The sequence below is a fragment of the Streptomyces sp. NPDC059788 genome (assembly GCF_042732265.1).
Taxonomy (GTDB): Bacteria; Actinomycetota; Actinomycetes; order Streptomycetales; family Streptomycetaceae; genus Streptomyces.
The window spans coordinates 1-47,190 of sequence record NZ_JBHWHY010000037.1 but is presented as its reverse complement, the minus strand read 5'-3'; the positions used below and the strand labels follow the sequence as shown (position 1 = coordinate 47,190).

Sequence of the window (47,190 nt, the reverse complement as noted above, 5' to 3'; positions counted from 1 at the left end):
CTCCAAACCCCTCCTATAAACGGCCCGCTACCGCCCAAACCCCCGTGGGGGGGGGGGGGCCCCGGCGTAACCCCCCCCCCCCCCCCCCCCGGCCCATTTCTTCTGAACAACCGCGGAACTCAACGGGAGCGGGGAACCGCCGCCGAATCACCAGCCGAGGCTACTCACCGGCGCTGATCACACCGCCGTTGCTGAGCACGATGGGGATGCCGTTGGCGATGGTCCCGACGTCGTGCCGGTTCGTCTCCAGCGTGCCGTACACCGCGCCGCCCCTGCCGAGGATCTGTGCGCGGTACCGGAGTTCGCCGATCTTCGTGACCTTGGCCGTCCAGCCGCCCGCCAGCTTGAACGTGCCCGGTCCCTGGTGCCCGCCGCCCGTCCAGGAACGGACCTTGCCGTCCAGCGTGAGCACGATGAACATGTCGTTGGCGTCGAGCCCGGCGTCGTGACCGTTCGTCTCCAGCGTGGCCAGGACGTCCCCACGGGCGACGATCCTGGCGCGGTAGCGCTGGTCGCCGAGCCGGGTGATCTCGGCCTTGCTGACGCCGTCCGCCAGGGGCTCGGTGCGGACCGGGGACGCGCCCTTGGACGCCGTGGAGTGCGAGCCGCCCGACTGCTTGCCCGTGGCACTCGCCTTGGTGCCGCCCTCGGCGCCGGGGCCCGACGGGGCGTCGGCGCCCTGCGCTCCGGCGGAGGAGCCCCCGCCGTCGGACGACGCGGCCACGCCCTTGTCCGTCCCGCCCGCGGGCTTCGTACCGGCGGCGTCCGAGCCGGAACAGGCGGTCAGGGACAGACCTGCGGCCGCGATCAGGGCCGCGGCGGCAACGCGCAGGGTGCGGCGACGAGTGGTGCGGACCGTGGCGCTGGAGCTCATTTCGGTTTCCCCGGGGGTAGTCGGTGTCGTGATCTCGGTACGACGCCCACTCTGGTCCGGGGCGCTGTCGCGCGGCTGCCGCTCTGCTAACACCCGGCTAACGCGGGGATGCGGCGCGAGGACGCCGAGGAAAATCCGAAGAGCCGGGCCGGGGCCTAGTCGCCCGTGTAGCCCTCCGCGTCCTGCGGGTACCAGCGCAGTTCGACGGTGTTGCCGTCCGGGTCCAGCACGTACAGGGACTGCGCGTCGCCCCGGGCGCCGTACCGCCGGCCGGGGCCGTCGACGACCGTGAAGGCGCCGGAGTCGACGACCTGCTGCCAGTCCAGCGGTTCGACGGTCAGGCAGATGTGGTCGACGTTGGACCCGCCGCGTTCGCCTTCGACGAGGTCGATGATCGTCGACGGACTGACGCGTACGGACGGGAACGGGACCTCGCCCGCGCGCCACTCCTCGACGCGCACCGGTTCGAGGCCGAGCGGGCCGCAGTAGAAGCCGAGGGCGCGCTCGGCGTCCGCGACGTTGAGGACCAGGTGGTCGAAGGCGATGACGCGCATGGGGATCGTCCGTCTCCTGAGAGGTGAAGGGCTCGTGCGGTGCAGCCCGCCGCTGGTCGGCGGGGGTGTGGTGGACGATAGCGGGCGCGGTCGGCCGTGTGATCGGCCGTGTGGTCGGCCGTTGGGTCTGCGTCGGAGGTCCCGGCCGTACCGAGGGCCCGGTGCGCCCATTGATCCAGACCAATCGGGACGTTCTTGAATCAACTACAACTTTACCGTCACTTGGTGTTATTGAGTCTCTATTTACACCAGCCTCTCAGGCAACAGGCGGCGGTCGCAGGCCGGTTGACGGGCCCACGACCTGCCGCGTCCACGAGGCAAGGCGAGAGGCAGGAACCAGCAACATGACGAAGAACCGCACCGTGCGATACGGAGGGCGCGCACTGGTGCTCGCGGCGACCGCCGTGGGCCTGGCCGCGGCGATGACCGTGCCCGCAGCGGCGGCCGACGGCCCGGACCGCAAGCAGCTCATAGCCGACTGCGCCTCCGGCGAAGGCAAGTGCACCTTCAACGAGCCGGTGCTCGGCAAGGCGTACCTGGGCGACTTCCGGCAGGTGTCCAACTCGCTCTACAACTGCACCACGTCCCCCGCCACCCAGTCGATGGGCTGGTCGGACACGGTGGGCTCCAGCGACTCGGCCGGCGTCTCCGTCACCGCCGGCGGGAAGCTGGCGGGCATCATCGACCTGAGCGTCACCGCGACGTACAGCCACACCTGGTCGAGCTCGCACACCGAGAACAGCTCGCTGAACATGACGGTCCAGCCCGGCGAGGTGGGCTGGATCTCGCGCGCCCAGGTGATGCAGACCGTCTCGGGCACCTGGCAGACCCACTACGACAGCCCCAAGTGGGGGCACTACTACTGGTTCGTCCCGGACACCGTCACCGGCCCCGCCACCAACGGTACGGACGGCGTCAGCAACGCGGTCGTCGTCAAGACCCGCACGATGACGGCCTCCGAGAAGGCGTCCTGCTCCACCGGCGCACACCGGGGCGAGACCTTCCAGCTCAAGCGCTGAGGACCGGCCGCGTACGGAGGTGCGCGGCCCGGCCGCCGAGGGCGGCAGGCGTACGGCACCGCGTCCGGCCGTGGACGCGGTGCCCTCCCGCGCCCCCGGCCCACCCGCGTCAGCCGGCGCCGCCGTCGTCGATGCGCAGCCGTACCAGCTCGTCCAGGCGCTCCAGGCTGCGGTCCAGCTCGTCGGCGACCGCGTCGGCGCCGGGATCGTGCCGCTCGTCGAAGAAGGACAGGTGGACCGTCACCTCGCTGGCGCCGCTGCCGATGCCGGAGACCTGGAGCCAGCCGGCGTAGTCGCCGGTGTCCCGGGTGCCCCACTCCAGCCGCATCTGGTCCCGCTCGGCGCGGAAGAGACCGGGCTCGTCCTCGCCCGTACGGTCCTCGTGCACGGTCACGGCCGGCAGTTCCTCCGCCCGTACGTGCAGTCCCCGGGGCATCCAGCTGTCGAGTTGCCCGACGGTGCCCGCCTGGTCGAACACATGCTCAGGCAGTGCGGGCATCGTGCGGGAACGCTCGTATTCGCTCATGCCAAACCCATCGTCGTCGGCGGCGTTCTGTACCCCCTCCGTTAACCGTCTGCCCGCGGACGGCGCCCCGAGGCCTACAACCACCCGTTCGCTGTGACCGGGTCCGCCCTTCAGCCTCACCGGTGCCGACGGCGACGGCGGCAACAGGCAAAGGACGTGTCCGTCCCGGGAAAGACAGCGCGGCCGATCCCGGGTTGACTTCCGGCCACCCACCCGAGACGACCGGACGGAATACGGAGCACGCCATGCCCGAGCAGGCAGCCGACGAGTTCTGGAAGCACCTCAGGCCCATCGAGAACTCCTTCAAACCGGACGCCCTGCCGGAGGTGCACATCCCCGGCGCCGCCACCGACGACGACCGCTACTACGCCCCCTTCACCGAGACCGTGGGCTCCCGCCCCCTGTGGATCAACGTCAAGGACAACTCCTGGTCCGACATCCTGCGCGCCGACGAAGCCGGGCTGGTCAACCGGCATTACCACCCGCACGAGGTGTTCGCGTACACCATCTCGGGCAAGTGGGGCTACCTGGAGCGGCCCTGGACCGCGACGGCCGGTGACTTCGTGTACGAGGCGCCGGGCGAGGGCCACACCCTGGTCGCGTACGAGAGCGGCGAGCCGATGAAGACCCTGTTCATCGTCAAGGGCCCGCTCATCTGGCTCGACGAGAGCGGCGAGCCCACCGGCTACTTCGACGTCCACGACTACATCGAGCTGTGCCGCGCCCACTACGAACGGGTCGGCATCGGCGCGGACTACGTGAACGGACTGTTCCGCTGAGCCGACGGCCCCGGAAAGCCGGTGGCGGTCCGGGGAGCCGACGGCCGCCGCTCGCGAGACCCCCCTTCCCGGCTCTTGGAGGCCTGTGTGAAAGCAGTGGTCTGGTACGGCCCCCGGGACGTACGGGTCACCGAGCGCGCCGTCCCCGTACCCGGCCCGGGCGAACTGCTCCTCCAGGTCGCCTACTGCGGAATCTGCGGCAGCGACCTGCACGAATACGCCGACGGGCCGCACGCCGTCCCCACCGGCGCGCCGCACCCGGCGTCGGGCGCGCGGGCGCCGCTCGTCCTCGGGCACGAGTTCTGCGGCACGGTCGCGGCCGTGGGCACCGGGGGAGCCGAGGACGTCGCAGGACCAGCGGGGGAGGCGTCGGCCGCGGGCGGCCCGGCGGTCGGCGACCGGGTGGCCGTCGAACCGCACTACCGCTGCGGCACATGTCCCCGCTGCCGCGCCGGCGAGTACAACATCTGCCGGCACTTCGGCTTCGCCGGGCTGATGGGCGACGGCGGGCTGGCCGAGTACGCCGTCGTCCCGTCCTACATGGCCCACCGGCTGCCGCCGGACGTCTCCCTCGAACAGGCGGCGCTCTTCGAACCGGCGTCGGTGGCCCTGCACGCGCTGCGGCGCGCGGGGGACATCCGCAGCGCGGCGGTCGTCGGCCTCGGGCCGGTGGGGCTGCTGACCGTACTGCTCGCGGCCCGGCGCGGAGTACGACGGATCATCGCGGCCGATGTCCGGCCCGCCCGGCTCGCCCTCGCCGCCCGGCTGGGCGCCACCGACCTCGTGGACGCGCGAGGCGACGCCCGCCACGGCACACCGGCGGACGCCCACCGGGACCGGCCCGGCGCCCGCACCGGAGCACACCTCCGCCGGCTGGCCGGTACCGAGGGCGTCGACGCGGCCTTCGAGGCCGTCGGGTCCCAGACCGCCCTGGACACCTGCCTCGCGGCGACCCGGCGCGGCGGCCGGACCGTCCTGATCGGCCTGACCGGGCAGCTCGCCTTCGACGCCCTCGCGCTGGTCAACAACGAACAGTCGATCGTCGCCAGCGTCGGCTACCGCGACACGTACCCCGAACTGATCCGGCTGGTCCGGGAGGACGGCCTCGACCTCACGCCGGTGGTCACCTCGGTCATCCCGCTGGAAGCGGTCGTCGACCAGGGCTTCGCGGCCCTCCTGGAGGGCACGGGAGAGGACATCAAGATCCTCGCGGCCCCGGGGCAGGAGACCAGTCCGTCCGGAGCCGTGTCCGGGCGCGCCGCCCCGGAGTAGGCTGCGCCTCCGGCGGGGCGCGCCGTCCCGCCGCGCACGGCGCCATCGGACACACGCTCACGGCAAGGAGGCGGAGTTGCCCGCACATCCCGCCGCCGTCTACTCCCGTATGTCGACCCGGTCCGTCGCCCCGGCGGACCGGGTGGACTTGTGGGAGGACTACAACCGGCGGGCCCTGGTCGGACTGCGGTGCTCCCCGTACTCCGAGGACGGCCTGCTGGCCACGCAGGCCAACGCCGGTCTCGGCGGCCTGCGGCTCGCCGACATCGCGGGCAACGAGCACGTCATCGAACGCAGCCCCCAGACGTGCCGGACGTCCCCCAAGGACTCGGTCTTCGCCACGCTGCTGGTCTCCGGCCAGGCGGTGTTCCTCCACAGCGGCGGCTGCTTCACCCTCGGCGCCGGCGACCTGGTCCTGTACGACACCCGCCGCTCCTACCTGCTGGGATTCCCCACCGCGATGCGCCAGCTGTTGGTGGACATCCCCCGCGAGGTGTTCGCCGAGCGGTGCCTGCCCGGCGGATTGCCCGCGCCGATGGTCTTCAGCCGTGGGGCGACGGCCGAGGCGACGGCCCTGCGCCGCCTCGAATCCGTACTGTCCGGCTGGTTCGACCGGTTCGACGGGCGTGACCGCGGGCGCGGCCAGTGTGACCCCAGTGATGGACGGGACCTCCATGACCGATGTGGCCCCCGAGTCCCCGGCGACGCGGCGGCGGCCGAGCGCACCGTACTGGACCTGGTGCACTGCCTGGCCGTACGCGGCGGAGGGGACGGCCCCGAGGGCCGGGACGCCCGGCTGCAGCTCGCCGAGGAACACATCGACCGGCACCTGTCCGACCCCCGGCTCTGCGCCGAACAGGTCGCGGACGCCCTCGGCATCTCCACGCGCCAGCTGAGCCGCGTCTTCCGGCAGGCGGGCCTGAGCCCCTCCCGCCACATCCTCGAACGCCGTCTGGCGCGGGCCCGTCAGCAGCTGGCCGACCCCGCGTCCGCGCGGCTGACGGTCGCGGACATCGCCCACCGCTGGGGCTTCGCCAGCCAGCCGCACTTCACCCGGGTCTTCCGCGAACACTACGGACGGACGCCGGGCGAGCTCCGCCCGGCCCGCCGCGGCCGTGGCCGCGGACAGGAGGAGGCCCTCCGCGCGGAGCACCGACCACGCGGAGGGCCTTCCGGCGGGCGTCAGTCGTCGAGGGAGACGCTGTAGACGACGCGGCCGTTCAGTTCGGGACGGGGACGGACGTACTTGCGGTACGGGGACTCGTTGGAGACCCAGAGCTGTTCGGTGGCGGGCCAGTACGAGAGGTTCTCGGCGGCTGCCGGAGTACGGCTCCACACCCGCACGGGACCGCCGGAGTCGCCCTGGTAGAGGCAGTAGGGCTCACCGAACACCCGGCGGGCGTCCGGGCACATCGCGCTGAAGTAGAACCGTCCGTCATGCTGGACGACGCCCTGCGGACCGGCCAGCGGGACGCGGTATCCGGCCGTGGCCCGCACCAGGCCGCGTTCACCGGTCTGCAGGAGGTGGGACGCCGTGCTGAGCGGCCACCGCACCACACGGGAGGTCGGCGAGGAGGTCTCGACGGTCACCAGCGACGGCGCGAACGACGAGCCGTGGTCGATGGACGCGCCGCTGAAGCACGGCGTCTCGCCCGGCCTGCTGCCGCACCCGTTGCGACCGACGAAGGAGTACTGGGCGACCTGCGGCAGCGCCGCCGACTGCCAGCTCGCGCTCACCGAGCCGCGGTGCACGCCCACGCGCGCCGAGGACGCGGTGGTGGCCCACAGGTGGCGTACGTCGAAGACGCGGAGCCGCTCGCTGCTGTAGAGGAACAGGTAGGGGCCGTACCAGGACAGGGTGTCGCCGTGCCCCTTCAGCGCGGCGAATCCCCTGTTCTGCGGGGTGACGAGCAGGGCGCTGCGGTACCGCGGCCGCCCGCGGTCGGTGACGTCCGTGAAGGACACCTTCATGAAGTGGTCGACCTCTTTGGCGCCGCGCCAGGGGCGGTTGTTCCTGCTGCGCGGGGCGCTGGGGTGGTCGTAGCTGGACGCCCAGCTCGCGGCGACGATGCTCCGCCCCTGCCAGCGGCCGGTGCGCGGCTCGGCCTCGCCGGACCCCGTCAGCCCTTGCGGAACGTACGCCCAGCCCAGGTCGTCCGACGACCCGCGCTGCCAGCAGAACCCGTCCGCACCGCCGAGCGGCACTCTGGTGGGGCAGCGCGACAGCTGCGCCGCCGAATGCGCGCGGGTGTTCAGCCAGGACGTGAGACCGACCGGCCGCAGCTGCCGGAAGCGCCGTTCGAGGGCGAGGACGCGCCCGCGGTCCGAACCGTCGTAACGGAGCTGGAACCCCTGGTGGCCGATAGGTGTGATGAGCCCCTTGGACCTGCCGCCGGGCATGGCGCGCTGCGGAATCTGTTCGTGACGGAAGGCCTGCTGCTCACCCTCGCGCGCGTAGCGCGACGAGTCCGCGGCGGCCGGCGGTGGCTCCTGCGACGTCGCCGCCGGGGCGCCGACCGTGAGAACGGCTGCCAACGACCCCACAGCGGCCACCAGAGCTGTACACCGAGAAAACTTCAATTCTACCAGCCACTCTTTCCGCAATTCCGCCCCCGGACCTTCGCGCACGGCGCGGTGCCGACGCACGGCGCCGCGCGGGTGCTGGGCAGGGGGCGGTGGTCGCAGAGTTACGGGGCTCCCCGAATGGCAGCTCCCTGATCACAGCAAAAAGGATTCCACTGATGGGCCGTCATGGTGGAGTACGTCAGCGTGATCAGGCTGGTAGTTCACCCGTACGAGGTACTGAGAGCGGGGCAGTGCTGATGCTGAATCGTTTTTGTCAAAAAATAGGATAGAAATTCAATATGCGAATGGGGGTGCGGAGGGGAGAGGCGGTGTCGATACGACAAAGCGTCGGTGCACGCGCAATTCTCCTTTACGGGCCGTCGTCCCGGCATCGTCCCGGCGTCGCCCCGCGGCCGGCCCGCGAGGCGACGCACACGGCTGCTACCCGGCCGCCCCGGCCCCCGCCGCGCACGCGGGGTGACCCCATCCGTCCGGGTTCTTCGCGATCGTCTCGCCCTTGCCGTACGACTGCCCGCAGCGGCACTGGCCGGGGAACCGCGCCTTGACGGACCCCCGCGCCCGGCCACCCGTGCCCTGCCGCGCGGACGGCACCCGCCCGGCGCCCGACTGCCGCGCCCGCCCGCCACCGGCCGCGGCACCGGCGGGCTCCGGCGCCGGAAGAGCGGAGCCCAGGGCGCTGCCGATGGCCTGCTGGGTGCGCGCGGTCTCGCTGGCCGCGCCGTCCGCCGCCGCGTTCAGCGGATCGCCGTCGACCTGGTGCGCCGGTACGTAGACGAACTCCACCGCCCGCCCGGCGAGCAGCCCGTCGATCGCGACGATCAGGTCCCGGTTGGCCACCGGCTTGCCCGCCGCGGTCTTCCAGCCCTTCTTCCGCCAGCCCGGCAGCCAGGTGGTGACCGCCTTCATCGCGTACTGCGAGTCCATTCGCACCTGGAGCGGCACGGCGGGGTCGGTGGCCGCCAACAGCTCCCGCAGCGCGGTCAGTTCCGCCACGTTGTTGGTCGCGGTCCCCAGCGGCCCGGCCTCCCACCGTTCCACCGTGCCCCCGGCGTCCCCGACGACCCACGCCCAGGCCGCGGGCCCGGGGTTCCCTTTCGATGCCCCGTCGCACGCGGCTGTGATCTGTTCTGCCATGCCTCGATCCTGCCAGCATTCACGCGGTGCACCGACCAAGGGGCCGTCGGGGCCCCGGCGGGCGGGCGGTGGGAGCGGTGTCTGCCCGCCGGGGTGACCGGTTGACCGACGGCCGTGGTCTCCACTCCGCTCGCCAGCGGTTACCGGCCGGCCGTTCCGGGCGGCGGCACGACCGGCGGCCAGAACCAGTCCCATACGCACGAGCTGAACCACACCCACGAGATGGACGACACGGGCGCGAGCGGCACCGGGCAGGGCGGCTCTGCGGACCAGGACCGGTATTACTGTCCTCGGTCAGATCCAGGGGTTGCGCTCGTAGCCCGGGTCTTCGTCGGGGAAGTCTTCGGGGAAGACGTCACTGACGAGGTCACCACGGAGGACGTTCAGCAGGTAGCTCTCCACCGGTCCTTCGTAGAGGTCGTACTCCCTGCCGCGGCCGATGACGGTGAGCACGGACCAGCGGTCCGGATCGGTGTGGGGTACCAGGAAGCACATATCCGCGTTGTCGGTGCCCCCCCAGCGGATCAGCTGTGAGGGCTGTACCGCGCGCTCCTCCAGCAGGGCACGGATGTGAGGTCGCGAATCCTCCATCGTCTTCCGTGCCGCAAGCGTCATGGCTACCAGGTTCACATGCTCGTTCTCGGCGCCCGCCCGGTAGACACGCAGGAAGTCATCGAACTTCGATCCCCCGAAAACTGTGAGAAACGCCTTGAAGGCGGGTGGGAACGCGGTGCCCAGAACCGTCTCGGCTTCCTCCCAGTCGTTCAGGACCGGGCCGGGTTCTCCTGTTGCCGGAAATGCTGCCAAGGTGTCGAGATCAGTCATGCCCTACCTACTTGTTGATGATGGTCTGGTCGATGTGCAAACCGGGACCCACGGCCCTGACATGAACTCCCGTAGGAATGACGTCGTCAGGGCGGGCGTAGACGGGAGACGCCGAGTACTCGACATCACCACGTTTACTGACGGTCTCGTAGATCCGCTCTTCCAGCTTTTCCATCACTTCGTTGTTGGCCTTGTCATACATGATCACGATGTTGGCCTCCGCCCGGCCGTCGCCTCCGAGCGACCGCGCCAGCAGGTGCCCGCGCGTGTGCCCGGCCGTGTCGCCGATCCAGCCCGGCGGCTTCACCCGTCTGGATGCCTTGGTCCCGGTGTCCAGCATGTCCGGGCTGATACGCGTCTCTACGCCGGTCGCCCGCCCCATGCTGTCAGGTGGCTTGCAGTACGAGGGGATCGGCTTCTGAGGAGGCCTTCCGCCTCCGCCTCCACCGTGTTGAGCGCTTCGCATCAACGGACGCCCGGTAGGCCCGACGGCACCGGTTCCTGCCATCGCCATACGCGGGCCGCCCAGGCCGGGCAGCGTCATTTCGAAGTTGCGCAGACCGTCCAGCTTCATATTGCCGAACACGTTCTTGATGCCGCCCGCATCACGGATCGCCTTGACGCCGCGTGCGGTGCCGCCGAAGGCGCCGCCCATCAGCAGGCCGGAGACGCCGGCGTCCTTGATCTCGGCGGCGTTGATGCCCTTCTGGTCGCCGAGCAGGTTGCGCCCGCCCTGGGCCACGACTACGTCCACCGTGATCGCCTCGACGCTGCCGATGGCGGCCGTGGCCAGGACGGTACCCGCGATTTCGGCGACGGTCGCGGACACCGCGACCCCGGCAGTACTGGCTGCGGCGACGATGGCCTCCGTGGCGCCGGCCGCCGCGACCTCGCTGATGCCACCGGTGAACAGCGCCAGCGCCGTCCCGGCCACCAGCACTGCCCCCGCAATCTCCAGCGCGTGCTCGATCTGCTTCTTGGCCGTGGCGATCTCGTCGGCGAACTTGTCCAGCGCCTTGGCCATGTCCCGCGCGGCACTGGCGACGTCGTCCAGGTAGCCCTTGCCGCCGCCGTGGTACTTGCGCCAGAACGCGCCGAACGCCTCGATGCCCGGGCCCTTGTTGTTGTCGATGACATCCTGGGCAGGTTTGTGCGCGGCGGCGGTGACGTCCTCCACGTCGTCGGCGAAGGTCCGCCACGCTCGGGCGGCTTCCCGCAGCTCGTCCTCGTCCCCTTCCGGCCACCACATACCGGTCAGATCCTGGACGATCTCCTTCGCCTTGTCGGCGGCGCTCATCGTGCACCGCCATGGCCGAAGCCGGAGGACGAGGAGCGGTCGGCTTCCTCATGGTTGTCCGCCATGTCCTTCATGGACTTGGAAATACTTTCCAGTCCCTTGACCAAGGCGTGGGCGGCTTTTTCAATGTGCTCCCGGTGTGGGGCGTACATGTCCTGGAACTTCTGCCCCTGTTCGTCATTCCCCCACGGCGAACCGAGACCGTCCAGCGAGCCCGTGAGCTTTGCTGTCGCCTTCGTCAGCGCATCGGCTTCACGGTGGAATCGCGGGGCCGCGGACTTGAGCTGGTCCGTGTCTATGTCAAAGCCGTCACCGGCCATAGGTCCCCCCCCAGGAACTGTGCTTTCGCGTGTTCCCACAACCTATCGCGAGCCACTGACAACGCTTCCATCACTTCCCGCAGGGGAATGTTCATTGCTCAAGTAAGCAGTCACAGCGAGAAAGCGAGTCCTCATGACGTTCCCCATGACTGCGGACCAGTTCCTCGCGGCACTGCGCACCGAGGGCGTGCACGGCGCGATGATCCATCACACCGCGTCGTCCGGTTCCCCGTCCTCTGTGGAGCTGTGCTACGACCGCCGACCCGGTCTGCCCGGTCCGCTAGAGGCGTTGACTGTCGCTGCGACGGGGGACGGATGTGGACTGACGTGAAGTACGCGCCGGCGCCACTCGGTCCGAGTGTGCACCCGATGCGGGAGTGGGCCCACAGTTGCTGCCGGCATTCACGCGGTGCACCGACCAAGGGGCCGTCGGGGCCCCGGCGGGCGGGTGGTGGGAGTGGTGTCTGCCCGCCGGGGTGGAGCCTCAGCAGGTGGGGCGCTGGGTGTGTGCCGGGTCCAGGGCGTTCAGGACGAGGCGGGTCGCTGTGCGGTCGTAGGTGATGTTGATGTGGGCGGTGGTGTTGACGAGGCAGTGGCTCTGGAGGGTCTCGTTGGTGACGTTGCGGGCCGCGGGCAGGAACGCCGAGGTGTACGGGGTCACGACCTCGTCGTACCAGGTGGAGATCACCGTGTAGTCGACGGCCGGATCGGTTTCGCCGCCCGCGTTGAGGTCCTTCAGGAAGCGGGAGCCGACGATCTGCTGCTCACAGGCGGGGCAGGCCGCGCCGAGGACGACGTCCGCGCCGGGGACGAGCCGGGCCAGCAGACCGAGGCCGATCAGCGAGGTGCCGTGGTTGGAGGGGACGAGGGCGACGAGCCGGCCGACCTTCGCCGCGCCGCCCAGGTTCTTGATGTAGTGGCGCGGCATCATGCCGCCCTGCGAGTGGCCGACGATGTCCACCTTGTCCGCTCCGGTCGCCGCCCGCACCCGGTCGACGAACGCGGCGAGCTCTCCCGCCGACGTGGGGATGTCGCCGGTGGCCAGGACGGGCCCCTTGGTCCCTCCGTAGTTGAGGGCGAAGACGCAGTAGCCGGCGTCCTTGAGCTTGGGGGAGAGGGCGGCCCAGTTGGCGTACCGGTTCTCGAAGGTGCCGTGGACGAGGACGATCGGGCGGGGGTGCGCGCGGCCCGGCTTGCACGACCAGTCGTTGGCGCCGGTGGGGAGGGCGGTGGGCTTGGTGACCGAATAGAGGAAGGCGGACAGGAAGTTGCCCTGTGGGGGGCCGACGGGGTCGGTGGTTGTGGAGGGGGTTGGAGTGGTCGAGGCGGCTGAAGCGGCCGAGAGGCCGGGGGTGGCCGGTGCGGCTGCCGGCGCTGCGGCCGTCTGGCGTGCCGCCGCCGGCGCCGCGGTCGCTCCGGCCAGCCCCAGGCCGGCCGCCACCGCCAGTCCGGTCAGTGCCGCGACCGGTCGTCGCCGGAATCTTGCGCGCATGGTCCCGTTGCTGCGCATCAGCTGTTCTCGTCTTGCCGTGGTCCGGTACGGACGCCACGTGGGCGGACGTCACGGCGCCGACCGGGCCCCGGCACCGCGGTGTCGCGGCGTGGTGTCCGGGAAGCTACCGGCGCGTAACGTCGGGACCACGCTCGCTCCCTCCGGCCCGTGAAGCCAGAGGGCCGGGTGCGGCGAGAGGAAAGGTGTCACGGGCGTGACACTTCCGCGGACCGCCGGGTCAGCTCCCGGAGCCCCCGGCAAGCGGGGCGCGCGGTCCGGGGAGCGGCGCCGGGCCGCGCGCGGAACGCATACGGGGCGCCCGTGGCCCGCACAAGGCTGGACCGGCGGGGCCGGGAGGAGGCACGATCCCGGCCCGGGGACATGAGTCCCGTCGCCCACGGTCCGGAGGAGGCCCGCGATGCACAATCCGCCGGGTGACACGTTCGCGCGCGGCCCCTGGCACGAACTTCCCTCGTCCTTCGGCACGTTGCTCCGCCCTCGGATCGACGGCATCGCGACGGCCATGGTCGAGGCCATCCGCCAGGAGGTGCCCGCCTACCGGCGCCCGCTCGACTCCTCGATGGGGCGCGACCTCGTCGACTCGGTGTGCCGGGCGATGCGGCAGTTCGCGGAGCTGACGGAGGCTCCGGAGAGCCCGCAGGACCACCACGTACGGCACTTCCGCCACCTGGGGCGCGTCGAGTTCCTCAACGGGCGCACCACGGACGGGCTTCAGGCCGCGTTCCGCGTCGGCGCGCGGGTCGGCAGCCGGCGCTATGCGGAGATCGCCCACACCGCCTCGCTGCCCACCGAGATCGTCCTGCCGCTGCACGAAGCGGTACTGACGCACATCAACGCCCTGTCCAACGAGGCGGTCAGGGGCTTCGTCGCCGCCCAGGCCCGCGCGGAGGGCGAGGTGCAGCGCAGCCGGCGGGCCCTGACGCAGGCGCTGCTGGAACAGCCGCGCGGCACGCCCCGCGAACCGCTCGAAGCCCTCGCGGCGCGGGCCCGCTGGCCGCTGCCCCGGGAGGTCGCCTGCCTCGTCGTACGCGATGCGGCGGGCAGCCGCTGCACCGTGCCGGGAGCGGGCGCGGACGCCCTGGTGGTGCCGCGCGGCGCGGACCTCGTGGTGATCCTCCCGGAGCCGGGGAGCGGCGGCCCGGCCGGGATCGAGGACATACGGGCGGCGGTCCGCGGCCGGACCGCCGCGCTCGGGCCGGCCGTCGCGCCGCACGACGCCTGGGTGTCCCTGGTCTGCGTACGGCTGGCCCTGAACCACCACCGGGACACGGGCGCGCCGGACGGCGGCCTCCTGGTCGTCGGCGACCGGCTGGCCGATGTGCACCTGCTCGGCGGCGCGCACATCGGGCGCCTGCTGGGGGACCGCGTGCTCGGCGCGCTCGACGGGCTGCCGCCGGGCCGGGCGGCCCGACTGGCGGAGACGCTCGACGCGCTCCTCATGTCGTGGGGCCGCACCGCACCCGAGGTCGCGCAGGCCCTCGGCATCCACCCGCAGACGGCACGCAAACGCCTGCGGCAGCTGGACGCGCTCTTCGACGGCCGGCTCGCCGACCCCGGGTTCCGCTTCGGGGCCCTGCTGGCCCTGCGCACGCGTGCCCTACGGCGGTGAGGCGGCCGGGGAGGCCGGTACGGTGCCGGGCCCGGGTGCGGGACGGCCGCTTCCGGGCGGCGGCGCGTACGGCCGGGTGCTCACTCCTTCAGCGGGTCGTGGCCGATGTCCATCAGGCCGTGGCGCCAGTCCGCGCCGCCCGCCTTGGGGTCGGTGCCCTCCGGCCGCTGGGCACGGACGATCTCGACGACGCGGGTCATGGCCTCGGTGTCGCTCTCGGTGAGGTCGGTGCGGCGCTTGCCCAGCGTCTCCAGAACCTGCCGTCCGAGGGGCCGCCCGGCCCGGTCGGGGACTTCCTCGCTGTCCTCGCCCGCGGCCTCGACGCTCAGCCATTCCCGCAGCTCGCGTGAGGACATGTTGACGGCCCTGTGGAACTCGTCCCACAGCTCGTCGCTGACCTGCGCTGACATGGACACCTCCTGGAGATCGTGCTGGATGTACGCACACTGGGTGTCCGGCGGCCCGCCCGGACAAACCCGGCGATCGGCCGTTCCGGTACGCGGCCCGCCGGCACGGCGGCATCACACCGTGCCCGCCCCACCGTCCCCGCGCAGGCCCGCCAGCACCGGCCGGTGGTCGCTGCCGAGGTGGTCCGGCAGCACGGTCGAGCCGGTGGCCCGCAGGCCGCGTACCAGGACGTGGTCGATACGCACGAGCGGGAACGCCGCGGGCCAGGAGAAGCCCGGCCCCCGCCCGGCCTCGCGCTGGGCGGAGGCCAGCTGCCGGGTCAGCGGCGCCAGGCCGCGGTCGCGCAGGCTGCCGTTGAGGTCGCCGAGCAGGACGACGCGCGCGGCCGGGTCGTCGCCCACCCGGCGGGCCAGCTCGGCCGCGCTGCGGTCCCGCGCCTCTATGGTGAAGCCCTCGTCGGCACGTACCCGTACGGACGGCAGGCGCACGGCGTAGAAGGCGGTGTCGCCGCCCGGCGTGCGGACGAGGGCCCGGATCGAGTGTGGCCAGGCGCCGCCCAGGTTCAGGTTGGTCACCTCGCCCACCGGATAACGGGACCACAGGCCGAGGGTGTTCGCCGTCGCGCGGTGGGGGTACGCCGCGCCGAGCGCCCGTTCGTACGCGGGCATGGCGGCGGCGGGGACCTTCTCCAGCGCCACCACCTCGGCGCCCGTGCCGGTCACCTGCCGGGCGACGTCGGCGGGGGATGTGCGGTCGCCGCCGACGTTGAAGGTCAGGACGTGGAAGTCGGCCCGCGCACCGCCCCCTCCGGGGAGGTAGCCCGGCAGGAACGTACCGGCCCAGACCACCGCGGGCACCAGCGCGGCGACCACCCCCGTCACGGAGCGGCGCATCGCCGCCCACCCGAGCAGGACCGGGATCACGGCGCCGAACCAGGGCAGCGCGGTCTCGGCCAGACTGCCCAGATGCCCCGGTCTGTTGGGCAGCATTCCGGGGAAGGCGAGCAGGGCGGCGAGGAGAAGGGACGGCACGGCGACACGAAGGCCGCCCGTGCCGCGTCGCTGGTTCACCAATGCCTTCCGTCCGTACGGCGCGAGACGCAGCGCCAGCCCGCGACGGCGAACCCGACCGCGGTGCAGCCGGCCCCCAGCAGTCCCGCGCCGATCAGCTGGGTGGCGGCCGGCGGGGACAGGGCGACGGCGGTCAGCAACAGGGCCGGGAGGACGGCCACGAGGAGCAGGGCGCGGATGCCCTCCGCCGCGTGCGCGGGAGGTACGGGCGGGCCTGACGCGGACCTTCGCGTCGTCGGTACGGTGCCGTGCGGGGCCGGTGCGGTTTCGCGCGGGCCTATTGAGGTCTTGCGCTGGTTCACGGTGATCCTCCTCGGGGACGGTCTGCTGGGTGTGCACCGGCGGCAGCCCCCGCCGGGCGGGGCCGGGCCGCGGCTCTAGGCGGCGTTCGTGGGGCGGTGTTCGGCGGGGAGCAGCAGGACGCGGTCGTCGGCGTCGTACTCGTACAGTTCGGCGTAGCGGCCCCAGGTGACCGCGGTCGCCAGCTGCCGGTGTGCCGCGTGCTCCGGGATGCCGCCGCAGAGCCGGCCGATCAGGTACGGCTCGCGGAGCCGGCCGCTGCCGGAGGCCAGCAGCAGCGTGCGGATGGTGGCGATGAGCGGGACGTTGGCGAGCGCCGCCGCGGCGAAGAGGTGCTTGCGGGGGAGGATGTCGGCGCGCGCGAAGCCGCGGCCGGTGACCGTCAGGTTCAGCCGGTTCGCGGTGACCTTCGCGTAGCCGAGCAGCTGTGCCGCCTCGACCAGCGGCATCAGGTCGTCGACCGCGTAGGACAGCGCGTCGGCCAGCGCCGCCAGGTCGACGGCCCCGCCGCGGGTGTCCAGGACCTCCAGCAGGCCGGTCAGGGACTCCACATCGGCGTTCGGCAGCGGCCCGGCGGCCCGCAGCGGGTCCCGCTCGACGAGGCCGGGCGCGGACGTGGTGCGCCGGCCGGTCAGCGCCTCGTAGACGTCCTCGACCAGGGACTCGAAGCCGTGGTCGTGGCGGTTGCGGGGCTGCGGCAGAGCGACCCGCAGCTCGGCCTTGAGACGGCCCGGGTCGGTGTCGAGCACCAGAATCCGGTCGGCGAGCTGGACGGCCTCCTCGATGGAGTGGGTGACCAGCAGGACGGTGCGGGTGGGGGAGTCGGGGTGGGCGAGGAGTTCCAGCAGCTCGTTGCGGAGGGTCTGCGCCGTCAGGACGTCCAGGGCGGAGAACGGCTCGTCCATCAGCAGCACGTCCGGCTCGACGACGAGGGCGCGGGCGAAGCCCACCCGCTGCCGCATCCCGCCGGACAGCTCCTTGGGGTAGGCGTTCTCGAAGCCGTCCAGACCGACCATGTCGATGGCGCGCAGGGCCCGGCCCCGCCGCTCGGCGGCGCGTACGCCCCGGGCCTGGAGGCCGAGTTCGACGTTCTGCTGCACCGTCAGCCACGGCATCAGGGCGAAGGACTGGAACAGCATCGCGGAACCGGGGTTGGGGCCGTCGACCGGCTTCCCGCGGTAGTGGACGGTGCCGCCGGAGGGTGCCAGCAGGCCGGCGATGTGGCGCAGCAGGGTGGACTTGCCCGAGCCGGACTTGCCCAGCAGCGCGATGACCTCGCCTTCGTAGAGGTCGAAGGTGATGTCGTCGAGGACGGGCAGGACGCCGCCGGAGGGGCCGGGGAAGTCCTTGCGGAGGTTGCGGACGCTGATGACGGAGGTGTTCATGGTGGTGCTCCGGGATTTCGGCGGCCCGGGGCCGGGCGTTCCGGGCTCGGAACACCGGACCCCGCGGGCCGGGACGACGTGGGTGGTTGCGGCGCCCGCGGGCTACGGGCGCGAGGGCGGCCGGGGCCTGCCCGCTACAGGGCGCAGCGCTTCATCGCGAAGCGGTACAGCCGCCGCCAGAACAGCCGGTTGATGACGACGACGTAGACGCTCATCAGGACGGCGCCGAGGAAGTTGCGGGCGAAGTCGCCGTCGGCGGTCGCCTGCTGGATGTACGCGCCGATGCCGAGCGCGGTGAGCGTGGTCGTGCCGTAACTGACGATCTCCGCCTGGATCGAGGCGTTCCAGGCGCCGCCCGACGCGGTCAGCGCTCCGGTGACGTACGAGGGGAAGACGGCCGGCAGGATCAGCTTGCGCCAGCGCAGGGTGCCGCGCAGACCCAGGTCGGCGGCGGCCTCGCGCAGGTCGCCGGGGATGGCCTCGGCACCCGCGATGACGTTGAACAGCACGTACCACTGGGCGCCCAGGGCCATCAGCGCGATGCATCCCCAGTTCAGGGAGATGCCGGAGGCGCCCAGCACGATGACCGCGAGGGGGAAGACGAAGTTGGTCGGGAAGGAGGCCAGCACCTGTACGACCGGCTGGGCGAACCGGTTGACCTTCGGGTTCATCCCGATCCACGCGCCGATGGGCACCCACACCACGGTGGAGAAGGCGACCAGCAGCAGCACCCGGCCGTAGGTGATCAGCGCGAGCAGGGCGTCGTGGCCGATCTCGGGCAGCGGCACATGGGCCAGGACGTAGGAGAACGCCTTCCAGACGATCGCCGCGACGGCCGCCGCGTACAGCACGGAGAACGCGACATCGGCCCGCCTGCGACGGACGGCGTCGTGGTGCAGCCGCCCGCCGCCGGTGCCCAGCACCCGCATGGCGCGGTCGATCCGCTCACCGGCCGGGCGCAGGGCCCGCGCCAGGTGACCGGGCAGCGTGGAGCGGCGCAGCAGCTGCAGGAACCAGCTGCGCGGCTGCTCGGCGATCTCGCACTCCTCGGTACGGAACCGCTCGGCCCACGCCGTCAGCGGCCGCCAGAAGAAGAAGTTGACCGACACCACCGTCACGATCATGACGACGACGGCCAGGGCGACCCGGGCGCCCTCCCCGTTGTCCAGCGCCTGGGCGACGTACGAGCCCATGCCGGGCAGGGCGTTGTCCCGGTTGTTGACGCTGATCGTCTCGGACGCGCTGAGCGCGAACCAGGCGGCACCGAAACTGATCATGCCGTTCCAGACCTGGGCGATCATGCCGCTGGGCACGTCCAGCTTCCAGAACCGCTGCCAGCGGGTCAGCCCCATCAGCCGGGCCGCCTCGTCCAGCTCCCTGGGCTGGGTGGTCAGGGACTGGTAGAAGGCCAGCGCCATGTTCCACACCAGCGCGGTGAAGACGGCGAAGACCGAGGCGCACTCCAGGCCCAGCGTGGAGTGCGGGAACAGGGCGACGAAGCCGGTGACGGTGATGCCGAGGAAGGTCAGGACCGGTACGGACTGCAGGATGTCGACCGCCGGGACGATCACCTTGGCCGCCCGCCGGGACCGGGCGGCCCACGTGCCGAACACGAAGGTGAACAGCACCGCGGGCACCAGCCCGGCGAACATCCGCAGAACGGAACGCGCCGCGTAGTACGGCAGCCGTTCGGGATCGGTGGAGACGGTGGGGGGATTTTCGGGATGGAAAGGCTGGTCGGTCGAGGCCCCTACGCGGGCCACCAGATAGAAGAGCGCGACGACACCGCAGAGAATGAGGAGGTCCACGGGGCGCATTCGGGCAGCGCGAATCGCGCCGCCGGACGGGAATTGGCGGAGTTTCGACATGGAAGTACCCGAGAGAATTCGTGCGGGCAGGCCGGCGCGGTGGCGAGGAGGTCGCCACGCGGGTGCCCAGCCCGGCAGACAGATGCCGCGGGCCGTTGGGCCCGGTCAGCGGGAACGGCGGCGGGCGGGACTGGGAGGATCGCCGTACAGCACAACGACCACCTCCTCGAATTCTTCGGAACAGGACTGCGGCGGCCTCGGCCGACCGGCAGCAAAAAAGATGATGGCACGTAATGTGCGGCGCGGTCAAAAACTTCCCGGCGCTTTCCGGAAGCTGAAAGCATCTTCAGAATTCCCGGCGGCCGGTGCGCCCCGGAGGAAGCTGTGGCAGCGGAATCCGAATTTCCTGAAGACGCTTTCAGGAATTCCCCGCGGGGGACCGGTCCGCCCGGCCCGTCGCCGGTCCGGGCCCCGGGGCGCCGACGGGCGCGGGGCAGATGGGACAATGGCGGTGATGATTAAGGAAGACCAGCGCAGCGAGAACCAGACCGACCCGGCCGTCCCCGCGGACGACGAGGCGGACACCGTACGGCGCCAGGCCCGGCTGACCCTGGCCGGCCAGGCCCGCGACGCCGACGAGCTGAAGATGCTCCTGGAGATGCTGGGCCTGCACCCTTCCCAGGAGGGCGAGGGCTGAGCCCGCGCGCGAGCGGGTCCGGCCGGGTGGCCGGACCCGCTCGACCGCCGGACTCAGCGCCCCTGCAGCGCCTTGACGTTGTTGCCGAACGACCACGCCTTCGAGCCGTCCCAGTTCAGCGACCACGTCATCAGGCCCTTCAGCCCGCCGCGGTAGGTGTTCCAGGCCTGGCCCACCAGGCCCGGCGACATGTAGCCGCCGCCCGCGCCCGGCTGCGCCGGCAGACCCGGGACCTGCTTGTCGTAGGGGACCTTGATGGTCGTGCCCTGGATGACCAGCCCCTTGTCCAGGCAGTCCGTCTGCTTGGTGAAGCCCTGGACGGTGCCGGCGGAGTACGCGTCGCCGGAGCAGCCGTACATGCTGCCGTTGTAGTACTGCATGTTCAGCCACCAGAGGCGGCCGTTGTCCGCGTACTTCTTCACGATGGGCAGATAGGCGCCCCAGATCGACCCGTACGTCACGCTGCCCCCGGTGACGTACGCGGTCTCCGGCGCCATCGTCAGGCCGAAGTTCGACGGCATCTGGGCGAGTACGCCGTCGATGATGCGGATCAGGTTGGACTGCGAGGCCGACAGCGTGTTGATGTTGCCGCTGCCGGTGAGGCCGGTCTCGATGTCGATGTCGATGCCGTCGAAGTTGTACTTCTTCAGGATCGGCACGACGGTCTCGACGAACCGGTCGGCGACCTTGCTGGAGCTGAGGTCGATGCCCGCGGCGGCGCCGCCGATGGACATCAGGATCGTCTGGCCCGCCGCCTTGGCCTCGCACATCTCGGCCGGCGTCGCGACCTTCACCGTCGCGTCCATGCCGTCCTCCCACAGGACCGTGCCGTCCGAGCGGATGACGGGGAAGGCGGCGTTGAGCACGTTGTAGCCGTGCTCGCGGATACGGGAGTCGGTGATCTTGGTCCAGCCGAACGGCGGGTGGACGCCGTTGGCCGCGCCGTCCCAGTTCTCCCAGTAGCCCTGGAGCACCTTGCCCGCGGGCTTGGACTTGACCGCGCAGGTGGTGTCCTGTGGTGCCGCGCTGGGCGCCGCGGCGGTCAGCAGCGAGACGGCACAGGCCGTCGCCAGGCCGATTCCGAGCAGGCGGGATGCCCGACCGAACATGATGTGCTCCTTTCCGGCCGTGGCCGGCGGTGACTGGGGAGGGGGACCGGTGGAGCATGGGAGCGCGCGACGCGTGGTGCTGGTGGTGCGCGGGGGGTGGCTGAGAATCCGGGCGTCGCGTTGCCCGAACCGTAGGGTGGCCCGCCGGGACCGTCAATAGGTCTGGACCAACTCGGTACGGGCGCGGACGGGTACGGGGCGGCCGCGCACCCCGCGCCGGACGCGTGCCCGACGTGCCCCCGGGTCCGTCACGACCGGGGCGTCGCCGGCTCCCCTCCGCCCTCGGCCGACAGCCCGTCACCCTGCGGCTCCTGCCGGGAAGTCGGCAGGTCACGGGCCCGCCGCAGCGGCGAACAGAACAGGAACACGGCGGCCAGCGGAATACCCGCCGTGGTGATCCACATGGCCGCGCGCAGACCGAGCGCGGAACCGAGCGTGCCGCCGAGCAGCGAGCCGACCGGGATCGTGCCGTAGCTGACGAAGGTCGAACCGGCGGTGACACGGCCGAGGAGGTGCGGCGGGCAGTAGCGCTGCTGGAAGCCCGCCTTGATCACGTTTCCGGCCACCACGCCCGCGGAGACGCAGCAGCCGCCGGCGATGAAGAACACGGTTCCGGCGCCGTCCGTGGTCAGCGGGATGAGCAGGGCGAACAGGGCGAGGCCGAACTCGAACAGCAGCGTCGCGCGGGCCGTTCCCACCCGCGCGGCGGCCCGGCGGGCGAGAAAGGCACCGGCCACACCCCCGGCGCCGGTCGCCGCGGCCAGTCCGCCGACGACCGCGGGGGACAGACCGACGCTCTGGACGAGGAAGACCACCCGGACCGCCTGGTACCCCATCAGGGCCAGGTTGGAGGCGGCGCCGAACAGCGTCAGCGTACGGAGCCAGGGGTCCCCGGCGATCAGCCGCAGCCCCTCGCCGACCTCGCCGGCGAGTGCCCCGGGGCGCCGCTCCACGCGGCGGACGGGGGGCTCGCGATGCCGGATGCCCGCCAGGCACGACAGTGCGGCGAGGAAGGTCGCGGCCTGGGCGAACATGGCGTTCACCGCCCCCGCCGCCTGCGCGATCAGCCCGCCGGAACCGAGCCCGGCGACCTGCGCGGCGGACGCGCTGCCGTGCAGCTTGGCGTTGCCCTCGGCCTGGTCGTCGGGGGCAACGATGCTCGGCAGATAGGCGGTGTAGGCGGTCTGGAAGAACACCGCCGCGACCCCCGTCAGCAGGGCGACGGTCAGCAGCAGCGCCGTACTGAGCAGGCCGCACCACGCGGCCACCGGCACACCGGCGAACAGCGCACCGGAGACCGCTGCGGCGGCCAGCATGACCGGCCGGCGCCGCACCCGGTCCACCCAGGCGCCCGCCGGCAGACCGATGACCAGCCACGGCAGCCAGGCGGCGGCGCTCAGCAGCCCCACCTCGAACGGCCCCGCGTGCAGGGTGTCCACGGCGATCAGCGGCATCGCCACGCCGGTCACCGAGGCGCCGAACTTGCCGGCGGTCTCGCCGCACCACAGCAGCCGGAAGTCACGATGGCGCCGCAGCAGACTCACGGGCCGCTCCGCGTCCCGGCTCATGTGCCGCCCCGCTCTTCGCGCGGGAAGGACTGGAGCTGTACGACGACGGGGAGCGCGTCCGGCGCGGGGACGGCGTCCGGGGCGGGTGCGTGGCGGGCGATCACCTCGAAGAGCTCCGCGTTGAGCGCCTTGAGCTGCTCGGGTGTCATCCGCAGGTCGTGCCAGTCCGCGACGGTGCCGGCCTGCCGCCAGGTGTCGTCCCAGTCCTCGTTGACGTAGTCGGTGACCCGGTTGAAGTACTGCCGCACGAGTTCGTGGAGATAGACGAAGAGGGCGCCCCGGGAGTCGGGGTCGTCGCGGAAATCGGCGGTGTTCAGGTCATTGGTGACGCCGACCCGTTTCCACCAGCGCTCGCGTCGGGTGCCGCGCCCGGTCTCCTCCTCGATGAAGCCGTGTTCGGCGAGGTGGCGCAGGTGCCAGCTGACGGTGCCGGTGTTCTCCCCGAGGCGTTCGGCGAGCCGGGTGGCGGTCGCCGGGCCGTCGAGGGTGAGCAGTTCGAAGATGCCCATCCGCAGCGGGTGGGCCAGCCCGCGCAGGCTGCGGGCGTCCATGCGGCGGGCGGGGCGTGCGGCGCGGTGGTGGGCGGGGGGCTCGGTGGTGTGCTCGGGCTGGTCGGGCATGGCAGCAGCGTAGGGTTGCAGAGGAGTCTCTGCATAGACTTCTCTGCAGACAGTTCTCTGCAACGTGGTTCGGGGCCGGGACTGTGCGAGCGGGTCACAAGTGCGCGCCGTCGGGGCGGCAGTGGAAGGAGAGGAATTGCCGGCCGGGCGAAAGAGGGCGTGCCGGGCGCCTCGCGCACAACAAAAATCCCCGGTCCGTATTGACGGCCGGGGTCTTTCTCTGCGTATATTGGGCGTTTCCATGCCTTGAGAATGTTCAATACACGGTCCACCACTACAGGACACGATATCGGAGCGGGGTCGAATTGTCAAACGAGGAATTGCGGCAGGAGCAGGAATTCACCGATCTGCTCTACGAGCGCCTCGCCGAACTGCGGACCGGAGCCGAGTCCGCCGTACAGCGGGCGCTGCCGCTGGAGGGGAACAACTTCCAGGCACGGCTGGAACGCGACGTGACCGTGGCCGAGCAGTCCGGGCTGCTGGCCGCCCTCGACGCCGGGGAGAACGGCCTGTGCTTCGGCCGGCTCGCGTTCCGGGACGGCGCCGACCGCCACATCGGCCGCATCGGCATCCGCCGCGACGACGCCGACCGTACGCCGATGGTCATCGACTGGCGGGCCGACGTCGCCCGCCCGTTCTACCTCGCCACCGGCCACACCCCCATGGGCCTGCGCCGCCGGCGCCACATCACCACCCAGGGACGGCGGGTCACCGCCCTGCACGACGAGATCCTGGACCTCGGCGACACGGAACGCACCGGCCACGAGGGCAGCGACGCGGACGCCGTCCTCCTGGCGGCCCTCGACGCCGCCCGCACCGGCCGGATGCACGACATCGTGCAGACCATCCAGGCGGAACAGGACCGCATCATCCGCGCACCGCACCGCGGCGTCCTGGTCGTGGAGGGCGGGCCGGGCACCGGCAAGACCGCCGTCGCCCTGCACCGTGCCGCGTACCTGCTGTACGCGCACCGCGAGCAGCTCGCCCGCCGCGCCGTGCTGATCGTCGGCCCCAACCCGGCCTTCCTCGGCTACATCGAGGAGGTGCTGCCCGCGCTCGGCGAGACGGGCGTCCTGCTCGCCACGCCCGCCGAGCTGTTCCCCGGCGTCACCGCGACCGGCACCGACACCGTGCGCGCCGCCGAGGTCAAGGGCGGCGCGGCGATGGCGGACGCGCTGGCCCGGTACGTACACGACCGGCAGGCCCTGCCCGACCCCGCCCTCGTCATCGACCACGAGGACGGCGAACTGCTGCTCGACGCCGACATCGCCGCCACCGCCCGCGCGCACGCGCGCACCACCCGGCTGCCGCACAACCTCGCCCGCCCGTACTTCGCGTTCCACGTCATCGACGCGCTCACCGCGCAGCTCGCCGACCGCATCGGCGCCGACCCGTACGGCGGGCCGAACCTCCTCGGCCCGGACGACATCGCCCAGCTCGGCAAGGGGGTGGCGGCCAGCCCCGACGTACACGCCGCCATCCAGGAGCTGTGGCCCTCGCTCACCCCGCAGCAGCTGGTCGCCGACTTCCTCGCCGACCCCGTGCACCTCCCGGACGCCGACGCGGACGCCATCCGCCGGACGCCCGGCCACCACGGCCCCTGGCCGCAGGGCGACGACTGGACGCCCGAGGACGTCCCCCTGCTGGACGAGGCCGCCGAACTCCTCGGTGAGGACGACTCCGCGGCCCGCGCGGCCGAGGAGGCGGAGCGTCAGGAGCGGATCAAGTACGCCCAGGGCGTGCTCGACCTCTCCTACGGCTCCCGCACGCAGGAGTTCGAGGACAAGGACGACGAGGACTCCGAGGTGCTGGCCGCGCACGACCTGATCGACGCGGACCGGCTCGCGGACCGGCACGAGGAGGCCGACCACCGCAGCGCGGCCGAGCGGGCGGCGGCCGACCGCACCTGGGCCTTCGGCCACATCATCGTGGACGAGGCGCAGGAGCTGTCCGCGATGATGTGGCGGCTGCTGATGCGCCGCTGCCCGACCCGCTCCATGACGCTGGTCGGCGACCCGGCGCAGACCGCCGAGCCGGGCGGCTGCGGCACATGGGAGGCGATCCTCGCGCCGTACGTGGACGACCGCTGGGAACTGGTCCGGCTGGGCGTCAACTACCGCACACCGAGCGAGATCATGGACGTCGCCGCGGCGGTACCGCTCGCCACGGACGCCGCCTTCGAACCGCCGCGCTCGATCCGCTCCACCGGCGTGCGCCCTTGGGCCCTCGGCACCGCCGCCGACGACCTGCCGCGCGCGGTCGCCGACGCGGTCGTACGGGCGGCGGCCGACGGCGCGGGGGAGGGCCGGATCGCGGTCATCGCGCCGCGCTCCCACCACCCGGCGCTGTCCGCGGCGCTGTCCGCCGCCCTGCCGGACGTGTCCACCGGCGCGGCCCCCGACCTGACCTGCCCGGTCGTCCTGCTCGGCCCGCGCCAGGCCAAGGGGCTGGAGTTCGACACCGTGATCGTGGCCGAACCGGCCGGATTCGGCACCAGCGATCTGTACGTCGCGCTCACCAGGGCCACCCAGCGCATGGGAGTGGTGCACGCACAGGCGCTGCCGAAGTCACTGCGGTCCCTGACGGAAGCGGAAGCGGAATCGGAAGCGGAAGCAGGAGCCGGGACGGTCGGCTCCGGCAGCCGCTGACCACACGCCGAGCCCCGTTGCCCGTACGGCCCGGGGCGCCGCACATCGCGTGCGGCGCCCCGGACCGCACGGTTCCCCGCGCGATTTGCCGAACCGGCAAAGACCCTTGGGCCGGGCGCCGGACGTACCGGATGCTCACGGCGACGCCGTACGAACGGCGGCACACGGCACGAGGAGAGCGCGATGCACCAGCACACCGATGCAGCCACCCCGACCGGAAACAGGACCGGAAACGACGCCGGAACCGGAACCCAAACCGGACCCGCGCACCACGCCGAACACCGCCTGGTGGAAGTCCCCGGCGGCCGTATCCACCTGGTCGAACAGGGCACCGGCCCGCTGGTGCTGCTCCTCCACGGCTTCCCCGAGACCTGGCACTCCTGGCGCCACCAGCTCCCGGCCCTGGCCGCCGCGGGCTTTCGCGCGGTCGCCGTCGACGTCCGCGGCTATGGACGCTCCTCGAAGCCGGCTGACGTGGCGGCGTACCGGATGACGGCCCACGTCGCCGACAACGTCGCGGTCGTCCACGCCCTGGGGGAGCGGACCGCGACCGTCGTCGGCCACGACTGGGGCGCCACCATCGCCGCCGACACCGCGCTGCTCCGGCCCGACGTGTTCACCGCCGTGGGACTGCTCGGCGTGCCCTACGCACCCCGCAACGGCTTCCGGCCCACGGACGCCTTCGGGATGATCGGCGGCGACGAGGAGTTCTACGTAAGCTACTTCCAGCGGCCCGGCCGGGCGGAAGCGGAGATCGAGCCCGACGTCCGCGGCTGGCTGGCCGGTTTCTACGCCAGCCTGTCCGCCGACACCATGGCCCCCGAAGGAAGCCCCAGCTGCTTCTTCGTCCCGCCGGGCAAGAAGATGTCCGACCGGTTCGTGCGCGGTGTCCGCCCGTCCTGGCTCTCCGAAGCCGAACTCGACGTGGCGGCCGAGGAGTTCGAGCGTACGGGCTTCACCGGCGGCCTCAACCGCTACCGCAACGCCGACCGGGACTGGGAAGACCTCGCCGCCTGGGACGGTGCGCCGATCACCCAGCCCTCCCTCTTCATCGGCGGCGACCGCGACTCGTCCACCACATGGATGGCCGACGCCATCGAGGCCTTCCCCACCACCCTCCCCGGCCTGTCCGCCACCCATCTGCTGAAGGACTGCGGACACTGGGTCCAGCAGGAGCGGCCCGACGAGGTGAACCGCATCCTGACCGGGTGGCTCCGCTCGCTGACCTGAGGCCGGACGGGCCCGGCGGCCCCCGTCGTACGGGGACTACTGCGCGCTCGCGGACGGCCGTACGACGAGTTCGTTGACGTCCACGTCGGCCGGCTGGGCGACCGCGAAGGCGATGGCGTCGGCGACCGCCCCGGCCGGGAGCGCCACGGAGCGGTAGGCCCGCATCGCCTGCCGGGCCAGCGGATCGCCGATGCCGTCGGCGAGTTCGGACTCGGTGACGCCGGGGGAGACGACGGTGACGCGGATGTCGCCCCCGGACTCCTGGCGCAGCCCCTCGGACAGGGCGCGCACCGCGAACTTCGTGGCGCAGTAGACCGCGGCGGTGGGCGAGACCTCGTAGGCGCCGACCGAGGCGATGTTGACGAAGTGTCCGCCCCCTTGGGCGCGCATCACGGGCAGCGCGGCGGCGATCCCGTGGAGCACGCCGCGGACGTTCACGTCGAGCATCCGGTTCCACTCCTCGGTCCGCAGCGCCTCCAGGGGCGACAGGGGCATCACACCGGCGTTGTTGACGAGGACGTCGACCCGTCCGTACGCGGCGCGCGCGGCGTCGACGAAGGAGCGCACGTCGGCGGCGTCGGTGACGTCCAGCCGCCGGTACGCCGCCGTACGGTCGTCGGCGGTGAGCCGGCCGGTCAGCTCCGCCAGCCGGCCGGTGCGGCGGGCGCCGAGGAACACGCGGTGCCCGTCGGCGGCCAGCCGGTGCGCGGCGGCCTCGCCGATGCCGCTGCTGGCGCCGGTTATGAGGACGACCTTGGAGGAGGGGGCATCCGCGTTCCGGTGGCCGTGCTGGTCCGGGAGGGAACCCGCAGCCGGGTCAACGGCCGTACGGGTGGGGGTGTTCGGGGTCATGCGGTGCCTTCCAGTGGCTAGGGTTGCTGACCTCATGAGGCTGCGCCACCGCGTCCGGCCCCGCCAGGGCGGGCCGTGCCCGGGTGTCCCGCACCCACCCTGCGCGTCGGCCCGGCTGTCATCCCGTTCCGGTGGGCCGGGGGCGGAGACCGGACACGTGGTCCCGGATGCGGGCGGCCAGCGCGGATGGCGGCAGCACGGCGTCGACCAGGCCGGTCGCGGTCGCGGCGAGCGGCATCGCGGAGTGCGGGCTGCTCGCCCGGTCCTGGGCGAAGACGGTGCCGTTCTCGTGGGCGACCGCCCGGATGCCGGCCTGCCCGTCGGTGCCGGTGCCGGTCAGTACCACCGCCAGGGCCCGTCGCCCGCAGGTCACCGCGAGCGTGGCCAGCAACAGGTCCGCCGACGGGCGGGCCGGCGGGAAGTCGCCGCAGGGGATCAGGGCGAGGCGGTCCGGGGACGCGACGAGCATGTGGTGACCCGGCGGTGTGACGAGGACCGTCCCCGGCATCAGCGTGCCGCCGTCGGCGGCCTCCTCGACGGCCAGTGCCGTACGCCGGTCCAGCAGCTCGGACAGCAGGCTGACCCGCCGCGGGTCCTGGTGCAGGGCGACCAGCACGGTCGCGGGCAGGGCGGCCGGCAGCGGCGCCAGGACACGGCTGAGCGCCTCGATCCCTCCGGCGGAGGCCACCAAGGCGACGACGGGGTGCTGCACGGCGGTGGGGAGCTGACGCTGGATCGGCATCGCGGTCCTTCTTCCCTGCGTCCATCATGGCACCGCGAGCCCGCCCGCGGACGCCCTCGCACGGCAACCGGACCGCACCCGGCCGTCTCGGCACGCCCACTGCACGACGGGGCGGTACCACGGTGGCCGACGGGTGGTACGCGGCTGACGGAAGTGACGTGATGTGGCGTTACCCCGTCGCCGGATGTGGCCGGGCCGTACCGTTTGGCGAAGTGCGGCAGAGGGCGTGCGGACGGTGACACGCCGGCCACCGCCCTTACCAGGGTGAGGAGTTCGACGTACATGGGTGAGGGCGTGGCGTCCGAAGACGCCGCCGCGGAACGTGGACGACTGCCGTTGGGCGTGGTGATCGCCGACGGCGACGGCCTGGTGTCGCACTGGAGCAGCGGGGCGGGACGGCTGCTCGGCGTGGCGCGCCACGAGGCCGTCGGCAGCCCGCTGCGGGCACGGCTGCCCGTCCTCGGCTCCAGACCCCCGCAGTTGGAAGCTCCGTTCTCCCCCGGGGTGCCGGTCGCGCCGCCCGGCCCGGTTTCCCCGCCGGAGGCCGACGACGTGGCCTACCCGAGAGCCGGACGAGCCCGCCTGCCCCGTCCGGGCAGGCCGCCCGCCGACGTGCTGTGGTGGTCGTATCCGCTGGTCTGTCCGGGGCCGGACCGGCTGCTGGTGCTGGTCGCCGACGCCACCGTCGCGGACACGGGCGGCGACGGCGACCGGATCGGGTGCGGCTTCGCCCGGCACACCGCGCTGCCCGGCGCGGATGCGCTGGCGCGGCGGCTGCCCGACATCCTGCCCCGCATGGGACCGGCCCGCGGCGCGCGCATCGTGGCGCAGATGCTGGAGTGGGGCTACCCCGTCCTGGAGATCAGCCGCGAGGATCGCGTCCCGATCACCGCCGACTGGGGCGTACCGAAGTACGCGCGGCGCCGTGCACACCGGCCCTCGCCGGGCGGCGCGGCGTCCGGTGGCCCCCCGGGCGGAACCGGCCTCGACCTCGAACACGCGGCGGTGCGCGAACGCCTGGAATTCCTCGACGAGGTCTCGGGCCGGATCGGTTCCTCGCTCGACCTGGAAGTCACCATCCGCGAGGTGACCAGCGCGGCCGTGCCCCGCTTCGCCGACTTCGCCGGTACGCACCTGCGCGCCCAGGTCCTGGCCGGCGACGCCTTCCCGGACGGGCCGCCCGACGTCACCACCGTCTGGCACCGCGTGTGGGTCGAGCACGACGACGAACCCGGCCGATGGGACGACACCGTCCCGGTCGGCGAAGCCCTCGCCTTCCCCGAACACACCCCGTTCTTCCAGTGCATGGTCACCGGCGAACCGGTGCTGATCCCGCACATCGGCGACGAGCTGGGCGACAGGATCTCCGCCCAGTTCGAGAAGCGGGACCTGCGCCCCCTGATCAACGGCCGGTCCATCCTCATCGTGCCGCTCAAGGCCCGCCAGGTGGTGCTCGGCTTCATGGTGCTGCTGCGCCGCGAAGGCCGCCGACGGTTCACCGGCATGGACCGCACCACGGGAGCCGAACTCGCCGCGCGCGCCGGGCTCGTCCTGGACAACGCCCGCATGTACACCTACCAGGAGAACATCGCCGAAACCCTCCAGGAGCGGATGCTGCCGCGCGTCGACCCGCACCCGCCCGGCTGCGACGTCGCCACCCGCTACCTGCCGGGCGCCCGCCTCGGCCGGGTGGGCGGCGACTGGTTCGACACCATCGCCCTGCCCGGCTCCCGGCTGGCGCTGGTGGTGGGCGACGTGATGGGACACGGCCTGCACTCGGCGGTCAAGATGGGCCAGCTCCGTACGGCCGTGCAGACCCTCGCCGCCCTGGACCTGCCGCCCGCCCAGCTGCTGCGCCACCTCGACGACCTCGCGCGGCGCCTGGGCGAACGGTATCTGGCCACCTGCCTGTACGCGGTCTACGACCCGCACGCGTCCCGGCTGCACCTGGCCAACGCCGGGCACCTCCCGCCGGTCCTGGTGCGGGCGGCGGACGGCGGCAGCGAGCTGTTCGACCTGCCGACCGGGGTGCCGATCGGCGTCGGCGGCGTACCGTTCGAGACGGTCACCCGCGACGTGGCGCCCGGCGACCGCCTGGTGATGTGCACCGACGGTCTGGTGGAAGTGCGCGGCCAGGACATCGGAGAGGGGCTCGCGGCCCTGTGCGAGAGCGCCGCCCACCCGGCCGCCTCGATGGACGACGCCTGCGACACGATCATCCGGGCGCTCAATCCGGCGGGGGGCCGCAAGGACGACGTGGCGCTGCTGATGGCGCGGCTCAACGGTCTCGGCCCGGGGTCCGGCGGAAGGTGAGGACGGGGGACAAGATGACGGCGGGGGGGGAAGGTGTCCGGGTGACGGAGCGTCCGCGCGGGTGGGAAGGGGCCGAGCACCGGAGTTAACGTTTGAGCACGCCGCTTGCCGCACCCGTCCGACGGGGATCATCCAGGGCAGGGACGTATCGCCGGAGCCTGGAGGGTGCATGGACGTGTCGCAGCGGTACCGGGAGTCGTGGGAGAGCTACTGGCGCCGGACGCCGCAGGCTCCGGGCGCGGCCATCTTCGACTGCGACGCCGAGCTGAGCGCCGCCCGCCACCTGCCGTTGCTGGCGCCGTACGCCGACGCCGCGCTGCCCGTGATCGACCTGGGCTGCGGCACCGGCACCCAGACCCGCTATCTGGCCCGCCACTTCCGCGAGGCCGTCGGCGTGGACCTCGCCGAGGCCGCGGTCGCCCACGCACGGCGCGCCGACCCCGGCCGCACCGCGCGGTACGAGCAGCTGAACCTCACCGACCAGGACGCCGTCCGGCGCCTGCACGAGCGCGTCGGTGACGCGAACGTCTATATGCGTGCGGTGATCCACCAGAGCGAGCCGGAGGCCCGTCCCGCGGTCGCCGCCGCGGTCGCCACCCTGACCGGCACCCGCGGGCGCGCCTTCGTCGTCGAACTGCTGTCCCGGGCCAAGGCTGTCCTGGCCCACGCGGCCCAGGGCCCGGACGGCCCGCCCCCCAAGCTGGCGCGGATCTTCGAGCACGGTCTGACGCCGGCCGAGGCGGACGACGACGCCGTTCCCGGGTTCTTCCGCGAACTCGGTCTGCCGGTGCTGGCGAGCGGCGAGATCGACCTGGTGATGACCGAGAACCGCGCGGACGGGGTACGGATCGACCTGCCCGCCCAGTGGATGGTCCTCGGCCGCTGAGGACGACGGGAGCGCCGGGGACGGCGAAGGCCACAAGGGCGCCAAGGGTGCCAAGGGTGACGACGGCGACGAGGACGGCCGCGGCCGCGTGCCCGGCCGGAGCGCCTCGGGCCCCCGTTCGCCGATCGCGTACATAGGCCGACTCCGGTACGCCAACTCCTGTACGCACGCGTGTGGTTATCCGCCCGCGCCGCTAACATCGCGCCATGCACCTATTTACTCCAGGCGCATAAGGGGAAGCCGGGCCCCGCGACACAGGGGGTGTTGCGGGGCCCGGCAACCCTCCGCCGGGCAGGGTGAGCCCCCTTACTCACCCTGGCAGCGGAGGCACGTTCGCTCCGCTGCGAGCCTGGAGTAGAGGAAGGTGCAAGATGGCCGCGAAGGAGAAGAGGTCGTTGATCAAGGAGCTGGCCTCACGGTTCGCCGTCGCTGTCGCAGTCAAGGCACTGTGGGCGGCACTTTCGAGGATCGCTCTGCGCGACGACGCCTGAGCGTCGCCGTCCGGCCGGCCCCGTCGGGATCCCCTTCCCGGCCGGGGCCGGCTGTCCCGGAAGTTCGCGGGGACGGTGTGCTGCCGCCGAGCGCCGGCGGCGTTCACGCGCGTGTCCCGATCGCGTCCGTGTGTGCGTCGGTCGGCCGTAAGTACGGTGCGATGGCGCGGAGTTGCCCCTGCGGCAGTGCATTTTCGGCCGGTTGCGGCAGGGCGGCCCACCGGCCGCGTCCGGCGCGCTTCAACGTGTGGCCCACCCGGGCAGCATCTCCGCCTGATCCGTCTGAACACGTGCTGTACGGGGGTGCTGGTGGGACGCAACAAGGATCTCATGTCGGCTCTGCTCCAAGCCCGCAGGGCGCTCGGCGAGGAGATCGCGGGGCTGGGCCGGAGCCTGGACGACGCGCGGCGCGAAGTGCTGGAGCGCCTCGCCACGGAAGCGGCGGATCTGCGCGGTGACAGCCGTGAGACCCGGGACCGCGTCGACCGTGGCGCCGCTGCCGCCGCGGAGACGGGCCGGGCGGTGTCGCAGCTGCGGCAGGAACTCGCCGACGTACGGCAGTCGATCGCCGGCCTCCGGGAGTCGCTGGACGCCCTGGCGCGGCATCCGGCGTTCCGTACGGAGCCTGCCGATCACCGGGACCCGCCCGGTGCTGGCGACGGCGACGGCGAGCGCCAGGGCGAGGACGCCGCATGGGCGGAGACGGACGCCGAGGCGGATGCGGAGGCGGGGGCGGGATCGGACGCGGTGCCGGTCGATGCCGGGCAGGAGCCGCCCTTCCCGCCGCTCGGGGACGGCGACGAGGACGATGAGGGTGACGAGGACGGCTTCCACCAGGACGCCGACGACGAAGCCGACGGCGAGCCCCATGGCGACTCGGCGTCCGCCCCCGCCGACTACCCGGCCCACGCGTGCATCCGCCGTGAGACACAGGAAGACGTGGACCACGGCGTGTTGCTGCTGAAGGCGGCCCAGACCGGCTCGGTCGCCCTGGTCTGTCACCGCGAGACGTGGCAGTTCCTCGTTGTCTGCGCCGCCGACAACGAGCACTTCCACGCCGCCTGCGAGCTGGCGGACGAGGGCGACGGCCGGGTGCGGGCCGTGCTGTCCGGCCGCTCCGTCATCGGCGCGCTCATCGCCCTGCGCCAGACCCGCGACGACCGCCACCTGGACGGTACCTGGGCCCTGGCGAGCGCCTTCTACTCCCGTATCGCCGAAGGGCTGCGCACCACGGGCAGGGACGGGAGGCACCCGCTGACCGTGGTCTTCGACGACGGCGTGAGCGACGCGCCGCCCGACGCCGCCAAGTCCCCCCGGAATCCTGCGGCGTGACCCTTGCGGCAGCCTGACGTAATCCATTGATTTCCGATAGGTGTCCATCGGAAATCGATAGATACACCGTTACCTCCGGCGACGTGCTGCGCTGGGTGCCCGACGAAGACGCGGACGGCGGGGATGCGGACGGTGGGGGCGCGGACGGCGGGCGCGGCTGAGGAGCGTACCGAAGTCCGCGGTCAGCGGCCGGGGGCGTCGACGTACTGCGCCCGGCCGTGCCCGAAGGACCAGTCGGCCGACCCGTTCTCGGTCAGGGTGACGAAGATGTTCCGCGGCTCCGTGTCCGCGTGCGCGTGGGCGAGTTCGGCGATCCGCCGGTAGAGCGCCTGCTTCTGCGCGACGGTCCGGCCGGAGCGCATCGTGATCGCGATGTAGACGACGCCGTCGTCACGGTCCGGCCCGAGATAACTGTCCTGGCGCAGCTCGCTGTTGCCGCCGCCGTGGCCGGTCAGCACCTGGAACCGGTCGTCCGGCGGAATGCCGAGGGTTTCCCTGAGGGCCTCGTGGACGGCGCGGCCGAGGGCGTCGAGCCGCGCGCCGTCGGCCCGTGAGGCGTCGATACGGACGAAGGGCATGGTGGTTCTCCTTCCGGTGGTTTCGGTCCCGCGTCCTTGCGGCAGTAAGCATACATACCAGTAGGTACAGAGAGTCCGGCGGTCGGACGGCGCCCTTCCTCACCCCCGGCGGGCGACACACGGCCGACGGGCGGCTGTGAGGCTGGCCGGGCCGGTTTCCCCTGCCGCGAGAGGGCAGCATCATGGCGATCACCGGTCCCGCCCGGCCGCTGGCGGGGCGTGTCGTGCGGCAGCTGGTGAGCGTCAACATCCTGGATCTCGCGACCCGGCTGGCGGCGCAGGCGTTCCTGGCCGCGCTGCCGATGCTCATCGCCGTGTCGTCCTTCTGCCCGTACGCCGTGCGGCAGGAACTCCTGAGGTCGCTGCGCTCCCTGTTCGGCGCGGGCAGCCCCGTCCTGGCCCAGGTGGACATGGTCTACGGCGGCCGGGACCAGGCGCCGCACAGCTGGGGAGCGGTCGGCGTGCTGGTCGCCCTGGTGTCCGCCACGGCTTTCACCCGCGTCCTCCAGCGGGTGTGCGAACGTTCCTGGCACCTGCCGCACTCCGGGCTGCGGATCGTGGCGTGGCGCTGGGCCCTGTGGCTCGTGGTCTGGATCGTGGCGCTCCTGTATCAGGGGCTGCTGCACCGGGCGTTCGGCGCCGGCCCCACCCTGGGGGTGCCTCTCCAGGTGGCCGGTGCCGTCGGGATGTGGTGGTGGACCCAGCACCTGCTGCTCGCCGGGCGTCTGCCCTGGCTGCCGCTGCTGCCGGGGGCGCTGCTGACGGGGGTGGGCGTGGTGGCGTTCTCCCTGCTCTCCGGGCTCTGGCTGCCGCGCGCGCTGTCCCGCAGCGTCGAGCGGTACGGGCCGCTCGGCTCCGTCTTCACGCTGCTGTCCTGGCTGATCCTCTTCTTCGCCACCGTCGTGATCGGCATCGCCGTGGGCCAGGTGCTCGCCCACACCGGTTCCGTACGGCGCTTGCTGGGCCTCCCGGACGTACCGTCAAGCTGACCCGGACGTCCGTACGTACCGTCACGCCGTCCCCGACGTACCGTCACGCCGACTTCGCCGTCACGCGGCCGGCGCGCGCCGCTTCCTCCAGTGCCCGGTGGTCGCGCTCGTTCTGGTCGGCGTAACTCTCGGCGAACTGCGCCAGCGCGCGGTCGAAGGCGTCGGAGCGGCCCAGGTAGGCGGCGATGGCGATCCGGTCGCCGGAGCGGGCGTGCGCGCGGGCCAGTGTCGCGCCGCACAGCCGGCCGAACAGGAGCATGACGCCGGGCGTCATCGTGTCGGTGCGCGGAATGGCCTTCCAGTCGCGCAGCTGGCGCAGGTAGAAGTCGCGCCGCCGTCCGTCCAGTCCCTCTACCCGCTCCCAGCCCAGGAACATGTCGCTGGTCGTCTGCATCAGCCGCTGTCCGGAGACGACGCGCTCCCCTTGGTTCGCCGACGGGGCCGGGCCCGCGAACGGCGCGAGCACCGACTCCTGCGCCTCCTTGGCCTGGAGGAAGAGGGGGTCCGCGTCGTCCCGGCCGAGCAGCAGCAATATCCAGCAGCGGGTTCCCACACTGCCCACACCGACCACCTTGCGGGCCATGTCGACCACGCGGTACTGCGCCAGGAGCGCGCGCCGGTCGGCCTGCAGGGTCCGGGCGTAGCGGTCGACCAGCTCCCGCAGCTGGAGCTCCAGGCGCTCGCGTTCGACACCCGGGAGGAGGTCGCCGAGCGGCGTGACGAGGGGCGGGTCGGGGGCGATCCGCAGTTCGTCCCCGACGACGTGGGCGAGCCGCTCCAGGGCCTGGAGGTGGTCGCGGGTGCGGGCCTTGACGAGGGCACGGGAGACCCGTCGCTGGGCCCGCTTGTCCAACTCCTCGCCCAGCGCGCCGTACAGCTCGTCCGCGTCGATCCGCGTGTACCACACGTCGAGGTTGCGCATCCCGGCGAAGCCGTCCATCGCCTCCCGGTACGAGCGGACCGTCTCCCGGACCACGTGCGCCCGTTCCGGCCCGTCGAAGCCGTTGGCGCGGCCGGCGATGACGAGGCTGGCCGACAGCCGCTTGACGTCCCACTCCCAGGGGCCGGGCAGCGTCTCGTCGAAGTCGTTGACGTCGAAGACCAGATGCCGCTCCGGGGAGGCGAGCAGCCGGAAGTTGAGCAGGTGCGCGTCCCCGCACAGCTGGGCCCGCAGGCCGGTGGACGGGGCGGCGGCCAGGTCTTGGGCCATGATGGCGGCGGCCCCGCGGAAGAAGCGGAACGGGGATTCGAGCATCCGCCCGTACCGGATCGGCACCAGCTCCGGGAGCCTGCTCGCCGACTGCCGCTCGATCACGGCCACCGGCTCGGGCCGGTCCGCCGCGGGGGCGAACTCCGCGTGGCGGGAACGCGGTACGAGTGTGCGCGCGGCCCGGCCGCGCGCGGCCCGCTCCTGGGGTGTGGGGTGGGTGTGCTCGGCCTCGGACATGGCGGACTCCCTGTTGGTGGGTGCGACTTTCGGCCCCTACGGCCGGTTCGCCGTCACCCTGGCGGTGTGAGGCGGGCGGGGGAGGGGAGTGCCGCCGAGGGGGCCGGGGGCCGGTTCGGGCCCCCGGCCCGTCGCCGGTGTCCGGGCCTGCCGGTGTTCCTCCGGGCGACCTCGCGGGGGAACGGGAGGTCTACAGCGGCGCGTTGTAGACCTTGTGGGCCTCCCGGTGGCCGTAGGTGGCCAGGGACCAGATCACCAGGACGTCGAGCGCGATGATGATCACCGACCAGACCGGGTAGTACGGGGTGAAGAAGAAGTTCTCCAGCGCACTGGCCACCGCGACCCCGATGCCGACGGCGCGCGCCCAGGTCCGGCCCTGGAAGACGTGGAACGCGGCGGTGGCGATGACGATGCCGGTGATCAGCTGGAGCCACCCCCACCCGTTGATGCTGAAGTCGTACGCGTAGTCCTGCTGCGACCGGTAGAAGTTGTGGTCGATGATCGCGGCGAGGCCCGCGATCGCGTGGTACGCGCCGATGACGGCCATGATGCACACGGCGAACACGACCCCGCCGATCGCGAGCGGGCGGATGTGCGGCTCCGGTGCGGGGGGCCGGCTCTGTCCTGCCGAAGTCTGCTCAGCCATGCCTGGACCTCCTCTTCGGTGGGCGGAGCATCCTCCGCGCGGCCCCGCGCCCGGTTCACCCGCGGAGGATGAGACCGGCGGGCTCCGGCGCACCGTCACCCCCCTGAGGTGAGGCCGCGCTCCGCCGCCCGGCGAGAATGGCGGGGAGGCCAGGCCGCCGCAGCGGAGGTGACGCCATGGGCGCACAGGCGGGTGCGGGGCCCGAGCGAGCGGGAACGCCGTCCGGCGGCGGCGATTTCGAGATCCGGGTCCGGGGCCGGGTCGGTGCTGCCCTGGCATCGGCGTTCGGCGAGCTGACGGTCCGGCTGCGCCCGGCCGAGACGGTCCTGTACGGGGCCGGCCTCGACCAGGCCGCGCTGTACGGCATCCTCGACCGCATCCAGGCGCTGGGCCTGGAGTTGCTGGAGGTCCGCCGCCTGCCCGGGACGGCCGGCTCCGGCGGGCACAACGCCCGCGGCGAAGGGCCGTAAGGCCCCTTCCCGCACCGAGCCGTCCCACGCGAGTCTGGGCATGTGCCGCCTGCCGCCAGGAGGTGAGGACATGCCTGTCGCGCTCCGTACCGCGCCGGCGAACCGGGACCTGGACGTACCGGGGGAGGCCGCTCGGGTGTCCGACCTGCGCGGACGGTTACGGGAAATGGGCGGTGACGCCGGGGCGGCGGACACGGCCGTGACGACCTGCCTGGTGTGGATCGCCGGCCTCCTCATGGAGATCGCGGAAGAGCTGGGCGATCCGCGCACCGCGGAGGCGCTGGTGGACGAGGCGATGGCGGTCCTGGCCTCGGCGCCGCGGCACCGTCCGGTCGCCCCGGCTCCTGCCCCGGCGCCGACGGGCGAGCCGCTGACGGACCGTGAACTGACGGTGCTCCGGCGGCTTCAGGGGGAGGTGTCGCTCCGGCGGATCGCCGGCGACCTCTTCGTGTCGTACAACACCGTCAAGAGTCATACCCGCGCGGTCTACCGCAAGCTCGGCGTCCACTCCAGGGTCGAGGCACTGCACCGGGCCCGGGAGCGGGGGCTCATCTAGCACCGCGTCGCCTCGCCGCCCCGGCGGAGGCCGTGCCGGTCACGGTGCCGGGACGGGCGCGGGCACCCGCGGAGGAGACGTACGTCACTCCCGGTCCTGTCACATCGCGCCGGGCCGCTCCGTCATAGGTGTGCAGTCATCGACAACGACAGAGGAGCCACCATGGACGCCCGTTTGAACCTCTTCGGCAGCCCGCTCGCCGGCAAGTTCCTGAAGCACGTCGTCGCGGCCGGACAGGTCGTCACGGACTCGGGGCTGCCCGCCGCGACAAAGGAGCTGGTGAGTCTTCGCGCGAGTCAGATCAACGGATGCGGCTTCTGCACCGACATCCACACCAAGGAGGCCGTCGCCGCCGGTGAGACGCCGGTGCGCCTGAATATGGTCGCGGTGTGGCGGGAGGCCACCGTCTTCACCGAGGCCGAGCGCGCCGCGCTGGAGCTGGCCGAGGAGGGCACCCGCATCGCGGACGCGGCCGGCGGGGTCCCGGACCACGTCTGGGCGAACGCCGCCAAGCACTACGACGAGGAGCAGCTCTCCGCACTGGTGGCGCTGATCGCGCTCATCAACGCCTTCAACCGGCTGAACGTCATCGTCCAGCAGCCCGCGGGCGACTATCAGCCGGGCCAGTTCAAGTAGCCGGGGGTGCCGGGAGGCGGAGACGCCGCTCCGCCTCCCGGCGGACCGCCGGACCGGCGGCCGTCACAGCAGTTCCAGTTCGCGGGCCCGCCGCACCGCGGCCGACCGCCGGGTCACGGCGAGCTTGCGGTAGACGCTCTTCAGATGCGTCTTGACCGTGTTGACCGACAGGTACAGGTCCGTGGCGATCTCCTCGGTGGTCATCATCTGCGCGAGGCGGCCGAGAACCTCCCGTTCCCGCGCGCTGAGCCGCTCGACCGGAGCCGGGGCCGGCGCCGGGCGGGGCGGTTCGGGACGCGTCAGGACGCGCGTACGCGAGCCGCCCGACGAGTCGAGCACGGCCTCGCACACCGGCTCCACCGCCCGCAGCAGTCCCATGGGCAGCCGGGAGCCGGCCACGGCGTCGCCGATCCGGCCGGCCGGCAGCCCGTTGCGGTCCGCCGCCTTGGCGAGCCCTTCGGCCAGGGCGCAGACTTCCGCGACGAACGGATCGGGCGCGCCGCCCAGCGCGGTACGCGCGAGCCCCAGTTCGCGGCGTGCCTGCGCGGGCTCGCCGCGCGCGAGGCCGATCCAGGCGCGTACGGCATGCAGGGTGGGCCGGGAGCCGTCGGTCGCGGTCCACGCCGGGAGAGGCGGCTGCGCGGCCTGCGCGGCGAGCTCGTCGGCGGCGCGGAAACGCCCCCGCAGCACCTCCAGCAGCGCGAGTTCGACGAGGCAGTCCCGGCGCAGCACACCGTTCCCGGCGGCGCACGCGGCCTTCAGGCCCGCCGTGAGGGAGACCGCCGCCGCGGACAGGCCGGCGTCGCGCAGTTCGCCGTGCCCGCGGATCGCCAGGGTGAGTGCCGGGATCTCCGGATGCGCCGCCGGCACCGCCCGCGGCAGCCGTGCGCACAGCGACTCCGCCTCGGCCGCCGCGCGCCGGGCGGCGACCGGAGCCCGGTGGCGCTGCCGCGCCATGCGGATCACGGCGTGGGTCAGACGGCAGTGGGTGACACGGTCCTCCTCGTCCGGCGCCAGCGCCTCGACGAGACGCCCGGCCCGGTGCAGGGAGCCGGCACAGACCGCGTCGTCGCCCCGGGCCAGGGCCGAGGCCGCGGCGACGAGCGTCGGCTCGGGGCCGGCCGCCTCCGGCGCCTCGGCCAGCTGCCGGACCAGCTCGTCCGGCAGGCGGTCCCCGGTCAGGCCCAGGACCTGGCCGATCGCCAGCCGGCGGACGATCAGCCGGCCGGCGCGCCCGTGGTCGCCCGCCGCGAGCCAGTGCCGTACGGCGTCGGCGAGCAGCCCGTGGTCCCCCAGCCAGCCGGCGGCCCGGCGGTGGAGTTCGGGGACGAGCCCCGGCGTCTCGTGGCGCAGGCACATCCGGAGCACGTCGGCGAACATCCGGTGGCAGCGGTACCAGCCGTGCCCGGCGGGCCGGAGGAAGGAGTTCTCCCGTACCAGCGCCGCGAAGTGGCCCCCCGCCTCCTCGCCCGCGAGTTCGGCGGCCAGCTCGGCGTTCATGTGCTCCAGGACGCTCGTCGTCAGCAGCAGCCGCCGCATACCCGGGGACTGTACGTCCAGGACCTCCTCCACGAGGTAGCTGACGACCGCCTCGTCGTCGCCGGCGAACTGCGCCACGAACCGCTCCGGACTGGGCTGCTTCTCCATGGACATGGCCGCGAGGCGCAGACCCGCGGCCCACCCGTCGGCCCGTTTCCTGAGGGCGCCCACCACCTGCTTGGACACCTCGACGCCGTGCTGGGCGAGCAGCGCGGCCGTCTCCCGGTCGTCGAAGGCGAGGTCGGCGGTGCGCAGCTCGGTCAGTTCGCCGGACAGCCGCAGACGGTGCAGGTGCAGCGGCGGGTCCCGCCGCGAGAGCACCACCAGGCGCAGCACGGGAGCCGCGTGCCGCAACAGACCGATCAGGCTCTCGGCGGTCGGCGAGCCGGGCTCCGTCTGGAAGTCGTCCAGGACCAGCACCACCGGATCGCGCCGCGCGGCCAGCCCGGCCGTCAGACCGGCCACGAGCAGCGGGCCCGCGGCCGCCGCGGCGGACGGCGGCACGTCCGCGCCGACGGCGCCCAACGCGCCGATCACGCGCGGCCAGAAGACACCGGGCTGCTCGTCACGGCCGTCACACGTCACCCAGGCCACCGGTCCGGGGGACCGTCCGGTGTGCGCCCACTCCACGGCGAGCGCCGACTTCCCGGCCCCCACCGGGCCGACGACCACGGTCAGCGGCCCCAGCACACCCCGGGAGAGCCGGTCCGTCAGCCGGGGCCTGGGGACCAGCCACGTCGGCAGCGCGGGCACCGTCGCACCGGGCGCGGGCGAGGGCCCGTCGCGCTGTTCCTGAGGGCCCGTGTCCATGGGCGGCACCTCGCTCTCGGAGCGGGAGGGTGCGGCTCAGGCAAGTGTGGGACGGGCGCGGTGACACGGGCAGCGCGGCGGGCGCCGTTTCACCCGGGTGAAGTTCTCACCCGGGTGAAATTCCGTTTCGTACGGGGGTGTTCAGACCGAGTGGAGCGCCGCGACCAGCTCGTCCTCACGGTCCTTGGTCAGCGACGTACGGATCACGCTGGGCGCGAAGGGGCGTACCGCCTCCCGTACCCGGTCCGGGGTGGAGCGGCGGACGAGGGCGAACACCGCGGCCCGGCCCGGCTCCAGGGTGCTCGCGACCTCCTTGATGAAGGCGTCGTTGATGCCGATGTCGGTGAGCTTGCCGGCGACCGCGCCGGTGGCCGCGCCCACCGCCGCACCGAACACCGGCATCAGGAACAGCATCCCGAACAGCGTGCCCCACAAGGCGCCACCGGCCGCGCTGGTCGCGGTGGGGTTGTACGACTGGCGGACATGGATCTTGCCGTCCATCGTCCGGTAGGCCAGCGCCGCGTCGTCCAGGTCGAGCAGTTCCTGGCGGGCCAGGTCCTTGGCGAGCCGCAGCACCGCCTCCGCCTTCTCCTTGTCCGAGAATCCGAGTACGACGAGATCTGCCATCAGGGCCTCCTGGGGGAACGGCCGGCCGACCGGCCGGGCGTGGACGGGCCCGCGGCCGGCTCGCCCAGCCGCAGGGCGGCGGCCGCGAGCTCGGCGGCCACGGGTGCGAGCGCCTCCCGGGTGAGGAAGCCCTCCGCGACGGGCACCCCGCCCGTGTCACGGATCGCTTCCTTCAACCCGGTCGCCCACACGTGTTCGAGCAGGATGAACGCCGCCGAGACACCGGCGTCCAACGCGTCGGCCATCTCCCTGATCTGGGTGGCGGACAGACCGAAGGCGCTGCCGCCGTCCGGCGGCGGAGCGTCCGGCCGCGTCCCGGACGGACGGTCACCGGAGATACCGAGCAGCGCGGCGACGGTGTCGCCCATACTCTCGGCCTGGTAGTCGAGGGCGAACAGCTGCCCCTCCGGCTCCTTGCGTACGAAGAGCAGGTCGAGGACGCGGAGCTGCCCGCCGGCCTCCAGGACACCCAGCTCCTCGATGATGCGGCCCTCGAACTTCGCGTCGGGTCCGAACGCGAGGGTCAGCAGCTGTACCGGTCCGATGCCGGCCATGGGGACTCCCTCCGTGCGCGCTGACGGGCGAGATACCGGGCCCGACGACGGGCCCGGGGCCCGGTGGCGGGCTCGCCCCCATCCACCCAGGGCCCGCCGCCCGCCGCGTCACCCGCCGCAGGTGAGGCAGGCCCCGGTACGGGCGCCCAGCCTGGTGCCGGGTGAGCCCGCCGCAGTTCAGGCGGCAGGCAGGGAGGCAGGCATGAGCGAGCGGACGAACGCGGAACGGCCCGGCCCGGCCGACGACGGCCGCCGGCGGCTGTGGGGCCCCTACCTGAGCGAGCGCCAGTGGGGCACGGTCCGCGAGGACTACAGCGAGGGCGGTGACGCCTGGTCGTACTTCCCGCACGACCACGCCCGCTCCCGGGCCTACCGGTGGGGCGAGGACGGCCTCGGCGGCATCTGCGACGACAAACAGCGCCTGTGCTTCGCCCTCGCGCTGTGGAACGGGCGCGACCCGATCCTCAAGGAACGCGCCTTCGGCCTGACCAACGGGGAGGGCAACCACGGCGAGGACGTGAAGGAGTACTACTTCTACCTCGACAGCACGCCCAGCCACTCCTACCTGCGCTACCTGTACAAGTACCCGCAGGCCGCGTTCCCCTACCACGACCTCGTGGCCACCAACCAGGCCCGCAGCCGGCAGGAGTTCGAGTACGAACTGCTCGACACCGGCGTCTTCGACGACGACCGCTACTTCGACGTCACCGTCGAGTACGCCAAGGCCGCCGACGACGACGTCCTGATCCGCATCACCGTCGCCAACCGCGGCCCCGACGAGGCGACCGCGCACGTGCTGCCCACCCTGTGGTTCCGCAACACCTGGTCCTGGCAGGAGGGCGCCGCCGCACCGCGGCTGGCCGCGGCGGACGGCCCGCGCCGGACGGCGACCGTCCGGGCCGTCCACCCCGAACTGGGCAGCTACGACCTGCGCTGCGCCGGAGCGGTCCCGCTGCTGTTCACCGAGAACGAGAGCAACAACGAGCGGCTGTTCGGCACGCCCAACCGCACGCCGTACGTCAAGGACGGCATCGGCCGCGCCGTCGTCGACGGGGAGGCGGCAGCCGTCAACCCGGCCGCGGAGGGCACCAAGGCGGCCGCGCACTACACCCTGTCCGTCCCCGCCGGCGGCGAGGAGATCCTGCGGCTGCGGCTCGCGCCCACCGGTTCGTCCTTGTCGGTGACGCGCGGCTTCGACGCCGTCTTCGAGGAGCGGATCGCCGAAGCCGACGCCTTCTACCGCGAGCTGACCCCGCGCGGAGCAGACGAGGACGAGGCCCGGGTGCTGCGGCAGGCCCTCGCCGGAATGCTGTGGTCCAAGCAGTACTACGGCTTCGACCTGGAGACCTGGCTGTCCGAGCACGGCCTCGACCCGTGGAGCCTGCCGCGGCCCGGCGACCGTAACCGCGAGTGGTTCCACATGGTCGGCGACGACATCATCTCCATGCCCGACAAGTGGGAGTACCCCTGGTTCGCCGCGTGGGACCTCGCCTTCCACACCGTGGCCCTGTCGGTCGTCGACAACCGGTTCGCCAAGCAGCAGCTCGAACTGCTGCTGGAGGGCTCCTATCAGCACCCCAACGGCCAGATCCCCGCCTACGAGTGGAACTTCGGCGACGTCAACCCGCCGGTGCACGCCTGGGCCGCGTACTTCGTCCACCTGATCGAGGAACGCACCACGGGCCACGCCGACCCCGCGTTCCTGGAGCGCACCTTCCAGAAGCTGCTGACGAACTTCACCTGGTGGGTCAACCGCAAGGACCCCGGCGGCCGCAACGTCTTCCAGGGCGGCTTCCTGGGCCTCGACAACATCGGCGTCTTCGACCGCAGCGCGCCGCTGCCCACCGGAGGCCAGCTCGAACAGGCCGACGGAACGGCCTGGATGGCGCTGTACTGCCAGTCCATGCTGCAGATCGCACTGGAACTCGTCGAGCACAACCCCGCCTACGAGGAACTGGTGCTGAAGTTCGTCGAGCACTACCTGTGGATCGCCGGCTCCATGGACCGCGTCGGCGACCTCGGCGACGAACTGTGGGACGAGGAGGACGGGTTCTACTACGACGTGCTGCGCCTGCCCGACGGACAGGCCGTACGGCTCAAGGTCCGGTCGATGGTGGGCCTGCTGCCGCTGTGCGCCTCCACCGTCTTCCGCCCGCGGCAACTGGAACGGGTGACGGGTCTGTCCGAGCGCCTGCGCCGCTTCGCCGACCGCCACCCCTCCCTGTCCGTCACGCTGGCCTCGGCCCAGGCGGGCGTGGCCGGCGGCGCCCGGCTGCTGTCCGTCCTGGACGAGAAGAAGCTGCTGCGCGTCCTCGGCCACCTCCTGTCCGAGGACGAGTTCCTCAGCCCGTACGGCATCAGGTCCCTCTCCCGCCACCACGCCGAGCACCCGTACACCTTCTGGGTGCACGGCGAGGAGTACCGGGTGTCCTACCTGCCCGCCGAGTCCGACACCGGGATGTTCGGCGGCAACTCCAACTGGCGCGGCCCGGTGTGGTTCCCGATGAACGCGCTGGTCATCCGAGGGCTGCTCAACCTGTACGGCTTCTACGGCGACGATCTCACCGTCGAGTGCCCGACCGGCTCGGGCGTCCGGATGACCCTGTACGAGGCCGCCGAGGAGATCTCGCGCCGGCTCACCCGCCTCTTCCTGCGCGGCGAGGACGGCCGGCGGCCCGTCTACGGTGGGCAGGAGAAGTTCCGCGACGACCCGCACTGGCGGGACCTGATCCTCTTCCACGAGTACTTCCACGGCGACAACGGCGCCGGCATCGGCGCGGCCCACCAGACCGGCTGGACGGGCCTGGTCGCCGCCCTGATGCAGCTCTTCGGCACGCTCAAGCCCGGCGACTTCCTGACGCAGCCGGGCCGGAAGGAGAAGCCATGACCGAGCTGCCCGCGCAGCCCGTCGTGTACGAGGTCAACACCCGGGTATGGCTGCGCGAGATCCAGCAGCGCACCGGACGTCCGGCCGGGCTCGGCGACGTGCCCAAGGACGCGTGGGACGAGATCACCCCGCACGGCGTCGACGCCCTCTGGCTCATGGGGGTGTGGGAGCGCAGCCCGCAGGGCCGCGGCATCGCCCTGTGGGACCAGGCGCTGCGCACCGCGTTCGCCCAGGCCGTACCCGGCATCGGGGAGGACGAGATCGCCGGCTCGCCGTACTGCATCCGGCGCTACGAGGCCGACGCCTCCCTCGGCGGCGCCGAGGGGCTGGCCGCCGCACGTGCCGAACTCGACAGCCGCGGCATCGGGCTGCTGCTGGACTACGTCCCCAACCACGTCGCCCCGGACAGCCCCTGGGTGTCCGAGCACCCCGAGTACTTCGTGGGCGGCACCGCCGACGACGCGCGGCGCGACCCCGCCGCGTACCTCGACACCGGGACCGCCGTCCTCGCCCGCGGCCGCGACCCCTTCTTCCCGCCCTGGCCGGACGTGGTGCAGCTGAACGCCTTCGAGCCCGCCCTGCGCCGCGCGACCGCGGACGTGCTGACCCGCATCGGGCAGGCCTGCGACGGGGTGCGCTGCGACATGGCGATGCTGCTGATGAACGACATCTTCGCCCGCACCTGGGGGCAGCGCGCCGGCACCCCGCCGCCGGACGAATTCTGGCCCACGGTCATCGACGGCGTACGGCAGCGGCACCCCGGCATGACGTTCGCCGCCGAGGCGTACTGGGACCTCGAATGGGCCCTTCAGCAGCAGGGGTTCGACTTCTGCTACGACAAGCGCCTCTACGACCGGGTCCTGAACGAGAGCCCCGAGTCGGTGCGGCAGCACCTGACGGCGGACGAGGCCTACCAGCGCAAGCTCGTACGGTTCCTGGAGAACCACGACGAGCCCAGGGCCGCGCAGACGCTGCACCCCGCCAAGGAGCGCGCGGCGGCGGTCCTGATCGCCACCCTGCCCGGCGCGACGCTGTGGCACGAGGGCCAGTTCACCGGGCGCCGTACCCGGTTGCCCGTCTTCCTGGACCGGCGTCCGGACGAACCGGTGGACGCCGGACTGCGGGCCTTCCACGAGAAGCTGCTGGCCGGCGTGCACCGCAGCGGCATGCGGACCGGGCACTGGCGGCTGCTGGAGTGCGCGGGCTGGCCCGACAACGACTCCGCCCGCAACGTGCTGACCTGGTGCTGGGCGGGCCCTGCCGGACGGTTCCTGACCGTGGTCAACCTCTCGGGGCGGCCGGCCCAGGGGCGGGTCCGGCTGCCGTGGCCGGAGCTGGGCTCCGACGAGTGGCGGCTGACCGAGCTGACCGAACTGCTCGACGGCGAGCGGTACGTACGCGCCGGGGACGAACTGACCGGACCCGGCCTGTTCGTCGATCTCGACGCCTGGGGCACGCATCTCCTCGCCATCGGGCCGGGCCGTGACTGAGCGAGCCCGGTGACCCCTGGCGCCCGACGCCGGTCCGGCACCCCGCCCAGGAGGGGAGGGGTGCCGGAACTCCGGTGCGGCGGTCCTGTTTCCGGCTACTCGTTGAGGGTGTCGCGGCGGACCACGCACAGGGCCCAGATGGTGGTGCCGTACAGCGCGATCAGGGTGATCGACCAGACCGGGTAGTAGGGGAT

General features: G+C 72.6%; 42 protein-coding genes. 17 read left to right on the top strand and 25 right to left on the bottom strand.

Going from position 1 to position 47,190, the window contains the following annotated elements; all coding sequences use genetic code 11:
• Nucleotides 1–160: 160 nt before the first annotated feature.
• Nucleotides 161–874 (bottom strand): hypothetical protein, encoded by a 714-nt coding sequence (locus tag ACFV57_RS29125; RefSeq protein ID WP_385238322.1) that lies wholly within the window; start codon nucleotides 872–874, stop codon nucleotides 161–163.
• A 155-nt stretch (nucleotides 875–1,029) separates the two neighbouring features.
• Nucleotides 1,030–1,428 carry a VOC family protein gene (locus ACFV57_RS29120; protein ID WP_385238321.1) on the bottom strand — a complete coding sequence of 133 codons (399 nt, stop codon included), beginning with the start codon at nucleotides 1,426–1,428 and terminating at the stop codon, nucleotides 1,030–1,032.
• Nucleotides 1,429–1,772: 344 nt separating this feature from the next.
• On the opposite strand from ACFV57_RS29120, the gene ACFV57_RS29115 reads away from it, so the two are divergent.
• A complete protein-coding gene (locus ACFV57_RS29115) occupies nucleotides 1,773–2,447 on the top strand; it encodes a hypothetical protein (protein WP_385238319.1) in 675 nt (224 codons plus the stop codon).
• 109 nt (nucleotides 2,448–2,556) lie between these two features.
• Here the strand turns inward: ACFV57_RS29115 and ACFV57_RS29110 are convergent, their stop codons facing one another.
• Nucleotides 2,557–2,973 (bottom strand): SRPBCC family protein, encoded by a 417-nt coding sequence (locus tag ACFV57_RS29110; RefSeq protein WP_385238318.1) that lies wholly within the window; start codon nucleotides 2,971–2,973, stop codon nucleotides 2,557–2,559.
• Nucleotides 2,974–3,218: 245 nt separating this feature from the next.
• Between ACFV57_RS29110 and ACFV57_RS29105 the strand changes: the two genes are divergently transcribed.
• The 3 genes from ACFV57_RS29105 to ACFV57_RS29095 all read left to right on the top strand — a co-directional run bounded on the left by ACFV57_RS29105 (nucleotide 3,219) and on the right by ACFV57_RS29095 (nucleotide 6,231).
• Nucleotides 3,219–3,752 carry a 2,4'-dihydroxyacetophenone dioxygenase family protein gene (locus ACFV57_RS29105; RefSeq protein ID WP_385238317.1) on the top strand — a complete coding sequence of 178 codons (534 nt, stop codon included), beginning with the start codon at nucleotides 3,219–3,221 and terminating at the stop codon, nucleotides 3,750–3,752.
• Nucleotides 3,753–3,839: 87 nt separating this feature from the next.
• A complete protein-coding gene (locus ACFV57_RS29100) occupies nucleotides 3,840–5,024 on the top strand; it encodes a 2,3-butanediol dehydrogenase (RefSeq protein ID WP_385238315.1) in 1,185 nt (394 codons plus the stop codon).
• 76 nt (nucleotides 5,025–5,100) lie between these two features.
• Nucleotides 5,101–6,231 carry a helix-turn-helix domain-containing protein gene (locus ACFV57_RS29095; protein ID WP_385238314.1) on the top strand — a complete coding sequence of 377 codons (1,131 nt, stop codon included), beginning with the start codon at nucleotides 5,101–5,103 and terminating at the stop codon, nucleotides 6,229–6,231.
• On the opposite strand, the gene ACFV57_RS29090 is transcribed toward ACFV57_RS29095, so the two are convergent.
• The 6 genes from ACFV57_RS29090 to ACFV57_RS29065 all read right to left on the bottom strand — a co-directional run bounded on the left by ACFV57_RS29090 (nucleotide 6,207) and on the right by ACFV57_RS29065 (nucleotide 12,678).
• A complete protein-coding gene (locus ACFV57_RS29090; RefSeq protein ID WP_385238312.1) occupies nucleotides 6,207–7,559 on the bottom strand; it encodes a hypothetical protein in 1,353 nt (450 codons plus the stop codon). The two genes, ACFV57_RS29095 and ACFV57_RS29090, sit on opposite strands and share 25 nt — an antisense overlap.
• A 471-nt stretch (nucleotides 7,560–8,030) precedes the next feature.
• Nucleotides 8,031–8,744: a ribonuclease H gene (locus ACFV57_RS29085; protein ID WP_385238311.1), complete on the bottom strand. Its 714-nt coding sequence runs from the start codon at nucleotides 8,742–8,744 to the stop codon at nucleotides 8,031–8,033.
• A gap of 294 nt (nucleotides 8,745–9,038) precedes the next feature.
• A complete protein-coding gene (locus tag ACFV57_RS29080) occupies nucleotides 9,039–9,569 on the bottom strand; it encodes a hypothetical protein (RefSeq protein WP_385238309.1) in 531 nt (176 codons plus the stop codon).
• A gap of 7 nt (nucleotides 9,570–9,576) precedes the next feature.
• Nucleotides 9,577–10,866, bottom strand: coding sequence for a DNA/RNA non-specific endonuclease (locus ACFV57_RS29075; protein ID WP_385238308.1), 1,290 nt, complete (start codon nucleotides 10,864–10,866; stop codon nucleotides 9,577–9,579).
• Nucleotides 10,863–11,186 (bottom strand): WXG100 family type VII secretion target, encoded by a 324-nt coding sequence (locus ACFV57_RS29070; RefSeq protein ID WP_385238306.1) that lies wholly within the window; start codon nucleotides 11,184–11,186, stop codon nucleotides 10,863–10,865. Before ACFV57_RS29070 ends, ACFV57_RS29075 begins: the two co-directional genes overlap by 4 nt.
• Nucleotides 11,187–11,670: 484 nt before the next feature.
• Nucleotides 11,671–12,678: an esterase/lipase family protein gene (locus ACFV57_RS29065; protein WP_385238305.1), complete on the bottom strand. Its 1,008-nt coding sequence runs from the start codon at nucleotides 12,676–12,678 to the stop codon at nucleotides 11,671–11,673.
• A gap of 418 nt (nucleotides 12,679–13,096) precedes the next feature.
• Between ACFV57_RS29065 and ACFV57_RS29060 the strand changes: the two genes are divergently transcribed.
• On the top strand, nucleotides 13,097–14,308 hold the full coding sequence (locus tag ACFV57_RS29060; protein ID WP_385238303.1) for a helix-turn-helix domain-containing protein: 1,212 nt from the start codon (nucleotides 13,097–13,099) through the stop codon (nucleotides 14,306–14,308).
• Nucleotides 14,309–14,388: 80 nt separating this feature from the next.
• Here the strand turns inward: ACFV57_RS29060 and ACFV57_RS29055 are convergent, their stop codons facing one another.
• The 5 genes from ACFV57_RS29055 to ACFV57_RS29035 form a co-directional block, all read right to left on the bottom strand.
• On the bottom strand, nucleotides 14,389–14,718 hold the full coding sequence (locus ACFV57_RS29055; RefSeq protein ID WP_385238302.1) for a DUF3140 domain-containing protein: 330 nt from the start codon (nucleotides 14,716–14,718) through the stop codon (nucleotides 14,389–14,391).
• A gap of 111 nt (nucleotides 14,719–14,829) precedes the next feature.
• Complete coding sequence (locus ACFV57_RS29050; protein ID WP_385238300.1) at nucleotides 14,830–15,786, bottom strand: endonuclease/exonuclease/phosphatase family protein; 957 nt, start codon at nucleotides 15,784–15,786, stop codon at nucleotides 14,830–14,832.
• Entirely contained in the window at nucleotides 15,783–16,088 is a 306-nt protein-coding gene (locus tag ACFV57_RS29045; RefSeq protein WP_385238299.1) for a hypothetical protein, read from the bottom strand. Before ACFV57_RS29045 ends, ACFV57_RS29050 begins: the two co-directional genes overlap by 4 nt.
• Before the next feature lie 75 nt (nucleotides 16,089–16,163).
• Nucleotides 16,164–17,471: a nitrate/sulfonate/bicarbonate ABC transporter ATP-binding protein gene (locus ACFV57_RS29040; RefSeq protein ID WP_385238297.1), complete on the bottom strand. Its 1,308-nt coding sequence runs from the start codon at nucleotides 17,469–17,471 to the stop codon at nucleotides 16,164–16,166.
• Between the two features lie 134 nt (nucleotides 17,472–17,605).
• A complete protein-coding gene (locus ACFV57_RS29035; RefSeq protein ID WP_385238296.1) occupies nucleotides 17,606–19,288 on the bottom strand; it encodes an ABC transporter permease in 1,683 nt (560 codons plus the stop codon).
• 505 nt (nucleotides 19,289–19,793) lie between these two features.
• Between ACFV57_RS29035 and ACFV57_RS29030 the strand changes: the two genes are divergently transcribed.
• Complete coding sequence (locus ACFV57_RS29030; protein WP_385238294.1) at nucleotides 19,794–19,976, top strand: hypothetical protein; 183 nt, start codon at nucleotides 19,794–19,796, stop codon at nucleotides 19,974–19,976.
• A 53-nt stretch (nucleotides 19,977–20,029) separates the two neighbouring features.
• On the opposite strand, the gene ACFV57_RS29025 is transcribed toward ACFV57_RS29030, so the two are convergent.
• From ACFV57_RS29025 to ACFV57_RS29015, 3 genes are all read right to left on the bottom strand, one after another.
• Nucleotides 20,030–21,085 carry a chitinase gene (locus ACFV57_RS29025; RefSeq protein ID WP_385238293.1) on the bottom strand — a complete coding sequence of 352 codons (1,056 nt, stop codon included), beginning with the start codon at nucleotides 21,083–21,085 and terminating at the stop codon, nucleotides 20,030–20,032.
• A 248-nt stretch (nucleotides 21,086–21,333) separates the two neighbouring features.
• Nucleotides 21,334–22,653, bottom strand: a complete 1,320-nt coding sequence (locus tag ACFV57_RS29020; RefSeq protein WP_385238291.1) for an MFS transporter — start codon at nucleotides 22,651–22,653, stop codon at nucleotides 21,334–21,336.
• Nucleotides 22,650–23,273 carry a helix-turn-helix domain-containing protein gene (locus tag ACFV57_RS29015; RefSeq protein WP_385238290.1) on the bottom strand — a complete coding sequence of 208 codons (624 nt, stop codon included), beginning with the start codon at nucleotides 23,271–23,273 and terminating at the stop codon, nucleotides 22,650–22,652. The genes ACFV57_RS29020 and ACFV57_RS29015 overlap by 4 nt, the downstream gene beginning before the upstream one ends.
• A gap of 320 nt (nucleotides 23,274–23,593) precedes the next feature.
• Between ACFV57_RS29015 and ACFV57_RS29010 the strand changes: the two genes are divergently transcribed.
• Both ACFV57_RS29010 and ACFV57_RS29005 read left to right on the top strand, forming a co-directional pair.
• Nucleotides 23,594–25,921, top strand: a complete 2,328-nt coding sequence (locus ACFV57_RS29010) for a HelD family protein (RefSeq protein WP_385238388.1) — start codon at nucleotides 23,594–23,596, stop codon at nucleotides 25,919–25,921.
• A gap of 183 nt (nucleotides 25,922–26,104) precedes the next feature.
• A complete protein-coding gene (locus ACFV57_RS29005) occupies nucleotides 26,105–27,151 on the top strand; it encodes an alpha/beta fold hydrolase (protein WP_385238288.1) in 1,047 nt (348 codons plus the stop codon).
• Nucleotides 27,152–27,187: 36 nt separating this feature from the next.
• Here the strand turns inward: ACFV57_RS29005 and ACFV57_RS29000 are convergent, their stop codons facing one another.
• Nucleotides 27,188–28,003 carry an SDR family oxidoreductase gene (locus tag ACFV57_RS29000; RefSeq protein ID WP_385238287.1) on the bottom strand — a complete coding sequence of 272 codons (816 nt, stop codon included), beginning with the start codon at nucleotides 28,001–28,003 and terminating at the stop codon, nucleotides 27,188–27,190.
• A 118-nt stretch (nucleotides 28,004–28,121) separates the two neighbouring features.
• Nucleotides 28,122–28,745, bottom strand: a complete 624-nt coding sequence (locus ACFV57_RS28995) for a chemotaxis protein CheB (RefSeq protein WP_385238285.1) — start codon at nucleotides 28,743–28,745, stop codon at nucleotides 28,122–28,124.
• Nucleotides 28,746–29,027: 282 nt separating this feature from the next.
• Between ACFV57_RS28995 and ACFV57_RS28990 the strand changes: the two genes are divergently transcribed.
• The 3 genes from ACFV57_RS28990 (at nucleotide 29,028) to ACFV57_RS28980 (ending at nucleotide 33,767) form a co-directional block, all read left to right on the top strand.
• On the top strand, nucleotides 29,028–31,058 hold the full coding sequence (locus tag ACFV57_RS28990) for a SpoIIE family protein phosphatase (RefSeq protein WP_385238284.1): 2,031 nt from the start codon (nucleotides 29,028–29,030) through the stop codon (nucleotides 31,056–31,058).
• 169 nt (nucleotides 31,059–31,227) lie between these two features.
• Entirely contained in the window at nucleotides 31,228–31,944 is a 717-nt protein-coding gene (locus ACFV57_RS28985) for a class I SAM-dependent methyltransferase (RefSeq protein WP_385238282.1), read from the top strand.
• Nucleotides 31,945–32,765: 821 nt separating this feature from the next.
• Nucleotides 32,766–33,767: a hypothetical protein gene (locus ACFV57_RS28980; RefSeq protein ID WP_385238281.1), complete on the top strand. Its 1,002-nt coding sequence runs from the start codon at nucleotides 32,766–32,768 to the stop codon at nucleotides 33,765–33,767.
• Nucleotides 33,768–33,949: 182 nt separating this feature from the next.
• Here the strand turns inward: ACFV57_RS28980 and ACFV57_RS28975 are convergent, their stop codons facing one another.
• The gene (locus tag ACFV57_RS28975; protein WP_385238280.1) at nucleotides 33,950–34,345 is read right to left on the bottom strand and encodes a tautomerase family protein; all 396 of its coding nucleotides are present in this window, start codon (nucleotides 34,343–34,345) and stop codon (nucleotides 33,950–33,952) included.
• A gap of 182 nt (nucleotides 34,346–34,527) precedes the next feature.
• On the opposite strand from ACFV57_RS28975, the gene ACFV57_RS28970 reads away from it, so the two are divergent.
• Nucleotides 34,528–35,334 carry a YhjD/YihY/BrkB family envelope integrity protein gene (locus ACFV57_RS28970; protein ID WP_385238278.1) on the top strand — a complete coding sequence of 269 codons (807 nt, stop codon included), beginning with the start codon at nucleotides 34,528–34,530 and terminating at the stop codon, nucleotides 35,332–35,334.
• 43 nt (nucleotides 35,335–35,377) lie between these two features.
• Here ACFV57_RS28970 and ACFV57_RS28965 read toward each other — a convergent pair whose 3' ends face one another.
• A complete protein-coding gene (locus ACFV57_RS28965; RefSeq protein WP_385238277.1) occupies nucleotides 35,378–36,781 on the bottom strand; it encodes a DUF2252 domain-containing protein in 1,404 nt (467 codons plus the stop codon).
• Nucleotides 36,782–36,971: 190 nt separating this feature from the next.
• Nucleotides 36,972–37,427 (bottom strand): hypothetical protein, encoded by a 456-nt coding sequence (locus tag ACFV57_RS28960; protein WP_385238275.1) that lies wholly within the window; start codon nucleotides 37,425–37,427, stop codon nucleotides 36,972–36,974.
• A gap of 176 nt (nucleotides 37,428–37,603) precedes the next feature.
• Here ACFV57_RS28960 and ACFV57_RS28955 point away from each other — a divergent pair, with 176 nt between their 5' ends.
• The 3 genes from ACFV57_RS28955 (at nucleotide 37,604) to ACFV57_RS28945 (ending at nucleotide 39,089) form a co-directional block, all read left to right on the top strand.
• Entirely contained in the window at nucleotides 37,604–37,897 is a 294-nt protein-coding gene (locus ACFV57_RS28955; protein WP_385238274.1) for a hypothetical protein, read from the top strand.
• A 70-nt stretch (nucleotides 37,898–37,967) separates the two neighbouring features.
• Nucleotides 37,968–38,453 carry a response regulator transcription factor gene (locus tag ACFV57_RS28950; RefSeq protein WP_385238272.1) on the top strand — a complete coding sequence of 162 codons (486 nt, stop codon included), beginning with the start codon at nucleotides 37,968–37,970 and terminating at the stop codon, nucleotides 38,451–38,453.
• 162 nt (nucleotides 38,454–38,615) lie between these two features.
• On the top strand, nucleotides 38,616–39,089 hold the full coding sequence (locus ACFV57_RS28945; RefSeq protein WP_385238271.1) for a carboxymuconolactone decarboxylase family protein: 474 nt from the start codon (nucleotides 38,616–38,618) through the stop codon (nucleotides 39,087–39,089).
• 63 nt (nucleotides 39,090–39,152) lie between these two features.
• Here the strand turns inward: ACFV57_RS28945 and ACFV57_RS28940 are convergent, their stop codons facing one another.
• The 3 genes from ACFV57_RS28940 to ACFV57_RS28930 all read right to left on the bottom strand — a co-directional run bounded on the left by ACFV57_RS28940 (nucleotide 39,153) and on the right by ACFV57_RS28930 (nucleotide 42,619).
• Nucleotides 39,153–41,438 (bottom strand): LuxR C-terminal-related transcriptional regulator, encoded by a 2,286-nt coding sequence (locus ACFV57_RS28940; RefSeq protein WP_385238270.1) that lies wholly within the window; start codon nucleotides 41,436–41,438, stop codon nucleotides 39,153–39,155.
• A gap of 141 nt (nucleotides 41,439–41,579) precedes the next feature.
• Nucleotides 41,580–42,065 (bottom strand): DUF1269 domain-containing protein, encoded by a 486-nt coding sequence (locus ACFV57_RS28935; RefSeq protein ID WP_385238268.1) that lies wholly within the window; start codon nucleotides 42,063–42,065, stop codon nucleotides 41,580–41,582.
• The gene (locus tag ACFV57_RS28930) at nucleotides 42,065–42,619 is read right to left on the bottom strand and encodes a DUF1269 domain-containing protein (protein WP_385238267.1); all 555 of its coding nucleotides are present in this window, start codon (nucleotides 42,617–42,619) and stop codon (nucleotides 42,065–42,067) included. The genes ACFV57_RS28935 and ACFV57_RS28930 overlap by 1 nt, the downstream gene beginning before the upstream one ends.
• Before the next feature lie 202 nt (nucleotides 42,620–42,821).
• Here ACFV57_RS28930 and ACFV57_RS28925 point away from each other — a divergent pair, with 202 nt between their 5' ends.
• Nucleotides 42,822–45,506, top strand: coding sequence for a glucosidase (locus ACFV57_RS28925; protein ID WP_385238265.1), 2,685 nt, complete (start codon nucleotides 42,822–42,824; stop codon nucleotides 45,504–45,506).
• On the top strand, nucleotides 45,503–46,996 hold the full coding sequence (locus ACFV57_RS28920) for an alpha-amylase (RefSeq protein ID WP_385238264.1): 1,494 nt from the start codon (nucleotides 45,503–45,505) through the stop codon (nucleotides 46,994–46,996). Before ACFV57_RS28925 ends, ACFV57_RS28920 begins: the two co-directional genes overlap by 4 nt.
• Nucleotides 46,997–47,190: the final 194 nt, after the last annotated feature.

What these genes read in the sequence shown, in the direction of transcription:
- ACFV57_RS29125 (WP_385238322.1), bottom strand. Translation starts at nt 874, where the DNA reads ATGAGCTCCAGCGCCACGGTCCGCACCACTCGTCGCCGCACCCTGCGC.
- ACFV57_RS29120 (WP_385238321.1), bottom strand. Translation starts at nt 1,428, where the DNA reads ATGCGCGTCATCGCCTTCGACCACCTGGTCCTCAACGTCGCGGACGCC.
- ACFV57_RS29115 (WP_385238319.1), top strand. Translation starts at nt 1,773, where the DNA reads ATGACGAAGAACCGCACCGTGCGATACGGAGGGCGCGCACTGGTGCTC.
- ACFV57_RS29110 (WP_385238318.1), bottom strand. Translation starts at nt 2,973, where the DNA reads ATGAGCGAATACGAGCGTTCCCGCACGATGCCCGCACTGCCTGAGCAT.
- ACFV57_RS29105 (WP_385238317.1), top strand. Translation starts at nt 3,219, where the DNA reads ATGCCCGAGCAGGCAGCCGACGAGTTCTGGAAGCACCTCAGGCCCATC.
- ACFV57_RS29085 (WP_385238311.1), bottom strand. Translation starts at nt 8,744, where the DNA reads ATGGCAGAACAGATCACAGCCGCGTGCGACGGGGCATCGAAAGGGAAC.
- ACFV57_RS29080 (WP_385238309.1), bottom strand. Translation starts at nt 9,569, where the DNA reads ATGACTGATCTCGACACCTTGGCAGCATTTCCGGCAACAGGAGAACCC.
- ACFV57_RS29075 (WP_385238308.1), bottom strand. Translation starts at nt 10,866, where the DNA reads ATGAGCGCCGCCGACAAGGCGAAGGAGATCGTCCAGGATCTGACCGGT.
- ACFV57_RS29070 (WP_385238306.1), bottom strand. Translation starts at nt 11,186, where the DNA reads ATGGCCGGTGACGGCTTTGACATAGACACGGACCAGCTCAAGTCCGCG.
- ACFV57_RS29065 (WP_385238305.1), bottom strand. Translation starts at nt 12,678, where the DNA reads ATGCGCGCAAGATTCCGGCGACGACCGGTCGCGGCACTGACCGGACTG.
- ACFV57_RS29060 (WP_385238303.1), top strand. Translation starts at nt 13,097, where the DNA reads ATGCACAATCCGCCGGGTGACACGTTCGCGCGCGGCCCCTGGCACGAA.
- ACFV57_RS29055 (WP_385238302.1), bottom strand. Translation starts at nt 14,718, where the DNA reads ATGTCAGCGCAGGTCAGCGACGAGCTGTGGGACGAGTTCCACAGGGCC.
- ACFV57_RS29040 (WP_385238297.1), bottom strand. Translation starts at nt 17,471, where the DNA reads ATGAACACCTCCGTCATCAGCGTCCGCAACCTCCGCAAGGACTTCCCC.
- ACFV57_RS29035 (WP_385238296.1), bottom strand. Translation starts at nt 19,288, where the DNA reads ATGCGCCCCGTGGACCTCCTCATTCTCTGCGGTGTCGTCGCGCTCTTC.
- ACFV57_RS29030 (WP_385238294.1), top strand. Translation starts at nt 19,794, where the DNA reads ATGATTAAGGAAGACCAGCGCAGCGAGAACCAGACCGACCCGGCCGTC.
- ACFV57_RS29025 (WP_385238293.1), bottom strand. Translation starts at nt 21,085, where the DNA reads ATGTTCGGTCGGGCATCCCGCCTGCTCGGAATCGGCCTGGCGACGGCC.
- ACFV57_RS29020 (WP_385238291.1), bottom strand. Translation starts at nt 22,653, where the DNA reads ATGAGCCGGGACGCGGAGCGGCCCGTGAGTCTGCTGCGGCGCCATCGT.
- ACFV57_RS29015 (WP_385238290.1), bottom strand. Translation starts at nt 23,273, where the DNA reads ATGCCCGACCAGCCCGAGCACACCACCGAGCCCCCCGCCCACCACCGC.
- ACFV57_RS29005 (WP_385238288.1), top strand. Translation starts at nt 26,105, where the DNA reads ATGCACCAGCACACCGATGCAGCCACCCCGACCGGAAACAGGACCGGA.
- ACFV57_RS29000 (WP_385238287.1), bottom strand. Translation starts at nt 28,003, where the DNA reads ATGACCCCGAACACCCCCACCCGTACGGCCGTTGACCCGGCTGCGGGT.
- ACFV57_RS28995 (WP_385238285.1), bottom strand. Translation starts at nt 28,745, where the DNA reads ATGCCGATCCAGCGTCAGCTCCCCACCGCCGTGCAGCACCCCGTCGTC.
- ACFV57_RS28990 (WP_385238284.1), top strand. Translation starts at nt 29,028, where the DNA reads ATGGGTGAGGGCGTGGCGTCCGAAGACGCCGCCGCGGAACGTGGACGA.
- ACFV57_RS28985 (WP_385238282.1), top strand. Translation starts at nt 31,228, where the DNA reads ATGGACGTGTCGCAGCGGTACCGGGAGTCGTGGGAGAGCTACTGGCGC.
- ACFV57_RS28980 (WP_385238281.1), top strand. Translation starts at nt 32,766, where the DNA reads ATGTCGGCTCTGCTCCAAGCCCGCAGGGCGCTCGGCGAGGAGATCGCG.
- ACFV57_RS28975 (WP_385238280.1), bottom strand. Translation starts at nt 34,345, where the DNA reads ATGCCCTTCGTCCGTATCGACGCCTCACGGGCCGACGGCGCGCGGCTC.
- ACFV57_RS28970 (WP_385238278.1), top strand. Translation starts at nt 34,528, where the DNA reads ATGGCGATCACCGGTCCCGCCCGGCCGCTGGCGGGGCGTGTCGTGCGG.
- ACFV57_RS28965 (WP_385238277.1), bottom strand. Translation starts at nt 36,781, where the DNA reads ATGTCCGAGGCCGAGCACACCCACCCCACACCCCAGGAGCGGGCCGCG.
- ACFV57_RS28960 (WP_385238275.1), bottom strand. Translation starts at nt 37,427, where the DNA reads ATGGCTGAGCAGACTTCGGCAGGACAGAGCCGGCCCCCCGCACCGGAG.
- ACFV57_RS28955 (WP_385238274.1), top strand. Translation starts at nt 37,604, where the DNA reads ATGGGCGCACAGGCGGGTGCGGGGCCCGAGCGAGCGGGAACGCCGTCC.
- ACFV57_RS28950 (WP_385238272.1), top strand. Translation starts at nt 37,968, where the DNA reads ATGCCTGTCGCGCTCCGTACCGCGCCGGCGAACCGGGACCTGGACGTA.
- ACFV57_RS28945 (WP_385238271.1), top strand. Translation starts at nt 38,616, where the DNA reads ATGGACGCCCGTTTGAACCTCTTCGGCAGCCCGCTCGCCGGCAAGTTC.
- ACFV57_RS28940 (WP_385238270.1), bottom strand. Translation starts at nt 41,438, where the DNA reads ATGGACACGGGCCCTCAGGAACAGCGCGACGGGCCCTCGCCCGCGCCC.
- ACFV57_RS28935 (WP_385238268.1), bottom strand. Translation starts at nt 42,065, where the DNA reads ATGGCAGATCTCGTCGTACTCGGATTCTCGGACAAGGAGAAGGCGGAG.
- ACFV57_RS28930 (WP_385238267.1), bottom strand. Translation starts at nt 42,619, where the DNA reads ATGGCCGGCATCGGACCGGTACAGCTGCTGACCCTCGCGTTCGGACCC.
- ACFV57_RS28925 (WP_385238265.1), top strand. Translation starts at nt 42,822, where the DNA reads ATGAGCGAGCGGACGAACGCGGAACGGCCCGGCCCGGCCGACGACGGC.
- ACFV57_RS28920 (WP_385238264.1), top strand. Translation starts at nt 45,503, where the DNA reads ATGACCGAGCTGCCCGCGCAGCCCGTCGTGTACGAGGTCAACACCCGG.